Here is a 47,002-nt window from a genome sequence, read left to right on the forward strand (position 1 = left end):
TTACTCCCCTGTCCCCCCCCCTGGGGGCCCCCCCCCCCACCCCCGGGGGCCCGCCCCTCTGCCGTACGCGGGACCGGACGCGGGCCGGGCATGGCCGCGCGCCGGAGGGCCACTGCCAACGCGCCCCGGAAAGCCGTGCCGCCGTGCGCCACAGGGCCCGCCACCCGCCGCACGTCACGCGGCCCATCGCCCCATATGCCCGTAACGTGAAGATCGCTGGATCGTTCCTGCGCCGTCCGGGTAGAGTGAAGAACGCGTCAAGAAACGCGCGAACGAACTGGGTGCGCCGGGAAGTCTGGTCGGCAACTGCAACAGCCATGCACAGCTGCCGCCCCGGAGGTCACCGCGTGAGTTCGCCCACCCCCCGCCGTTCCGTCTTCCTCGGGCGGATGTCCCTGCCCGAGCGGAACTACCTCGCGGACCTCCTCCGTACGGAGACCGTGGGCGGTGTCCTGCTGCTGGCCGCCGCGGTGATCGCGCTCCTCTGGGCCAACACCCCGCTCGGCGACAGCTACGAGGCGGTACGCGGCTTCCACTTCGGCCCGGCCTCCCTCGGCCTGGACCTCTCGGCAGAACACTGGGCGGCCGACGGCCTGCTGGCGGTCTTCTTCTTCGTGGCCGGCATCGAGCTCAAGCGCGAGCTTGTCGCGGGCGAGCTGCGCGACCCCAAGGCCGCGGCGCTGCCCGTCATCGCCGCGCTGTGCGGCATGGTCATGCCCGCGGTCGTCTACACCGTCGTCAACGCCACGAGCGGCGGCTCACTGGACGGCTGGGCCGTCCCGACCGCGACGGACATCGCCTTCGCGCTGGCCGTCCTGGCCGTCATCGGCACGTCGCTGCCGTCCGCGCTGCGCGCCTTCCTGCTGACCCTGGCCGTCGTCGACGACCTCTTCGCCATCCTGATCATCGCGGTCTTCTTCACCTCCACGATCAACTTCTGGGCGCTCGGCGGCGCGGCGCTGGGCCTCGTGGTCTTCTACGTACTGCTGCGCAAGGGCGTCCGGGGCTGGTACGTCTACGTACCGCTCGCGCTGGTCATCTGGGGCCTGATGTACAACAGCGGCGTGCACGCGACCATCGCGGGCGTCGCGATGGGGCTCATGCTCCGCTGCCACCGGCGCGAGGGCGAGCCGCACTCCCCCGGCGAGCACATCGAGCACCTCGTGCGCCCCCTGTCGGCCGGTCTCGCCGTACCGCTGTTCGCCCTCTTCTCGGCCGGCGTCTCCGTCTCCGGCGGCGCGCTGCACGACGTCTTCACCAAGCCGGAGACGCTCGGCGTGGTGCTCGGCCTGGTCCTCGGCAAGGCGGTCGGGATCTTCGGCGGTACGTGGCTCACCACCCGCCTGACCAGGGCCTCGCTCAACCCGGAGCTCAAGTGGCCGGATGTCTTCGCGGTGTCGGCGCTGGCCGGCATCGGCTTCACGGTCTCGCTGCTCATCGGCGAGCTGGCGTTCTCCGCCGACCCGGTGCTCACCGACGAGATCAAGGCCGCCGTGCTGACCGGCTCGCTGATAGCGGCCGTACTGGCCACGGTGCTGCTGAAGATCCGCAACGCCAAGTACCGGCGGCTGTACGAGGAGGAGAACCGGGACGAGGACCTCGACGGCATCCCGGACATCTACGAAGAGGACAGCCCCGCGTACCACCTTCGGATGGCCGACCTCTACGAAGCGAAGGCGGCCGAACACCGACGACGGGCCGAGGTGGCCGCCGCCCCCGACTCCGGGCAGGATGGTCCGGCATGATCTGAGAGGTATTCATCCAGGAGACAGAGAACGGGAGCAGTCGATGAGCACAGCAGACGACGGCGCGGACCGCGGCGCGGACCGCAGCCTCGGACAGCTGGTGGCCCACGCCACCACCGAAGTTTCCGCACTGGTGCACGACGAGATCGCGCTGGCCAAGGCCGAGCTGCGGAACGACGTGAAGCGGGCCGGCGTCGGCGGGCTGGCCGGCGGGGCGGCGGCCATCGTGCTGCTCTTCTCCCTGCCAATGCTCAGCTTCGCGCTGGCCTACGGCATCCAGGCATGGAGCGGCTGGCACCTCTCGGTCTGCTTCCTGCTGTCCTTCGCGGCCAACGTCCTGGTCGCCGGGCTGCTCGGCCTGATCGCGCTGGTGTTCTTCAAGAAGGCCAAGGCGGGCAAGGGCCCGCAGAAGACCGTCGCCTCGGCCAAGCAGACGGCGGCCGTCCTGGGGAACGTCAAGCCGCACCCGCGCCAGGCCGTGGAGGAGCACCCGGCGGTCGAGAGTGTGACACGCTCGGCCGTATGACGGCTTCCGCATCCTCGCCGGCACTCTCGCCCGCCTCGGTCGTACGGCTCGACATCCCCGGCGGGCACGAAGTGACGCACCGGGACGTCGCGGCCAACGGCGCGCGCTTCCACATCGCCGAGATGGGCGACGGGCCGCTGGTACTGCTGCTGCACGGCTTCCCGCAGTTCTGGTGGACCTGGCGGTACCAGCTGCCCGCGCTCGCCGAGGCGGGCTTCCGGGCGGTGGCGATGGACCTGCGGGGCGTGGGCGGCAGCGACCGCACGCCCCGCGGCTACGACCCGGCCAACCTCGCGCTGGACATCACCGGAGTGGTGCGCTCCCTCGGCGAGCCGGACGCCGCGCTCGTCGGACACGACCTGGGCGGCTACCTGGCCTGGACGGCCGCGGTCATGCGGCCCAAGCTCGTGCGGCGGCTCGCGGTTGCCTCGATGCCGCACCCCCGCCGCTGGCGCTCGGCCATGCTCTCCGACGCCAAGCAGAGCCGCCGGTCCTCGCACATCTGGAGCTTCCAGCGGCCCTGGCTGCCCGAACGGGCGCTGGTGGCGGACGACGCGGCGCTGGTGGGACGGCTGATCCGGGACTGGTCCGGGCCCCGGCTGCCCGAGGACGACGCGGTCGAGGCGTACCGGAAGGCCATGACGATCCCCTCCACGGCGCACTGCTCGATCGAGCCGTACCGCTGGATGGTGCGGTCGATGGCGCGGCCGGACGGGATCCAGTTCAACCGCCGGATGAAGTGGCCGGTGCGGGTGCCGACGCTGCACCTGCACGGTTCGCTCGACCCGGTGATGCGTACCCGCAGCGCGGCCGGCTCCGGGGAGTACGTCGAAGCGCCGTACCGCTGGCGCCTCTTCGACGGCCTGGGGCACTTCCCGCACGAGGAGGATCCGGTCGCCTTCACCACCGAGCTCATCAACTGGCTCAAGGATTCCGAGCCGGACCGGTGACCTCGCGGCTCGCCCGTTCATCGGTGCGCCGGAAGCCGCCGCAACGCTCCGCCGAACGGTGGGGAACGTGCGTTTGTCGAACAGCCACTTGCCTCGCGCATAGGCCAATTGACCGACACCGGTGCGGTTACGGACCGCGGGGCACGGGCAGAGTCGAGGGTATGGGCTGGACGCACGACTACCGTGACGTGGCACGCAACCGCCGCAGCAACGCCGCTGCGCTGGGCACCAAGGAGAGGAGCGCCCCGGACCTCCGGGCGGGTGGACCTCATGCGCTCGCCGACCCACTCGGCATTCCGCGGATCCTGCGCCGCCGTGCGCGCTGGATGACCGCGCGGCTCCGGCACCCGCGGAGCTGACCGCCACTTCCCGGGCCGCGCCGCCGGGAGCCCGCAGAACGGGCTCACAGGACGGCGGACGCACCGCGCAGGGCCTGGGCCCCCGGAAACCCCGGGGAGCCTTCGCAGCCGCCCCGGGGCTCTTTCTCACATCGCGCAGCCCTGGCTGTCGACCGTCCGCCGGGCCGTACGGCCCCGCTCGATGTCGGTGCGGACCTCGTCGGCCGTCAGGGCGTAGCCGGTGCTGTCGTCGTCGAGGGACTTGGCGAAGACCACGCCGTAGACCTCGCCGGCCGGGGTGAGCAGCGGGCCGCCGGAGTTGCCCTGCCGGACCGTGGCGTAGAGGGAGTACACATCGCGCGCGACCGTGCCGTGGTGGTAGATGTCCGGGCCGTTGGCCTGGATGCGGCCGCGGACGCGGGCCGAGCGGACGTCGTAGCCGCCGTTCTCCGGGAAGCCGGCGACGATGGCGCCGTTGCCGCTGCGCGCGTCCTGGTCGGTGAAGCGGAGCGGACGCGCCTGCAGGTCGGGGACGTCCAGTACGGCGATGTCCCGCCGCCAGTCGTAGAGCACGACCTTCGCGCTGTGGATCCGGCCCCGGCCACCGATCTGTACGGTCGGGTCGGTCACGCCGCCGACGACGTGCGCGTTGGTCATCACGCGGTGCGGCGCGAAGACGAAGCCGCTGCCCTCCAGGACCTTGGCGCAGCTGGTGGCCGTGCCGACGACCTTCACGATGGACTGCTTCGCACGGGCCGCGACCGGGCTGCCGGCCAGCGCCGGGTCGGGCGGCCGCACCTCCTGGATCGGCTCGTTCGAGAACGGCGTGAAGACCTGCGGGAAGCCGTTCTGCGCGAGGACCGAGGAGAAGTCGGCGAACCAGGTGTCGGCCTGCGCCGGGATCACCCGGGACACGCCGAGCAGCACCTTGGAGTTACGGACCTCCTTGCCCAGCGTCGGCAGGGACGTGCCCGCCAGGGCCGAGCCGATGAGCCAGGCCACCAGCAGCATCGCCACGACGTTCACCAGCGCGCCGCCCGTCGCGTCCAGGGCGCGCGCCGGTGACCAGGTGATGTACCGCCGGAGCTTGTTGCCCAAGTGGGTGGTGAGCGCCTGGCCCACGGAGGCGCACACGATCACGATGGCGACCGCCGCGATGGCGGCGAAGGAGCCCGGTGTGGCGTCCTCGGTCACTTCGTTCCAGATCACGGGCAACAGGTAGACCGCGATCAGACCGCCGCCGAGGAAGCCGATCACGGACAGGATGCCGACGACGAAACCTTGGCGATAACCGACGACCGCGAACCACACGGCGGCGACCAACAGCAGGATGTCCAGGACGTTCACGCCCGACACCGTCTCACGAGCGCCAGTCGAGCGGGACCTGCTTGTCCCGGTCCCAGGGCACTTCCCACCCCGCGTAATGCAGGATGCGGTCGATGAGACCGGCGGTGAAACCCCAGACCAGAGCGCCTTCGACGGTGAAGGCCGGGCCGACGTGGCCACTCGGATGGCGGGTCGTCACGCGGTGCGCGGGGTCCGTGAGATCGGCCACGGGGACCGTGAACACCCGGGCCGTCTCGGCCTGGTCGACCGCGCCGACCGGGCTGGGCACGCGCCACCAGCCGAGCACCGGCGTCACCACGAAGCCGCTGACCGGGATGTAGAGCCGGGGCAGCACCCCGAAGAGCTGCACACCGGACGGGTCCAGGCCGGTCTCCTCCCACGCCTCGCGCAGCGCGGCCCGCAGCGGACCGTCACCCTCCGGATCGCCGTCCTCCGGGTCCAGCGAGCCGCCCGGGAAGGACGGCTGGCCCGCGTGCGAGCGCAGCGTCCCGGAACGCTCCATGAGGAGCAGCTCCGGGCCGCCGGCGCCCTCGCCGAAGAGGATCAGCACCGCGGACTGCCGGCCGCCGGTCGCGGGCGGCAGGAAGCGGCTCAGCTGCTGCGGCCGGACCGTCGCCGCCGCGTCGGCCACCGGGCGCAGCCACTCCGGCAGGCCCTCGGTGGTGACACGGATGTCCAGGGCGGCCGCCCCCGTGCCGGCCGCCTGCGCTCCGTACGCCCCCTGACCGTCCGTCTGCCGTCCGTACGCGTCCTGTCCGCACATCCCCTGCGCCGTCTCCTGTGCTCTCGTCATACGCGCCCCCTCAGGCCCTCGTTGCGATGGTCACCCACGGACCCGCCCCGGAGCCGTCCTGGCGTCATCCGTGCGTCATGCGGCCCCCAGCGGGGGCGCGGGCTCGCCGGGAAAGCCGGCCGGGGGCCGCAGCCGCTGCCCCGGCTTGCCGCCCATCTCGTACTTGAGCAGCTTCTTCGCCTTCTCCGGGTCCATCTCGCCCTCGCCGTACGACGGGCACAGCGGCGCGATGGGGCAGGCGCCGCAGGCGGGCTTGCGGGAGTGGCAGACGCGGCGGCCGTGGAAGATCAGGCGGTGCGAGAGCATCGTCCACTCGCTCTTGGGGAAGATCTCGGCGATCTCCGCCTCGACCTTCTCCGGGTCCTCCTGGGTGGTCCAGCCGAAGCGGCGGACCAGCCGCCCGAAGTGCGTGTCGACCGTGAGCCCGGGGACGCCGAAGGCGTTGCCGAGCACGACGTTGGCGGTCTTGCGGCCGACGCCGGGCAGGGTCACCAGGTCCTCCAGCCGGCCCGGCACCTCGCCGCCGAACCGGTCGCGCAGCGCGACCGACAGGCCGAGCAGGGACCGCGCCTTCGCCCGGAAGAAGCCGGTCGGACGGATCAGCTCCTCCAGCGCCTCGGGGTCGGCGGCGGCCATGTCCTCGGGCGTCGGATACGCGGCGAAGAGGGCCGGGGTGGTCTGGTTGACCCGCAGGTCGGTGGTCTGGGCCGACAGGACCGTGGCGACCAGCAGCTCGAAGGAGTTACGGAAGTCCAGCTCGGGGTGGGCGTACGGATACACCTCGGCGAGCTCGCGGTTCATCCGGCGGGCGCGGCGGACCATGGCGACCCGCGACTCGGGCTTCCGGGCGGCGGGGGCGGCCTTCTTGGCGGGGGCCTTCTTCGCCGGCGTCTTCTTGGCGGCCGTCTTCTTGGCGGCCGTGGCGGTCTTCTTCGCTGCGGTCTTCGAGGACGCAGCCGTCTTCCTCGCGGCCGTGGCGGTCTTCTTCGCGGCTGCGGTCCGCTCGCTCGTGGTGGCCGGATTCCTGCGGGTCGGTCCGTCACCCGTGGCCGGGTCCGCCGAGGTCGGCGCGGCGGTCTCCGCCGGCTCCGTCACCCGGGCCTTTTTCCCCGTCGGCGCCCTTTTGGCGGTAGCGGCCCCGGACGGCTCGGAGTCCCGTTTCGGAGGCTTCGCGGCATTCGCGCTCGCCTGTTCGCCCACAGCAGAATCATGGTCTGCGCTCACTCGTCCGGCCCCCTAGTCCTGTGCTCTCACCGGCGTATTGGACACTCGGCCAGACTAAGGCCACCCACTGACATCCGGCCCGATCACCAAGAATCGCGCCCCCAATCGGCCCCCTGCCTTATGGCGGCGGACACCTGTCCGGCATCCTTGTGATTGATCGCACTGTTTTGCATTCCGGCATGATGGGGACCTACGTCACCCGGAGCATGTCGACAAGGAGAGAACTCGTGGACGACGTTCTGCGGCGCGCACCGCTCTTCGCGGCGCTCGATGACGAGCAGGCTGCCGAGCTGCGTGCCTCGATGACCGAGGTCACGCTTGCCCGTGGTGACGCCCTGTTCCACGAAGGGGACCCGGGCGACCGCCTGTACGTGGTCACCGACGGCAAGGTGAAGCTGCACCGCACTTCCCCCGACGGCCGCGAGAACATGCTCGCCGTCCTCGGCCCCGGTGAGCTCATCGGTGAGCTGTCCCTCTTCGACCCGGGCCCGCGCACGGCCACGGGCACGGCGCTCACCGAGGTGAAGCTGCTCGGCCTGGGCCACGGCGACCTCCAGCCCTGGCTGAACGCGCGCCCCGAGGTGGCCACGGCCCTGCTGCGCGCCGTCGCCCGACGGCTGCGCAAGACCAACGACCAGATGTCCGACCTGGTCTTCTCCGACGTTCCGGGCCGTGTGGCGCGGGCCCTCCTGGACCTGTCGCGCCGCTTCGGCGTGCAGTCCGAGGAAGGCATCCACGTCGTGCACGACCTGACCCAGGAGGAGCTGGCCCAGCTGGTCGGCGCCTCCCGCGAGACGGTCAACAAGGCGCTCGCGGACTTCGCCGGCCGCGGCTGGCTGCGCCTGGAGGCCCGCGCGGTGATCCTCCTGGACGTCGAACGCCTCGCCAAGCGGTCGCGCTGACCGCTGCGCGTCAGCGCACGTACGCGAAGGGCCCCGCCTCCGTGCGGGGCCCTTTCGCATGGGGGCATCGCCCCGGAGTGCATATCGCCCGTCCTCGGACGCGCGCGTCGCTGCCCCCGGACACCGCGTCCCCGCCCTGAGGACGCGCGCGCCGCCGCCCTCAGACCAGCCCGTGCTCCCCCAGGTAGTCCAGCTGCGCCCGTACGGACAGCTCGGCCGCGGGCCACAGGGAGCGGTCGACGTCCGCGTACACGTGGGCGACGACGTCCGCGGCCGTACGGTGGCCCGCCTCGACCGCCGTCTCCACCTGGGCGAGCCGCTTGGCCCGGTGCGCGAGGTAGAACTCCACGGCCCCCTGCGCGTCGTTCAGCACCGGCCCGTGGCCCGGCAGGACCGTGGTCACGCCGTCGTCGACCGTGAGGGAGCGCAGCAGCCGCAGCGAGTCCAGATAGTCGCCGAGGCGGCCGTCCGGGTGCGCCACCACCGTCGTACCGCGCCCCAGGATCGTGTCCCCGGTCAGCACGGCGGCGTCGGCCGGCAGGTGGAACGAGAGGGAGTCGGCGGTGTGCCCGGGCGTGGGGACGACGCGCAGCTCCAGGCCGCCGGTCGTGATCACGTCCCCGGCGCCCAGGCCCTCGTCCCCGAGGCGCAGCGCGGGGTCCAGGGCCCGTACCGGCGTACGGGTCAGCTCGGCGAAGCGGGCGGCGCCCTCGGCGTGGTCGGGGTGCCCGTGGGTGAGCAGGGTGAGCGCGACGCGCTTGCCGGCCCGTTCGGCGGTCTCGACGACCGCCTTCAGGTGGCGTTCGTCCAGCGGTCCCGGGTCGATGACCACCGCGCGGTCGGAGTCCGGCTCGGCGACGATCCAGGTGTTGGTGCCGTCCAGGGTCATCGCGGACGGGTTCGGCGCCAGTACGCAGTACGCGCGGGCGGTCGCGGCGCCCGAGAGCACGCCGCCGCGAGGCTGTCCGGGAAGTGCGGCTGCGTCGGTCATGCGGCGGGCCCTTCGGGGGAGCCGGGTGCGGCGCCACCGTTGCCGGCCGCCGCCCCCGGGGGGATGTGTTTGGTGAACTCTTCGTGGCCCGGCCAGCTCAGCACGATCCGCCCCTCCACGAACTCCGCGCGCGCCAGTACGGGCGCGAGGTCCTGCCGGCCCGAGGCGGCGAGCGCGTCGGCGGCGCTGCCGTACGGCTCCAGGGTGCGCAGCGTGGCGATCGTCGGCGGCATCATCAGCAGCTCGCCGCGGTCGTAGCCGGCCGCCGCCTCGGCGGGCCGGGTCCACACCGTACGGTCGGCCTCCGTGGACGCGTTACGGGTGCGCTGGCCTTCGGGGAGCGCGGCGACGAAGAACCAGGTGTCGTAGCGCCGCGGTTCGAACTCGGGGGTGATCCAGCGCGCCCAGGCCCCCAGCAGGTCGCTGCGCAGCACCAGGCCGCGGCGGTCCAGGAAGTCGGCGAAGGACAGCTCACGGTCGACGAGCGCGGCCCGGTCGGCCTCCCAGTCGTCCCCCGTGGTGTCGGCGACGACGGTGCCGGCGGACGGCCCGGCGAGCAGCACCCCGGCCTCTTCGAAGGTCTCGCGGACGGCCGCGCAGACCACCGCCTGCGCGACGGACTCCTCGACGCCCAGCCGGGCCGCCCACTCGGCGCGCGAGGGCCCGGCCCAGGCGACGGGCCGCTCGTCACGGGGGTCGACGGCGCCGCCCGGATACGCGTACGCGCCGCCCGCGAAGGCCATGGAGGCGCGCCGGCGCAGCATGTGTACGGCCGGTCCGTGGCCGGAATCGCGCAGCAGCATGACGGTGGCCGCACGGCGGGGCGCGACCGGCGTCAGCTCACCACTGGCGAGCGCTCTGATCCGGTCCGGCCATTCGGGCGGATACCACTGGCCATTGGTCGTCGTCGACATGGCCGGATGCTATGCGTTCACGCGCGGATGTTCGAGGGGGCCCGGTGCAGGCGGGGGCTTCGCGCGGAGGTTTGGGGAGCGGGCGGCGCGCATACATGGGCGCGGGCGTGGGGCCCCACTCAACCCATACCCGGAGGGGTAGGGGGGTGAACCGGGTGGGGCACGGTCGCACTGCCCTGACGACGCCGCCCCGCCTCGCGCTCTACGTACAGGCGCGACGGCGGGGCGGCGGGGCGGACGAATCGTCTCGGTCGGGGAACCGCTCAGTCCGCGATCTCGACCTGGATCTCGACCTCGACCGGCGCGTCGACCGGCAGTACGGCCACGCCCACCGCGGAGCGGGCGTGCACGCCCTTGTCGCCGAGGATCTCGCCGAGCAGCTCGCTCGCGCCGTTGATGACGCCGGGCTGGCCCGTGAAGTCCGGCGCGGACGCCACGAAGCCGACGACCTTCACGACCCGGACGATCTTGTCCAGGTCGCCGGTCACGGACTTCACGGCGGCCAGCGCGTTCAGCGCGCAGACGCCGGCCAGCTCCTTGGCCTGCTCGGCGCCGACCTCGGCGCCGACCTTGCCGGTGGCCGGCAGCGCGCCGTCCACCATCGGCAGCTGTCCGGAGGTGAAGACGTAGTTACCGGAGCGCACGGCCGGCTGGTAGGCGGCCAGCGGCGGCACGACGTCGGGGAGCTTCAGGCCGAGCGACTCGATCTTGTCCTCGACCCGGCTCATGCCTGCTTCTCCCGCTTCAGGTAGGCAACCAGCTGCTCGGGGTTGTTCGGGCCGGGCACGACCTGGACCAGCTCCCAGCCGTCCTCGCCCCAGGTGTCCAGAATCTGCTTCGTCGCGTGCACCAGCAGCGGCACGGTCGAGTATTCCCACTTCGTCATGGGGCGAGCGTAATGCCTGTACACGGCGCCCGAGGACGCGCGTCCGCAGCGCCCCTGTACGCGTCTGCCGCCGCCCCCGAAGGCGCGCGCCGGACCGTGGCATACGCGACAGGCCCGGCGTCTCGTGCGTAGCAGCCGGGCGGACTGGTTAGGCTCCATGGCGTGAGCAGGCTCCATGTCGTCAGCGGCAAGGGCGGTACCGGCAAGACCACGGTCGCCGCTGCCCTCGCGCTCGCCCTGGCCACCGAGGGGCGACGCACCCTCCTGGTCGAGGTCGAGGGCCGGCAGGGCATTGCCCAAGTGTTCGAGACCGAGGCGCTGCCTTACGAGGAGCGCAAGATCGCCGTATCCCCTGGGGGCGGCGAGGTGCACGCGCTGGCCATCGATGCCGAGCGCGCGCTCCTCGACTACCTCCAGATGTTCTACAAGCTCGGCGGAGCCGGACGCGCCCTGAAGAAGCTCGGCGCGATCGACTTCGCCACGACCATCGCACCCGGGCTGCGGGACGTCCTGCTGACCGGCAAGGCGTGCGAGGCCGTCCGCCGCAAGGAGAAGAACGGGCGCTTCGTGTACGACGCGGTCGTCATGGACGCGCCGCCCACGGGCCGCATCACGCGCTTCCTGAACGTCAACGACGAGGTGGCCGGGCTCGCGAAGATCGGCCCGATCCACAATCAGGCGCAGGCCGTCATGCGCGTACTGAAGTCACCCGAGACGGCCGTCCATCTGGTGACGCTGCTGGAGGAGATGCCGGTCCAGGAGACCGTGGACGGCGTCGCCGAACTGCGCGCCGCCGGGCTGCCGGTGGGTGGCGTGGTCATCAACATGGTCCGGCCCACGGTGCTGGCCCCCGACGAGGTGGACCTGGCCGCGAACGGGGCCCGTACGGGCATCGCGGCGGCGCTCTCCGGCGCCGGACTGGGCGGCGCACGCCGTGGCGGCCGCGCGGAGCGGCTCATCGATCCGCTGCTGGAGCAGGCCCGCGAGCACGCCGAGCGGGTCGCGCTGGAGAGTGCGGAACACACCGAGATCACCGGGCTCGGGCTGCCGACGTACGAACTGGAGCTGCTGGCCGAGGGCGTGGACCTGGCCGGGCTCTACCGGCTGGCCCGGGAACTGCGGAAACAGGGACCGATATGACATCGGAGTACACGACCTTGGACGCTTCGGCTCCGCATCTGGACGTGGACGCGCTGCTCGACGACCCGCAGACCCGCATCGTCGTCTGCTGCGGCTCGGGCGGCGTCGGGAAGACCACCACGGCGGCCGCACTGGGCGTCCGCGCGGCGGAACGCGGCCGACGGGCCGTCGTCCTCACCATCGACCCGGCCCGCCGGCTCGCGCAGTCGATGGGCATCTCCGAGCTGGACAACGTCCCGCGTCAGGTCAAGGGCGTGAGCGGCCCCGGAGGCCGGGGCGAGCTGTACGCGATGATGCTGGACATGAAACGTACGTTCGACGAGATCGTCGAGGCGCACGCGGACAAGGAGCGGGCCAGGGCGATCCTGGACAACCCCTTCTATCAGTCCCTGTCGGCCGGGTTCGCCGGCACGCAGGAGTACATGGCCATGGAGAAGCTGGGCCAGCTGCGCTCCCGCGACGAGTGGGACCTGATCATCGTCGACACCCCGCCGAGCCGGTCGGCGCTGGACTTCCTGGACGCGCCCAAGCGGCTGGGGTCCTTCCTGGACGGCAAGTTCATCCGGGTCCTGATGGCGCCCGCGAAGGTCGGCGGCCGGGCCGGGATGAAGTTCCTGAATGTCGGCATGTCGATGATGACCGGGACGCTCAGCAAGCTCATGGGCGGCCAACTGCTCAAGGACGTCCAGACGTTCGTGGCCGCCATGGACACCATGTTCGGCGGCTTCCGTACCCGCGCGGACGCCACGTACCGGCTGCTGCAGGCCCCCGGGACCGCCTTCCTGGTCGTGGCCGCACCGGAGCGGGACGCGCTGCGCGAAGCGGCGTACTTCGTGGAGCGGCTGGCCGCCGAGCAGATGCCGCTGGCCGGCCTCGTACTGAACCGCGTACACGGCAGCGGCGCCGACCAGTTGAGCGCTGAACGGGCACTGGCGGCGGTCGAAGCGCTGACCGACATGACCGGAGCGGGGAACTCCGCACCGGCGGACGGAGACGGCGCCGAAAATCTTGGCGACGGCGGAATTGTGGATCTCGAGGGCGGGAAGGCTGGATCACGTACCGCCGACGCTCCCTCCCCCGCTGCGCCGGCGCTGCACGAGCAAGACCCTTCCGCAACTCCCGAATCGAAGCAGTCTCCCGAGGCCCGGTCGGCCCGACTCGCCGCCGGCCTGCTGACCCTGCATGCCGAACGCATGCAGGTGCTCGCGCGCGAGCGGCGCACCCGCGACCGCTTCACCGCGCTGCACCCTGAAGTACCGGTGGCCGAGATCGCCGCTCTGCCCGGTGACGTCCATGACGTCGCGGGACTGCGCGAGATCGGCGACCGCCTCGCGTCCGGCCCCGCCGACACCGACGGGACGAGCGACGCGGACAAGACGAGCGACACAGGCAACGCGAGCGACGTGAGCGACGCCGGCTGACATAGGCCGAGGCGGCCCGCAGACACGCCCTGCAGACACACAGGCGCAGCAAAACCGCGCACCCACCGGGCCGACGCATCACGCACCGGCCTTCGTGCTCCGGTGCCCACCGGCGGCCGATTCCGCCGCCGCGTCGGCACCCGCACCACGCTGGTGAACACGGCAAGTAAAGGCGGTAACCGCGCGCGTCAGCTCAACAAGCCGTCGCGCATCTCGCGCGTCGACTCAAAAGGCCGACTCAAGCGCCGACGGCCATGCCGCAGTCGGCGCTCACCTGACCCGGCCGGATCTGCGCCGGGTATTCATGTCCCGACCGACGGGCCGGGCACACCACGGGCCGGCTCAGCCGACCGCGGCGAAGTTGTTGTCGTACTCCTCGTCTTCGCAGTCCACGAGAATTCCCGCGCTGCGCTCGTATTCCGTACGTGCCGTCTCCAGCAGCCGGCGCCACGAGGTGACGGTCGGGCGGCGGCGCAACAAGGCCCTCCGCTCGCGCTCCGTCATCCCGCCCCACACGCCGAATTCGACGCGGTTGTCCAGCGCGTCGGCGAGACATTCGGTCCGCACGGGGCATCCGGTGCAGACCGCCTTGGCGCGGTTCTGCGCTGCCCCTTGAACGAACAGCTCATCCGGATCGGTCGTGCGGCAGGCTGCCTGTGCACTCCAGTCGGTTACCCAGCTCATGCTGGCGCCGTCCTCTCCCGAATCGAGGCTCCCCCACGGCGGCAACCGGCATATTCACCGTTGCCAGTTGAGGACGTTACGGAAGGCAGGCAGGGCGCAACACCCCCTTCGGGCCCAATCTTGAATGGTCCGAACGGACTATGCGTATGCGGCAGATCACCCAACGGAGTGAGCGCAGGGCATACGTCGCTTTTCTGGCAGGCCAGGACAGTTCAGGGTGTTTCCCACAGGTCACGGACGAGCGCGGGCGACACATGCGGGCAATCCGGTCACCGGCCCCGCGGCAGAAAAAGGTGATGTGCTGGTGCGGAACCACGTTCGAGTGACAGGCGTGAACAGAGTAAGCGAACAGATGCGCCCCTGTCCGGTGATTGAGAACGTAGGGTGCCCTCATGGGTAAGAAGCGCGACGGTGGCGGCCTCACCGCGACCCAGCAGGCCGCGAAGTTCCTCGGCGTGAGTGTCCTGGCCGGAGCCGTGCTGGCGGGCCTGGCTCTCCCCGCCGCCGGCGCGCTGGGCCTCGCCGCCAAGGGGACGGTCGAGGGGTTCGACGACATCCCGTCCAATATGAAGACGCCACCGCTGAGCCAGCAGACGAAGATCCTGGACGCGAACGGCGGCGAGATCGCCAAGGTCTATTTCCGCAATCGCACGGTGGTGGACCTGAAGGACATCTCCCCGTACATGCGGAAGGCGATCGTCGCCATCGAGGACTCGCGCTTCTACCAGCACGGCGCGGTCGACATGAAGGGCATCCTGCGCGCGGTCAACAAGAACGCGCAGTCCGGCGGGGTCTCCCAGGGCGCCTCGACGCTGACCCAGCAGTACGTGAAGAACGTCTTCGTCGAGGAGGCGGGCAACGACCCGGACAAGGTCGCGGAGGCCACCCAGCAGACCATCGGCCGCAAGGTCAGGGAGCTGAAGTACGCGATCCAGGTCGAGAAGGAGCTGGGCAAGAAGAAGATCCTGCAGAACTACCTGAACATCACCTTCTTCGGGCAGCAGGCGTACGGCGTCGAGGCCGCCGCCCAGCGGTACTTCAGCAAGCCCGCCAAGGACCTGAACCTCCAGGAGTCGGCGCTGCTGGCCGGAATCGTCCAGTCGCCGAGCCGGTACGACCCGGTCAACGACCCGGAGGAGGCCACCAAGCGGCGCAACACCGTCCTGCAGCGGATGGCCGACGTCCACGACGTCACTCAGGCGCAGGCCGACGCCGCCGCGAAGAAGCCGATCGAGCTGCACGTCAGCACCCCGCGCAACGGCTGCATCACCGCCGTCGACGGCGCCGGCTTCTTCTGCGACTACGTCCGCGAGGCGTTCCTCAACGACCCGGTCTTCGGCAAGACCCCCAAGGCGCGGCTGGCCCGCTGGCAGCGCGGCGGCATGACGATCCGTACGACGCTGGACCCGCAGGCCCAGAAGTCCGTACAGAAGTCGGTCAGCGATCACGTGTACGACTCCGACCCGGTCGCCACCGCGGCGGCGCTGGTCGAGCCGGGCAGCGGCAAGATCCGCGGCATGGGCCAGTCCCGGCCGTACGGCTTCAAGACGCACCAGACGCAGATGAACCTGTCCGTGGACGGCGACATGGGCGGCGGCGCGGGCTACCAGCCGGGCTCGACCTTCAAGCCCGTGATCGCGGCGGCCGCGCTGGAGCAGGGCGTCAGCCCGAACAAGGTGTACCCCTCCCCGTACAAGATGCAGTACCCGAGTCCGGTGTCCACCTGTAAGGGACAGTGGTCGGGCAGCGCGCCGGTGGAGAACGAGAACCGCAGCGAGAAGGGCCCGTACGGCATGAAGGAGGCGACCGCGAAGTCGGTCAACACCTACTTCGTGTCGCTGATCAGCGACGTCGGCATCTGCCCGGTCACGAAGATGGCCGACAAGATGGGCATCAAGCGGGCCGACGGCAAGGACATCGACCAGGTGCCCTCGATCACCCTGGGCACCCAGGAGATGTCGCCGCTGACCATGGCGGCGGGGTACGCCGCGTTCGCCAACCGCGGCGAGTACTGCACGCCGGTCGCCATCGAGTCGATCACCGGCCCGAACGGCAAGGCGATGAAGGTCCCGCGGACCAGCTGCCACCGGGCCATGTCGGAGAAGACGGCCGACACCATAAACACCCTCCTGCAGGGCGTCGTCGAGGACGGCACCGGCAAGGAGGCCGGCCTCAGCAGCCGGCCCAGCGCGGGCAAGACCGGTACGACGGACGGCCGTTACGCCGCCTGGTTCGTGGGCTACACCCCGAACATGGCGGGCGCGGTGTGGGTCGGCGACCCCGAGCACAAGCGGCGGATGGTCGACATCAACATCGGCGGCCGCCCGTACGACAAGGTCTTCGGCGGCCAGGTACCGGGGCCGATCTGGCGCGACGCGATGGCCGGGGCGCTCGCCGGGAAGCCGGCGCCGGGCTTCCACACGGTGCCGATCCGCGACCCCAAGGGCAAGAAGAAGAACCGGGCCAAGCCGCCGGCCGGCTCGCACGACAACAAGCCCGGCGGTGGCCACATCGACCTCCCCGACCTGCCGGACGTCATAGAGGGCGGGGGCAACGGCGGCTGGAACTGGCCGGGCGGCGGGAACGGACACGGCCACAAACGGTGAGCCGGGCGGCGGGTAACTGACGCGCGTGACGCATGGATGTGGAAAGGGGCGCCCCTCCTCGGAGGGGCGCCCCTTTCCACATCAGTGCGCGGTCAGCCCGCCGGACGCGATCGGCCCGCCGGGCACGATCGGCCCGTCGAGCGCGGCCGGCCCGTCAAGGGCGCTCAGCCCGCGAGCAGCTTCTTCACCGTGGCGGCCACCCGGCCGCCCTCGGCGCGGCCCGCGACCTTGGGGTTCACGATCTTCATGACGGCGCCCATGGCCCTCGGGCCCTCGGCGCCGCTGCCCTTGGCCTCCGCGACCGCCTCGGCGACCAGCTGCTCCAGCTCGTCGTCCGTGAGCTGCTTGGGGAGGTACTCGGCGAGCACCTCGCCCTCCGCCTGCTCGCGCGCGGCCTGCTCGGCCCGGCCGCCCGTCTCGAAAGCCTCGGCGGCCTCGCGGCGCTTCTTCGCCTCGCGCGCGATGATCTTCTCGACCTCGCCGTCCGACAGCTCGCGTGCCGCGGTCCCCGCGACCTCCTCCTTCTGGATCGCGGTCAGCGTGAGGCGGAGGGTGGAGGAGCGCAGTTCGTCGCGCGCCCTGATCGCTGCGGTGAGGTCGTCCTGCAGCTTCGTCTTGAGCGTGGTCATGACCCAAGTTTGCCAGGGCCCGACGGGTACCGCGCGGAGTTATCGGGCCGGACCGCGCTCCGGAGAGCGCTGACGCCCGTACGGAAACATGCCGAAGAGGACTGTCAGCGGTCGCAAGCAGGCATCGGCGGTCGTCCGAACCACGTCGGCGGCCGTACGAACCGCGTCGGCAGTCGTCCGAACCGCGTCGGCGGTCGTAAGAACCACATCGGCGGTCGCGCTGCGGCAAGATCATCCCGCCCCATGATGTTCCCGCTCCCGCTCTCTGCCACGATGGGAACCATGCGCGCGCGATACGGAGTACCCCTGTCCCTCACGGCGGTCGGCGCGGCCGGCCTCGCCTACGCCGCCGGCATCGAGGCCCGGTCCTTCCGGCTGCGGCGGGTGACGATCCCCGTACTGCCGCGCGGCATGCGGCCGTTGCGGGTCCTGCAGGTGTCCGACATCCACATGGTCGGCGGGCAGCGCAAGAAGCAGCGCTGGCTGCAGTCGCTGGCCGGCCTCCGCCCCGACTTCGTCGTCAACACCGGCGACAACCTCTCCGACCCCGAAGGGGTGCCGGAGGTACTGGACGCGCTGGGCCCGCTGATGGAGTTCCCGGGCACGTACGTCTTCGGCTCGAACGACTACTACGGACCGAAACTGCGCAACCCCGCCCGCTACCTGATCGAAAAGGTCCAGGGCCGGCACGGACTGAACGGCAACGCGCCCGCCGTCGGCGTCGTCCACAACCCGTGGGAAGAGCTGCGGGACGCCTTCGACGCGGCGGGCTGGGTCGGCCTGTCCAACACCCGCGGCCGCCTGAAGCTCGAGGGCATCGAGATCGCGCTGACCGGCCTGGACGACCCGCACATCAAGCGCGACCGGTACGCAGAGGTGGCCGGCGGCCCCGAGGAGGGCGCCGACCTCTCCCTCGCCGTCGTACACGCCCCGTACCTGCGCTCGCTCGACGCCTTCACCGCCGACGGCTACCCGCTGGTCCTCGCCGGGCACACCCACGGCGGCCAGCTGTGCGTCCCCTTCTACGGCGCCCTGGTCACCAACTGCGACCTGGACACGGGCCGGGTCAAGGGCCTCTCCACCCACACCGCCGGCGAGCACACCTCCTACCTGCACGTCTCCGCCGGCTGCGGCACCAACCGCTACACCCCCGTCCGCTTCGCCTGCCCGCCCGAGGCGACCCTGCTGACACTGACGGAACGCGCCTGAGCGGTCCGGCCACCGGGGGCCGGGGGCCGCACGATCACGTGCCGGCCCCGGGCTCCGGCCTGCGGCGATCCAGTACAGGCCAGGCGGTGTCACCCCAGCCCGGCTTCGGCCCAGCTTCAGCCCGACTCCGGCACGATCCAGCCTCCCCGTACCGTCCCCAATCCCCCCATAACCCGTCTAGCGTGGAGGGATGATCGACCCGACCCGGTCCGACCCCACCCGTTCCTCGCACTACGCGACCGGCCCGGCCGGCGCCTCGGCGCTCACCCCGTCCTCCGCGGTCGCGCCGCACGCCCGCCGTCCGCTCGCCGCCCTCCTGCGCGTCCTGCTCGCCGCGGCCGCGGCCACCGGCGTCGCCCTGGAGATCAGCCTCTCCGCCGACCCGCCGCGCGTACTCAGCGACTTCTCCGTCCAGGCCGGCGCCGCCTTCGCGCTCTGCGCCCTGTGGTCCGCGTACCGCGCCGGGAGCGGCCGCCGCCCCGTCTCCCCCCGGATCACCGGCGCCCTCCTCCTCTATGTACTCGCCGCCGCCGTCCTCCACCACACCCTCCCGGCGCCGGCCCCCGGCGACTCCACGCTCCCCGACGGCTCCTCCGCCACCGGCACCGTCGCCGACCAGCTCCTGCACACGGTCGCCCCGCTCGGTGCCGTACTGGACTGGCTCCTCCTGACCGCTCCGCGTCAGTACCGCCTCCGCCACACCTGGCAGTGGCTCGCCTACCCGGCCCTGTACCTCCTCTTCGCCGTCCTCCGCGGCGCCCTGCTCGCCCCGGGCACCCCCGGCCGCTATCCGTGGCCCTTCCTGAACGCCGCCACCCACGGTTACCCAACCGTCCTGGCCCACGCCCTCCTCTGCCTCCTGGCCCTCTACTTCCTCGCCGCGGCCCTCCTGGCAATCGACCAGTTCAGGCCCGCTCCCCCGCGCCCCGGATACCGGATTTCGCGTACGGGGATCGGTCCGCTAAAGTAGAGCTCGTTGCTTCGGGGTGTAGCGCAGCTTGGCAGCGCGCTTCGTTCGGGACGAAGAGGTCGTGGGTTCAAATCCCGCCACCCCGACTGAAGAAACACAGGTCAAGGGGCCTGATCCGCGAGAGCGGGTCAGGCCCCTTGCTGTTTCTGCGGCTTCGGCGGCGGCTTTGGGAGCCGGTCGGGAGACGATCTCGGCAAAGCGGCCTCAAGTGAGGGGGGTCACAGCGCGAGGGGAGAGCGGTCTCTCAACTACCGGCGATCAGAGGCTTGAGCATCTCGCGCAGCTGGCGCTCGCCGAGGGGGCCGATGGCTCGTGCCGCGGTCCGGCCCCGGCGGTCGATGGCGATGGTCGACGGCAGGAACTGTGGGTTGAGGCTGCCCTTGGGGAACCGCAGCATGAGCTTGCCCGACGGGTCGAACAGGCTGGGGTACGGCATCTTGTGCGTCTCTTCGAAGCCGACAGCCTGACTCGTGCTGCTGTCACGGGTGTTGATGCCGACGAATTGCACGCCCTTGCTCCGGGTTTCCTCGGCGACTTTGGCGAAGTGGGGCGCCTCGGCGATGCATGGCCCGCACCAGGAGCCCCAGATGTTGAGAACGACGACCTTCCCCCGGTAGTCGTCAATGTTCAGTGGTTTACCGCGCGTTGTCGTGCCGCGTATGTCCGGAGCCGGCTTTCGATCGGCGGCGGGAACCGTGTCGAAGCCGTCCTGGCCCTTGATGAATCCGGCTCGGGAGCCGCCACCGGAGTTCTTGTCTCCGCAGCCGGTCAGGGCCAACGCGGCGGCGCAGGCGGCGAGTAGGGCCGTGAGCCCGCGGGTGGCGGGACGAGTGAAGGGCCTACTCCGGAAGGTCATGCCGACAGTCTTGCAGGGCATATGAGTGGCCGTATGGGTGGCCGTATGGGTGGCCATGTGGGTGGTCTTCTGGTTGGTACGTGAGGTCAGGGCAGTGGCATGTTGTTGATGCGGGGGGCCAGTTCGCGGGCGAGGGTGGTGGCGAGGGCGCGGAAGACGGCTACTTCCGGGTTGAGGTCGTGGGCGCGGGCCGCGAGGTGGCTGGACTCGGGTGGGGCGTCCAGTACGGGGACGAAGACCGCGCCGGGCCAGTTGTAGTAGCGGGCGAAGGAGCGGAGGCCGGAGCCGGCGCCGTGGCCGGTGAGGACGCCGGTGAGGACTTCCTGCGGGAAGAGGGCCACGCTGCGGCCGCGGCGGGCGGCCTCGTTGTGGAAGTAGAGGTAGTCCTTGAAGATCGCCGGCGTGTGGTCGGGGACCCGGAAGATCGGCAGGTCGGCCAGGTCGGCGACGCGTACGCCCTCGGTGCGGGCGTCGGCGAGCGGCGCCGAGCCGGGGACGACCACGATGCGCTGCTCGGTGAGGAGCGCGTCGCCGACCAGCCGGTCGTCGTCGGGCATCGGCCGGATGAAGGCCAGGTCCACCCGGTCCTCCACCAGCGCCGAGACGTGCTCGGTGAAGTTCAGCTGGATCACCTCGACGGGGACCTCGGGCCGGGCCCTGCGATAGGCGTTCACCGCGGCCGGGGTGATCTCCGCCGAACCGTGCCCCATGATGCCGACGCGCAGCGGGCGCGCGGTCGCCTCCCGCTCCCGGCGCACCGCCTCGTGGACGTCCTCGACCGCCGCGTCCGCCGCGGCCAGCAGCGTGCGGGCGTGCTCGGCGAGGCGTACGCCGGCGGCGGTCGGCCGTACCGGATTGCGGTGCAGCAGCGGGGTGCCCAGCTCGCTCTCCAGGCGGCGGATGTGCTGGGTGACGGCGGGCGGAGACAGGAAGAGGCGGGCCGCCGCCCGGCCGAAGTGCTGTTCCTCGACGACGGCCAGGAATGACGCGAGCAGCCGGAGGTCCATGATTTCCCAGGATACGGCGCGGTCACGGCCGGGGCGGCGGACCGTTCACGATTCGTGAAGGCGGGCGGCGGGGGGCGGCCGGTGGGTCGTACAAAGGGTTCCGTGACCAGTACCGATGCCGCCGGGCTCGCCCCAGCCCCGCCCGCCCCCGCTTCGTCCGCCCCTCGCCGCTACGGCCTGCGGACGGCGCTGATGATGACCGCCTCGGGCTGGAGCGCCAACCAGTTCGCCGCGCTGCTCGGCGCCTACCGGGCCGGCGCCGGGCTGTCGGATGCCGCGGTCAACGCGCTGCTCGCGGTGTACGCGGTGGGGCTGATACCGGGGCTGCTCGCCGCGGCCCCGCTCTCCGACCGGTACGGACGGCGCCCGGTGGCGCTCGGTGCCCTCACGCTCAACGCGGTGGCCACGCTGCTGCTGATGTTCGGCGCCGGCTCGACGCTCTGGCTGGCGCCCGGCCGGCTGCTCACCGGGATCAGCGCGGGGGCGCTGCTGGCGGCCGGCGGGGCCTGGGTGAAGGAGCTCTCCTCGCCGCCGTACGCGCCGGCGGGCGCGGAGACGGTGGCCGCCCGGCGTTCCGGCGTCTTCGTCTCGCTGGGCTTCGCCTCGGGCGGGCTCGCCGCCGCGCTGATCGCCCAGTGGGCGCCCCACCCGATGGTGCTCGCCTATCTGCCGCATCTGGTGCTGGCGGTACTCGCCCGGGGGCTTGCCCAGGGGAGCCCGGAGACCTGGCCAGCCGCCGCCGACCGGGCCGCCGCGGGCGTCGGGGCCGCCGCGGGCGCCGCGGGCCTCGTGGGTACCGGCTCCGGCCGTACCGCCGCGGGCACGGACCCCGGCCGTACCGCCGCGGCCCCGGACTCCGCCCGACGCACACGTACCCGTACCCGCACCCGCACCCCCCTGGCCCGCCCCGGCTTCTGGCGGGCCGTGTTGCCGATGGCGCCCTGGGTGTTCGCCGGGCCGATGGTCGGGTTCGCCACGCTTCCCGGGCTGGTGGACGGGGGGCTGCGCGGCTGGGAGGTGGTGTACGCAGGGGTGGCGACCGCCGTCGTCCCCGGTGCGGGGGTGGCGGTCCAGCCGCTGGCGCGGCGGCTGAGCGCGCGCAGCCGGCTGCTCAGCTCGGTCGCCGGGCTGCTGGTGATGGCCGCGGGCTTCGTCCTCGCCGGGCCGGCTGTCGTGCACCAGCAGCCGGTGCTCGGCCTGGTCGCCGGGGCGGTGCTGGGTGCGGGGTACGGGCTGGTCCTCACGTACGGCCTGGGCACCGCCGCCGCCCTCGCGGCGCCCGCCGGGCTGGCCCGCCTCACGTCGTACTTCTGGAGCCTCGCCTACCTCGGGATGTTCGCCCCGCTGCTGCTCAGCACGCTCAGCGGCAGCTTCCCGATGCCCCGTCTGCTGGCCGGCGCCGCGGTACTGGCGGTGCTGTGCTGCGCCCTGCTCGTCCTGCTCAACCGGCCCGGCAACCGGCCCGGCCGCGCCGGGACCCGGTCGGGCCGGTCGGGCCGGTCGAGGCGCGACGCGGCGCCTGTCAGTGGGCGGCCGTGAGTTCGCCGCTGAGGGTCTTGTGGAGCCGGGCGCTGGGCTCGTTCAGGCCGATGACCTCGACGGTCTTGCCGCGCTGGGAGTACTTGCTCTCGATCGCGTCCAGGGCGGCGACGGAGGAGGCGTCCCAGATGTGGGCGGCGGTCAGGTCGATGACGACCTTGTCCGGGTCGCCGGCGTAGTCGAACCGGGTCACCAGATCGTTGGACGAGGCGAAGAAGAGCTCGCCGGTGACGGAGTAGACGACCTGCGTGCCGTCGGGGTCGGTGACCGCGGTGACGTCGGCCACGCGCGCGACGCGGCGCGCGAAGACGACCATCGCGGTGACCGAGCCGACGACCACGCCGATGGAGAGGTTGTCGGTGGCGACCACGACGGCGACGGTGAGCACCATGACCGCCGTCTCGCCGGCCGGCATGCGCTTGAGCGTGGCGGGCCGGACGGAGTGCCAGTCGAAGGTGCCGACCGAGACCAGGACCATCACGGCGACCAGCGCGGCCATCGGGATCTTCGACACGACCGGGCCGAGGACGATGCAGAGGATCAGGAGGAAGAAGCCGGCGAGGAAGGTGGACAGCCGGGTCCGGGCGCCGTTCTTGACGTTGATCATCGTCTGGCCGATCATCGCGCAGCCGCCCATGCCGCCGAAGAAGCCGGTGACGATGTTGGCGATGCCCTGGCCGATGGATTCGCGGGTCTTGTCGGAGCGGGTGTCGGTGATCTCGTCCACCAGCTTCGCCGTCATCAGCGACTCCATCAGCCCGACCAGCGCCATCGCCAGCGCGTAGGGGGCGATGACGGTGAGGGTGTGGAGGGTGAACGGGACGTCCGGGAGGCCCGGTACGGGCAGCGAGGAGGGCAGCTTGCCCTTGTCGCCGACGGTGGGGACGGCGATCCCGGCCGCCACGGTGATGACCGTGAGGATCACGATGGAGACGAGCGGCGCGGGCACGGCCTTGGTGACCTTGGGGAAGCACACCATCAGGGCGAGACCGGCCGCCACCAACGGGTAGACCGCCCACGGCACGTCGCGCAGATTGGGTATCTGGGCGGTGAAGAGCAGGATGCCCAGCGCGTTGACGAAGCCGATCATCACCGAGCGCGGTACGAACCGCATCAGCTTCGCCACGCCCAGCGCGCCGAGGACGATCTGGAAGACGCCGGCCAGGATGACGGTCGCGATCAGATAACCGAGGCCGTACTCGCGGGTGACCGGCGCCACGACCAGGGCCACGGCGCCGGTGGCGGCGGAGATCATCGCGGGCCGGCCGCCGACGAAGGCGATCACCATGGCCATGGTGCAGGCCGCGAACAGCCCGATCTTGGGATCGACGCCGGCGATGACCGAGAAGGAGATCGCCTCCGGGATCAGCGCGAGGCCGACGACCAGGCCGGCCAGTACCTCGGTACGGAAGACCTTCGGGGACAGCCACGGCGGACGGAAGCCGCGCAGCCGGGCGGCCGGGGAGAGCGCAGGGGAGGACAAGGAGGAGGGGACCTGTCGTATTCGGGCACGCCCGGCGTCGGGCGGGGGCGTACGGGAGGCGTGGGGGAGGGGCGAAGCGCCCTCCCCCACGATACGACGAGGCCGGGCTCAGCCGTCGCCCTCCAGGTCGCCCTCCGTCTCCAGGTAGATCTCGCGGAGCGCTTCGAGCGCGGCGGGGTCGGGCTCGGCCCACATGCCGCGCGACTCCGCCTCCAGGAGCCGTTCGGCGATGCCGTGCAGCGCCCAGGGGTTCGCCTCCTGGAGGAACGCGCGGTTCTCCGGGTCCATGACGTAGGCCTGGGTGAGCTTGTCGTACATCCAGTCGGCGACGACGCCCGTGGTCGCGTCGTACCCGAAGAGGTAGTCGACCGTCGCGGCCAGTTCGAAGGCGCCCTTGTAGCCGTGGCGGCGCATCGCCTCGATCCACTTGGGGTTCACCACGCGGGCACGGAAGACGCGGGAGGTCTCCTCGACCAGGGTGCGGGTGCGGACGGTCTCCGGTCGGGTGGAGTCGCCGATGTACGCCTCCGGTGCCGTGCCCTTCAGCGCGCGCACGGTGGCCACCATGCCGCCGTGGTACTGGAAGTAGTCGTCCGAGTCCGCGATGTCATGCTCGCGGGTGTCGGTGTTCTTCGCGGCGACGGCGATGCGCTTGTACGCCGTCTCCATCTCCTCGCGGGCCGAGCAGCCGTCCAGGCCGCGGCCGTACGCGTAGCCGCCCCACACCGTGTAGACCTCCGCGAGGTCGGCGTCGGTGCGCCAGTCGCGCGAGTCGATGAGCTGGAGCAGGCCCGCGCCGTACGTCCCCGGGCGGGAGCCGAAGATACGGGTGGTGGCGCGGCGTTCGTCACCGTGCTCGGCGAGGTCGGCCTGCGCGTGCGCCCGTACGAAGTTCTGGTCGGCGGGCTCGTCGAGGCCGGCCACCAGGCGTACCGCGTCGTCCAGCAGGCCGATGGTGTGCGGGAAGGCGTCCCGGAAGAAGCCGGAGATGCGCAGGGTGACGTCGATGCGGGGGCGGCCCAGCTCGGCGAGCGGGACCGGCTCCAGGCCGGTCACGCGGCGCGAGGCGTCGTCCCAGACGGGGCGGACGCCGAGCAGCGCGAGGGCCTCCGCCACGTCGTCGCCCGCGGTGCGCATCGCGCTCGTGCCCCACAGGGACAGGCCGACCGAGGTGGGCCAGTCGCCGTTGTCGGTCCTGTACCGCTCCAGCAGCGAGTCGGCGAGCGCCTGTCCGGTCTCCCAGGCGAGCCGCGAGGGGACGGCCTTGGGGTCGACGGAGTAGAAGTTGCGGCCGGTCGGCAGGACGTTGACCAGGCCGCGCAGCGGCGAGCCGGAGGGGCCCGCCGGCACGAAGCCGCCCTTCAGGGCGTGCACGACGTGGTCGAGTTCGGCGGTGGTGCCGGCGAGGCGCGGGATGACCTCGCGGGCGGCGAAGTCGAGGATGTCGGCGACCTGCTGCCCGTGGTCGGCGGCCACGTCGGCCACCGCCGCCGGGTCCCAGCCCGCGTCCTCCATCGCCTGGACCAGGGTGCGGGCCTGCTCCTCTGCGGCGTCGGCGGTGGTGCGGGTGGCCGCGGACTCGTCCAGGCCGAGCGCCTCGCGCAGGCCGGGCAGGGCGGAAGTACCGCCCCAGATCTGCCGGGCGCGCAGGATCGCGAGGACCAGGTCGACGCGGGGCGCGCCGGCCGGCGCGCCGCCCAGTACGTGCAGCCCGTCGCGGATCTGGGCGTCCTTGACCTCGCACAGCCAGCCGTCGATGTGCAGCAGGAAGTCGTCGAAGCCGTCGTCGTCCGGGCGGTCCTCCAGACCGAGGTCGTGGTCGAGCCGGGCGGCCTGGATGAGGGTCCAGATCTGCGCGCGGATGGCGGGCAGCTTGGCCGGGTCCATGGACGAGATCTGCGCGTACTCGTCGAGCAGCTGCTCCAGGCGCGCGATGTCGCCGTACGAATCGGCGCGGGCCATCGGCGGTACGAGGTGGTCGACGAGGGTGGCGTGGACACGGCGCTTGGCCTGGGTGCCCTCGCCCGGGTCGTTGACCAGGAACGGGTAGATGAGGGGGAGGTCGCCGAGGGCTGCGTCCGGGCCGCAGGCCGCGGAGAGACCCGCGTTCTTGCCGGGCAGCCACTCCAGGTTGCCGTGCTTGCCCAGGTGGATCATGGCGTCGGCGCCGAAGCCGCCGTCCTCGGCAGCGGCGGCGATCCAGCGGTAGGCCGCCAAGTAGTGGTGCGAGGGCGGCAGATCGGGGTCGTGGTAGATCGCGATCGGGTTCTCGCCGAAGCCGCGCGGCGGCTGGATGAGGATCAGCAGATTGCCGCGGCGCAGCGCGGCCAGCACGATGTCGCCCTCGGGGTTGCGGCTGCGGTCGAGGAACATCTCGCCGGGCGCCGGGCCCCAGTGCTCCTCGACGGACTTGCGCAGCTCGGCGGGGAGGGTCGCGTACCAGCGCTTGTAGTCGGCGGCCGGGATGCGGACGGGGTTGCGGGCCAGCTGCTCCTCGGTGAGCCAGTCCTGGTCGTGGCCGCCGGCCTCGATGAGCGCGCGGATCAGCTCGTCGCCGTCGCCGGAGACCAGGCCGGGGATCTCCTCCTCGGGCCCGAAGTCGTACCCCTCCTCCCGGAGGCGGCGCAGCAGCTCGACGGCGGAGGCGGGGGTGTCCAGGCCGACCGCGTTGCCGATGCGGGAGTGCTTGGTCGGGTACGCGGAGAGCACCAGCGCCACCCGCTTGTCGGCGGGCGCGATGTGGCGCAGCCGGGCGTGGCGTACGGCGATGCCGGCGACCCGCGACGCGCGCTCGGGGTCGGCGACGTACGCCGGGAGGCCGTCCTCGTCGATCTCCTTGAAGGAGAACGGCACGGTGATCAGGCGGCCGTCGAACTCGGGCACGGCGATCTGGCTGGCCGCGTCCAGCGGCGAGACGCCCTCGTCGTTCTCCTCCCAGTCGGCGCGCGAACCGGTCAGGCAGAGCGCCTGCAGCACCGGCACGTCCAGGCCGGTGAGGGCCCCCGCGTCCCAGGACTCGTCGTCGCCGCCGGCCGAGGCCGTCGCGGGCTTGGTGCCGCCTGCCGCGAGCACCGTGGTGACGATCACGTCGACGGCGCGCAGCGCGTCGATCAGCTCGGGCTCGGGGGCGCGCAGGGAGGCGACGTACAGCGGCAGCGGGCGGGCGCCCGCGTCCTCGATCGCGCCGCACAGCGCGTCCACGAAGGCGGTGTTCCCGCTCATGTGGTGGGCGCGGTAGTAGAGCACCGCAACCGTGGGGGCGTCCGGGGCGACGTCCTTACGGGCCGTGCGCTCCAGCGGGCCCCAGGAGGGCGCGGCGGCCGGCGGCTCGAAGCCGTGGCCGGTCAGCAGCACGGTGTCGGAGAGGAAGCGGGCCAGCTGCTCCAGGTTGGCCGGGCCGCCGTGCGCGAGGTAGGCGTGCGCCTCGGCGGCGATGCCGACCGGGACGGTCGAGGCGGCCATCAGCTGGGCGTCGGGGGCCTGTTCGCCGGTGAGCACGACGACGGGGCGGCCGTCGGCGAGCAGCTGGTCCAGGCCCTCCTGCCAGGCGCGGATACCGCCGAGGAGGCGTACGACGACCAGGTCGCAGCCGTCCAGCAGGCCGGGCAGCTCGTCGAGGTCCAGCCGGGCGGGGTTGGCGAAGCGGTAGCCGACCGGACCGCTCGCCGCGCGGGCGCTGAGCAGATCGGTGTCGGAGGTCGACAGGAGCAGGATCCTGCGGTGCTCGGGGGCGCTGTCCTCGGACGAATGCAGCATGCGGCGTCGGGCCTTCCTCGGGGTCCGCGCCCCGGGCGGTGTCGGAATGGATCTCCCCCGCCCGGGCGGAGCCGAGTGCTGGGGAAGGGGAGTTCCTGGCTCACCCGGCCGCTGGGGCCGGGCTCACAGTGGCGGGACCGCGCCGGATTCGCACCGGGCTTCCTCCCCTGTCGCCGTCGCCGGCGATGATGACGGACCGGATGGCCCGCCGTGAGCATAGTAAGGGCCGCTCCCCGAGCGCGGGGCGGACGCCCGGGACGGGGTCGGTATGCTCGCCGCCATGCCCACGGCGACCAACCCTCCACCTCGGGACGAACCCCCCATACCGGTTCGCTCCGACGCCTGCCCGGGCACTTTGCGGCTGCACATGGCGGACGACGGTGCGCTGGCCCGCGTCCGGGTGCCCGGCGGCGTACTGACCGCTCCTCAGGCGGCCGCGCTGGCCGACGCGGCGGTCCGCCTCGGGGACGGCGCGCTGCACCTCACCTCGCGCGGGAATGTGCAATTGCGCGGCCTGGACGGCGACTGCGGCGCGGCCCTGGCGGGCCTGCTCGACGCGGCCGGACTGCTGCCCTCGTACCGCCACGAACGGGTACGCAACGTCGTCGCCTCCCCGCTGTCCGGCCTCGACGGCGCCGGACACGCGGACGTACGCCCCTGGTTGCGCGCCCTGGACGGCCTGTTGTGCGCGAGCGAGGCCGCGACCGCGCTCTCCGGACGCTTCCTGTTCGCGCTGGACGACGGGCGCGGGGACATGGCGGCGCTGGGGGCGGATGTGACATTGATCGCCTCGGGGGGCGACGCGCTGCTGCACGTGGGGGCGGCGGACGGCGCCCTTCGGGTGCGCGGTGCCGACGCTCCTCGGGGCGCGCTGTGCGCGGCCGAGGTGTTCCTGGAGGCGGCGGCGGAGATCGGCTCCCGTACGTGGCGGGTGCGCGATCTGCCGGACGGCGCGGGCCCGTTGGTGCGCACGACGGCCCGCCGACTGGAGACGGCCGGCATTCCCTGCACGTATGTGGCGAGCGCCTCGCTGCCTACGGAGGCGGCGCCCGCCCCCGGGATCGTCGACGGCCCCGTCGGCCACCGGGCGCTGTCCGTCCTCGCCCCCCTCGGCACCCTGACCGCCGACCAGTGGCGGCTGCTGGCCGACGCGGCCCGCGCGGACGGCGCCGGTGAAGTACGGCTGACCCCGTGGCGCGGCGTGGTCGTGCCCGGCCTCGACGGCCCCACCGCCGACGCCCGGCTGCGCGACCTGGCGGCGGCCGGCCTGATCACCGACGCCGCCTCCCCCTGGCACGGCGTCGGCGCCTGCATCGGCCGCCCCGGCTGCGCCAAGTCGCTGGCCGACGTGCGGGCGGACGCCGCGACGGCGCTCGGGACGGGCGGCGGGCTGCCCGTGTACTGGTCGGGCTGTGCGCGCCGCTGCGGTCACCCGCAGGGCCACTGGGTGGACGTGGTCGCCACCCCCGAGGGCTACGAGGTCGACGGGTACCGGGTCGCGGCGCGCGAAGTGGCTCTGCGTACTGTCGTGAGCGACGCCGCAGACATGAACGTGTCTTCAGGTGTATCTGATGTACCGGACCTAGGTGATGCACCGGTCCTTTCTGATGCACCGGTTCCTCCCGATGCGCCGGGCACTTCCGATGTACCGGATCTTGCCGTCGCCGTGGCGGCAGCGCGCACGACCACAGCGACCACAGCGACCACAGCGACGAGATGAGCGAGAGCACCGTGTTCGACTACGAGAAGGACGGGGCGGAGATCTACCGCCAGTCCTTTGCCACCATCCGCGCGGAGGCGGACCTCGCGGGGCTGCCCGCGGACGTCTCCCAGGTCGCGGTCCGGATGATCCACGCCTGCGGCATGACCGATCTCGTCCGCGACCTCGGGTACTCCCCGGACGTGGTGGCCCGCGCCCGTAAGGCGCTGCACGCCGGCGCGCCCATTCTGTGCGACGCGCAGATGGTCGCCAGCGGGGTCACCCGCAAGCGGCTGCCCGCCGACAACGCCGTGGTGTGCACCCTCTCGGAGCCGGGCGTGCCCGAACTGGCCGAGAAGCTGGGCACCACGCGCAGCGCCGCCGCGCTGGAGCTCTGGCGCGACCGCGGCCTGCTGGAGGGCTCGGTGGTGGCCGTGGGCAACGCGCCGACCGCCCTGTTCCGGCTGCTGGAGATGGTCGCGGAGGGCGCGCCGCGCCCGGCGGCCGTCCTCGGCATACCGGTGGGCTTCATCGGCGCGGCCGAGTCGAAGGACGCCCTCGCGGCGAACACGCTGGGCCTGGACTACCTGGTGGTGCGGGGCCGTCGCGGCGGCAGCGCGATGGCCGCGTCCGCCGTCAACGCGATTGCGAGCACCGCGGAATGAGCACCCCCACGGAGAGCGGCGCCGCTCCTCTGAACAGCGGCGGCACCGGGAAGCTGTACGGGGTCGGGCTGGGCCCCGGCGACCCGTCGCTGATGACCCTGCGGGCCGTCGAGGCCATCGCGGAGGCGGACGTGGTGGCGTACCACAGCGCCCGGCACGGCCGGTCCCGCGCCCGGGCGATCGCCGAGCGGCACCTGCGCCCCGACCACATCGAGGAGCTGCTGCGCTACCCGGTCACGGTCGAGACGACGGACCACCCCGGCGGCTACCGGGGCGCGCTGAACGACTTCTACGAGGAGGCCGCCGCCCGGCTGGCGGCGCACCTCGACGCGGGCCGCACGGTCGCCGTCCTCGCCGAGGGCGACCCGCTCTTCTACGGCTCGTACCAGCACATGCACAAGCGGCTCGCGCACCGCTACCCCACCGAGGTCGTCCCCGGGATCACCTCGGTCAGCGCGGCCGCGGCCCGGCTCGGTGAACCGCTCGTCGAGGCCGAGGAGACGCTGACGATCGTGCCGGGCACGCTGCCCGAGGACGAGCTGACGGCCCGGCTGGCCGCCGCGGACTCGGCTGTCGTGATGAAGCTCGGCCGCACCTTCCCGACCGTGCGCCGCGCCCTGGAGCGCACGGGGCGGCTGGCGGACGCACGGTACGTGGAGCGCGCGTACATGGACGGCGAGCGCACGGCTGCGCTGGCGGACGTGGACCCGGATTCGGTGCCGTACTTCTCGGTGGCCGTACTGCCGTCGCGCGTGGACACCGGGCCCGCGGTCCCTGAGTACGGCGAGGTGACGGTCGTCGGCACCGGCCCTGCCGGGGCGCCCTGGCTGACGCCCGAGTCGCGCGGCGCCCTCGACAACGCCACCGACCTGGTCGGCTACACGACCTACCTGGACCGGGTGCCGGTCCGGGCAGGGCAGGAGCGGCACGGCTCGGACAACAAGGTCGAGTCCGAGCGCGCGGAGTTCGCGCTGGACCTGGCGCGGCGGGGGCGGCGGGTGGCCGTCGTCTCCGGCGGCGATCCCGGGGTGTTCGCGATGGCCACCGCCGTGCTGGAGGTGGCGGCGCAGGAGGCGTACGCGGACGTGCCCGTACGGGTGCTGCCGGGCGTGACCGCGGCGAACGCGGCGGCCGCCCGCGCGGGCGCTCCGCTCGGCCACGACTACGCCACGATCTCCCTCTCGGACCGGCTCAAGCCGTGGGAGGTGATCGCCGAGCGGCTGGCCGCCGCGGCCGCGGCGGATCTGGTCCTGGCCCTGTACAACCCCGGTTCGCGCAGCCGGACCTGGCAGGTGGGCAAGGCCCGCGAGCTGCTCCTGGAGCACCGCGCGCCGGACACCCCGGTGGTGCTCGGCCGGGACATCGGCGGCCCCGAGGAGAGCGTCCGCATCGTACGGCTGGCCGACCTGGACCCGGCCGAGGTCGACATGCGCACGCTTCTGATCGTCGGCTCCTCGCAGACGCAGACCGTACGGCGCGAGAACGGCGAACAGATCGTCTGGACTCCGCGGCGGTACCCGGAGGACTGAGCCGGGCTTCGGGGGCGGCGGCTGCCTTTCGGGAGCGACGGCTGCCCTTCGGGGACAGCGGCTGTTTTTCGGGTGGCGCCCCCGGGGTCACGCCTCCGTGCGGAACGCGCCGCCCAGGTGCTCCGCCAGCCAGCGGACGGCCTGTTCCGGGCCGTCCGCGACGGGGACGCCGGCCGGGGCCGCCGGGCGGCGGACGACGACCACCGGGACGCCGGCCTCGCGGGCGGCCGTGAGCTTGGGCGCGGTGGCCGCTCCCCCGCTGTCCTTGGTGACCACCACGTCGATCCGGTGCGCGCGCAGCAGCGCCCGTTCCCCGTCGAGGGTGAACGGGCCGCGGTCGAGCAGCACCTCCATGCGCGGCGGGCACGGGCCCTCGGGCGCGTCCACGGACCGCATGAGGAACCACAGGTCGGCCAGGTCCGCGAAGGCGGCCAGGCCCATCCGGCCCGTGGTGAGGAAGACCCGCCGGCCCAGGTCCGGGAGGAGCGCCGCGGCCTCCTGGAGCGAGCCGGCCGAGTGCCAGTCGTCGCCGTCCCCGGGGGCCCAGCCGGGACGGCGCAGCGCCAGCAGGGGAACATGGGCCATGTCTGCGGCCGTCGCCGCGTTGAAACTGATCGTTCCGGCGAAAGGATGGGTGGCGTCGATGAGCACGTCCACCTGGTGCGCGCGCAGCCACTGGGCCAGCCCCTGCGCACCCCCGAAGCCGCCGATGCGGACCTCGCCCGGCGGCAGCACAGGGCGGGCGACACGGCCCGCGAGCGAGGTCGTCACGCGTACGTCGCCGGCCTGCGGGCCGTCGGCCAGCGCCGCGGCGAGACGGCGGGCCTCCGTCGTCCCGCCGAGTATCAGTACGTGCGTCGCGGCGTGCATCGGGACCTTCCATGAGTGAGGCGAGTGGCGGGCGCAGCGCCCAACTCAAGCACACCGGTCTGCGGCCCGGCTGGACGACCGGCGCCTGCGCGACGGCGGCGGCCACCGCCGCGTACACCGCGCTGCTGAGCGGCGACTTCCCCGACCCGGTGACGATCACGCTGCCCAAGGGGCAGACGCCCGCCTTCGCGCTGGCGGTGGAGGAGCTGACCGAGGACCGGCCCGGGAAGGCGCCTGGGGGGCCGTCGGGGCGCCGGGCGACGGCCGGCGTGGTCAAGGACGCCGGCGACGACCCCGACGTCACGCACGGCGCGCTGGTCCGCGTCACCGCACGCGCCCTGCCGCCCGGCTCCGGCGTGGTCTTCAAGGCCGGACCGGGCGTGGGGACGGTGACCCGCCCCGGCCTCCCCCTCGACGTCGGCGAGCCGGCCATCAACCCGGTACCGCGCCAGATGATGCGCGACCACCTTGCCCAGGTCGCCGCGCGCCACGGGGGCGGCGAGCCGGACGTCGAGCTCACCGTCTCGGTCGACCACGGCGAGGAGATCGCCCGCTCCACCTGGAACCCGCGGCTCGGCATCCTGGGCGGCCTGTCCATCCTCGGGACGACCGGCATCGTCGTGCCGTACTCGTGCTCGGCCTGGATCGACTCGATCCGGCGCGGCGTGGACGTGGCCAGGGCGGCCGGCCGTACGCACGTGGCCGGCTGCACCGGCTCGACGTCCGAGAAGACCGTGGTGGCCGAGTACGGCCTGCCCGAGGACGCCCTCCTGGACATGGGCGACTTCGCGGGCGCGGTACTGAAGTACATCCGCCGGCACCCGGTCGACCGGCTCACGATCTGCGGCGGCTTCGCCAAGCTCTCCAAGCTGGCCGCCGGCCACCTGGACCTGCACTCCGCCCGCTCCCAGGTCGACAAGGGCTTCCTGGCCGGGCTGGCCCGGCAGGGCGGCGCCGACGAGGCGCTGGCCACGGAGGTCGCGGCCGCCAACACCGGCCTCGCCGCGCTCCAACTGTGCGCGGCGGCCGGAGTCCCACTGGGCGACCTGGTGGCGGCCACCGCCCGCGATCAGGCCCTCGAAGTGCTGCGCGGCGCCCCCGTGGCGGTCGACGTCATCTGCATCGACCGCGCGGGCAACGTGGTGGGGCGCAGTACGGTGCGCTGACGCACGGCCTCCTGGGACACGTGGCCCGCGGGCGTCAGCACACGTGACGGTCGCGCTCCGCCGAGTACAGGTGGCTGTCCCGGAACTGCTCGGCGCCCAGCGTGCGGCCGACGATGATGACGGCCGTACGGACGATCCCCGCCGCCTTCACCTGGTCCGCGATGTCCTCCAGGGTGCCGCGCAGCACGAGCTCGTCGGGCCGGCTGGCCATCGCGACCACCGCGGCGGGGCAGTCCGCCCCGTAGTGCGGCAGCAGCTCTTCGACGACCCGGTCCGCGTACCGGGCGGCGAGGTGCAGCACCAGAAGGGCACCGCTGCGCCCCAGGGTGGCCAGGTCCTCGCCCTCGGGCATCGCGGTCGCCTGCTGCGCGATACGGGTGAGGATGACCGTCTGGCCGACCGTGGGCACGGTCAGCTCCCGCTTGAGCGCCGCCGCTGCCGCCGCGAACGCCGGTACGCCGGGCACCACCTCGTAGGGCACACCGGCCGCGTCCAGGCGCCGCATCTGCTCGGCGACCGCGGAGAAGACCGACGGGTCGCCGGAGTGCAGCCGGGCCACGTCGTGCCCGGCCTCGTGCGCGCTGATCACCTCGGCGGTGATCTCGTCGAGGTTCAGCTGCGCGGTGTCCACCAGCCGGGCGTCCGGCGGGCATTCGGCGAGCAGTTCGCGCGGTACGAGGCTGCCCGCGTACAGGCAGACCTGGCAGGCGGCGAGCGTCCGGGCACCGCGCACCGTGATCAGGTCGGCGGCACCGGGGCCCGCGCCGATGAAGTACACGGTCATCTGTCGTCTCCTGAGAGTGCTTCGTAGTCGTCGGTGCCTTCGGGCCGGCCGACTTCCTGGGAACGGCCGTCGCTTACGGGGTCCTTGCGCACGGCCCACTGGGTGACCGGCATGGCCTGCCGCCACCCGGTGAAGCCGCCCACCGGTACGGCGTGCGCGACGGCCAGCCGTACCAGCTCGCCGCCGTGCTTCCGGTACCAGTCGGCGAGCAGCGCCTCGGACTCCAGCGTCACGGTGTTGGCCACCAGCCGGCCGCCGGGCGGCAGCGCGTCCCAGCAGGCCGCGAGCAGCCCGGGGCGGGTCAGCCCGCCGCCGATGAAGACCGCGTCCGGTGCCGGCAGGCCGGACAGGGCGTCCGGGGCCGGGCCGGTGACGACCCGTAGGGCCGGTACGCCGAGCCGGTCGGCGTTGCGCCCGATGCGCTCGGCCCGTACGGAGTCGCGTTCGACGCAGACGGCGCGGCAGGAGCGGTGGGTCCGCATCCACTCGATGGCGATCGAACCGGAGCCGCCGCCGATGTCCCACAGCAGCTCGCCCGGGGCCGGTGCGAGCGCCCCGAGGGTGGCGGCGCGGACGTGACGCTTGGTCAGCTGCCCGTCGTGCTCGTACGCGTCGTCGGGCAGTCCGGGTACCGCGCCCAGGCGCAGCGCGTCCGGGGCGCGGCGGCACTCCAGGGCGATGATGTTCAGCGCGTCCCCCGGCGGGTGCGGCCAGTCCTCGGCGGTGCCGGTCAGGACGCGCTGCCGCTCGCCACCGAGCTGTTCGAGCACCCGCATCCCGCTCGGCCCGAAGCCCTGCTCCGCCAGCAGCCGGGCGACCTCGGCGGGGGTACCGGGGCCCGCGCTGAGGACGAGCAGCCGCCGGCCGTCGTGCAGGGCGGCGGACAGCTGCGCGGCCGGCCGCCCGACGAGCGTGACCACCTCGGTCTCCTCCACCGGCCAGCCCAGCCGGGCGCAGGCGTAGGAGACGGAGGAGGGGTGCGGCATGATGCGCAGCGCGTCCGTGCCGACCGCCCCGTCGCCGAGCACTTCGGTGAGCGTCCGCCCGATGCCGTAGAACATGGGGTCGCCGCTGGCCAGCACCGCGACCTTCCGCCCCGCATGGGCCGCGAGCAGGCCGGGCACGGAGGGCCGCAGCGGCGACGGCCAGGACACCCGCCGCCCCGCGCACTCCGCGGGTAGCAGGGCGAGTTGGCGCGGCCCGCCGATGACGACGTCCGCGTCCCGCAGCACGGTCTGCGAAGCGGACGGAATACCGCCCCACCCGTCCGCTCCGATCCCGACGACGGTCACGGCCGGTGGCGTGGGGGGTGGGGACGTGGCGGGGGTCACAGCCGGCTACCTCGGAGGTCGAGCGGGTTCGGAGCCGCACTCTACTGGCAGGACGCGGCGCCCCGGCGGCCGCCTCCTGACGGGACCGCGGACGCATCGCCGACGGCGTTGCGGATGGGCCTTTGGCGGTGCTGCGGACGGGTCCCCGACGACATCGGGAAAACACTGCCAACCCCACCGCTGACATGCCCGTGACGAAAGTTTTCCACAGGCGAGCGGGCGGCCCGACGCGATGTGCCCCGCCGGGCGCAGAATGGGTCGCATGACTGACGAGACCACTGCCATCACCGAGTCCATGCCGGACTGGGAGAAGCGCTTCCGGGCCCCGCGCGTCGGCCTTCCCGAGTGGGCCGAGGACGCCCCCGCGCGCTCCCTGTTCGTGTCGAACGCCACCGGCACCTTCGAGCTGTACACGTGGGACCGGGCCAGTGGTGCGCAGCGCCAGGTCACGGACCGGCCGAACGGCACGACGGACGGGACGCTCACCCCCGACGGCGAGTGGATCTGGTGGTTCTCGGACACGGACGGCGACGAGTTCGGCGTCTGGATGCGCCAGCCGTTCGGCGGCGGCGAGGACGAGCCGGCCGCGCCCGGTCTTGCCCCCTCCTACCCCGGCGGACTCGCCCTCGGCCGCGACGGCACCGCCGTCATCGGCCGCTCCACCGACGAGGAGGGCTCGACGATCCATGTCGTCCGGCCCGGCCAGGACCCGGTGGAGATCTACCGCCACCGCGAGTCGGCCGGCGTCGGCGCCCTCTCCCACGACGGCTCGCTGATCGCCGTCGAGCACACCGAGCACGGTGACGCGATGCACTCCGCGATCCGCGTCGTGCGCCCCGACGGCTCCACCGTCGCCGAGCTGGACGACACCAAGGGCGGCACCGAGGAGCTGGGCCTGTCGGTGATGGGCTTCGCCCCGGTCGACGGCGACGCCCGGCTGCTGGTCGGACACCAGCGCCGCGGCCGCTGGGAGCCGATGATCTGGAATCCGCTGACCGGCGAGGAGACCGCGCTCGCCATAGAGCTGCCCGGCGACGTCGGCGCCGACTGGTATCCGGACGGCTCGGCCCTGCTGGTGGAGCACGAGTTCCAGGCCCGCGGCGAGCTGTGGCGGTACGTGCCCGAGGACGGCGAGCTGACCCGCGTCGAGACCCCGACGGGCACCGTCTCGGGAGCGACGGCCCGCCCCGACGGCACGGTGGAGTTCCTGTGGTCCTCCGCGGCGCAGCCCCCGGAGGTGCGCTCCACGAGCGGCGCGGTCGTGCTCGACCCGCCCGGGATGAAGGCCCCCGGCTCTGTCCCGGTGACCGACATCTGGGTCGAAGGGCCGGGCGGCCGCATCCACGCGCTGATCCAGAAGCCGGCAGGCGAGGGCCCGTTCCCGACCGTGTTCGACATCCACGGCGGCCCGACCTGGCACGACAGCGACGCCTTCGCCTCGGCGCCGGCCGCCTGGGTGGACCACGGCTTCGCGGTCGTGCGGGTCAACTACCGCGGCTCGACGGGTTACGGCCGGGAGTGGACGGACGCGCTCAAGCACCGCGTCGGCCTGATCGAGCTGGAGGACATCGCCGCGGTCCGCGACTGGGCGGTGGAGTCCGGCCTCGCCGACCCGCGCAAGCTCGTTCTCTCCGGCGGCTCCTGGGGTGGGTACCTGACGCTCCTCGGCCTCGGCACGCAGCCGGATTCCTGGGCGCTGGGCCTGGCCGCGGTCCCCGTCGCGGACTACGTCACGGCGTACCACGACGAGATGGAGGCGCTGAAGGCGATGGACCGCACGCTCCTCGGCGGCACGCCGGAGGAGGTGCCGGAGCGCTTCGAGGCCTCGTCCCCGCTGACGTACGTCGACGCGGTCCGCGCGCCGGTCTACATCTCCGCCGGGGTGAACGACCCGCGCTGCCCCATCCGCCAGGTGGAGAACTACGTCGACCGCCTCAAGGACCGCGACCACCCGCACGAGGTCTACCGCTACGACGCGGGCCACGGCTCCCTGGTCGTGGAGGAACGCATCAAGCAGCTCCGCCTGGAACTGGACTTCGCCCGCCGCTACCTGGGAGACGTATGACCATTATCTGAGGGCCGGGGAGGGGGGAGGGGGCGGGGGGCGGGGGGGGGAGGCCCCCGGGAAGCGCTCCAACCGAGCCGGCCGGGCAGCCGCCCGCCGGGCCGCCCCTCAAGAGCCGGAACGGACCTTCGGCTCAGCACCGGACTCAGGAACGCTGCCCGACCCCGGCTCAGCCGCCGATCCCGGCTCAGCCGCCGATCCGGGCTCAGCTCCCGGCTCAGCCTCGGCCGCCGGCCCCGCTCCAGGCCCCTGCCCCGCTCCCAGTCCCTCCGTCGGGATGCCCAGTGCCGCGTCGCGGGCCGCTTCGGACTCGCGGCGGAAGAGGCGGAACCACATGAAGAGCACGAAGCCCGCGAAGACGAACCACTCGCCGGTGTAGCCGAGGTTCTGGAACGCCTTGAGGTCGAGTCCGCTGCCCTCGGCCGCGGCCGGCGGCACGGCCTTCATCGGCCCCTGGGCGTGAGAGACCGTGATCCAGGCGTCGTACACGTCGTACGGCACGATGTTGACCAGCGACGCCGCGCTGATCATGCCGAGCTGTCCCTGCGGCAGGCCGCCGCCGGTCTGTACGCCGTCCGTGCCCTGGTTCTCCGACGCCTGCAGCGCGCCGGTGACGGTCACCTCGCCATGCGGCGGCGCCGGTACCTTCGCCGTATCGGCCTTCGCGTCCGCGTCGCCCGGCAGCCAGCCGCGTACGACGGGCAGCGCCTTGCCGCCGTCCGTGCGCAGCAGCGTCAGTACGTAGAAACCGGTGCGCTCGCCGAGCTGCCGGCCGGGGACGAGCAGCTGGTGGCCGGTGTCGTAGTGCCCGGTCGCGGTGGCGCGCCGGCCGGAGGTGTTCTTGTCGACGGGCAGCAGCCGGGTCAGCGGGCGGGCGGCCGCGGTCTTGGCGTCGGCCGCCTGGTGTTCCTGCTGCTGGTGCGTGTCGACGCGGTCCTCGAAGCGGCTCAGCTGCCAGCTGCCCATGAAGACGCACACGGGGATCGCCAGCAGGACGAAGACGTTGATTCCCCACCATCGCGGGGTGAGCAGGAACCGGTACACACCATCAAAGGTACGGGCACGTGCCTCGTACCCGGACGGCGGGCCCGTACCTGACCCAGTACCGCCCCGCTCCCCGAACGACGGTCCTGCCGCCCGGCAGCGGCCCTACTGCCCCGGCAGCGGGCCCGTGCGGTACACCGTCCCGGCGCACGCGTCGTTGATCGTGGTGGCCGCGGCCGACGGCTCGCCGGCCTCCGGGGTGTGGCTGACCGCCACGCTGGCCGTTTGCGTACCGCCGTCCGCCGGCCCCTCGCTGCCGCCGCCCGCCTGGTCGCCGCTGCCGTCGGCCGAGGAGGGGTTCGCCGGCTCGCCGGAGCCCGCCCCCTCGGAGCTGCCGGGCGTCGGCGTACCGGGCGCCGCGCAGCCCGAAGGCCCGCCGCCCTCCGCCGGGATCCAGGCGAACTTCACTTCGTACGCCTGGCCGGGCTTCAGCACGATCTGGTCGGGGGCGACGGCCGGGTCCGGCAGGCCCGGCGCGGCGTCGCCCGCCGTGTGGTCGACGACCTGCACGCGGGTCGGGTCGGCGCTGCCCTGGGCGACGGCGATCACGCTGCCGCCGCCGTCGACCGAGCAGGTCGCGGTGGAGGTGTTGACGATCCGCAGGGCGCCGTAGACGCGGCCTTCGGCGTCGGGCGTGCCGAGGCTGCCGCTGCCGCTGCCGAGCTGGGCGCGCAGGCAGGTGGGCGAGGTGACGTCCATCGTCGCGGTCGGGTCGGCGGCGGGGCCGCCGGGCTCCTCGGCCCTGCCGTCCTTGGCCTTGCCCTCGTCCTTACCGGTCCGCTTGCCGTCCTTGTCGGTCTTCTTGCCGTCCTTGCCGGCCGGGCGGTCGCTGTGCCGTCGGCTCGTGCCGCCCTTGGTGCCGCCGGTGGTGACGTGCGCCTCGGAGCTGCTGGCGGCGTTGGCGCGGCGGTCGATGGCATCGTCTCCGCCGTTGGCGACGTGCAGCATGGCGGGCATGGCCGTACCGCCGAGGAGCAGTACGGCGGCCGCGCCGACCACGGCGTGCCGGCGGCGCCTGCGCCGGGCCGGTACCGCGCGGCGGAGCGTTTCGAGGGAGTCGGGGGACGGTGCCAGGTCCTGGACGGCGGACTGCAGGAGATTCCGCAGCTCGTCCTCGCCACCGCCTCCGGAACCACCGCCACCGAAGCCGGCCCCGCCGAGCCCGGTCCCGCCGAGCCCGGTCCCGTCGGACCCAGCCTCACCAAGGTCGGGCTCACCGAAGCCGCCGTCGGCGTCGGGCCCGCCACGCCCGCCGTCTCCCATGGCACTGTTCATGGCACCGTTGTCATCCGGCGGCGAAGCCGAAGCTCCGTGCGCTTCCCGCTGCGACTGCCCGTCCTCGCCGTGCGCTTCCCGCCGCGACCGTCCGTCCCCGCCGTGCGTTTCCCGCTCCGGCGGCCCGTTCTCCGGGCGCGCCGTTCCGTGCTGGCCCGGTGAGCCTTCCGATGCGGGCTCGTGCGGGCCGTGCTGCTTGCTGGTCATGCCGGAGCCTCCATGGCGACGCGCAGCGCCGCGATACCCCGTGAGCCGTACGCCTTCACCGAGCCGAGCGATATGCCCAGCGTCTCGGCGACCTGCGCCTCGGTCATGTCGGCGAAGTAGCGCAGCACGAGGACTTCGCGCTGGCGCCGCTGCAGACCGCGCATCGCCTTGATCAATTGGTCCCGTTCCAGCTGTTCGTACGCGCCCTCTTCGGCGCTCGCCATGTCGGGCATCGGCTTGGAGAGCAGCTTCAGCCCGAGGATGCGGCGGCGCAGTGCGGAGCGGGAGAGGTTGACGACCGTCTGCCGCAGATAGGCGAGGGTCTTCTCGGGTTCGCGTACGCGACCGCGCGCGGAGTGCACGCGGATGAACGCCTCCTGGACGACGTCCTCGCAGGACGCGGTGTCGTCCAGGAGCAGCGCGGCGAGACCGAGCAGGGAGCGGTAGTGCGCTCTGTAGGTCTCGGTGAGGTGGTCGACTGTCGTGCCCGCTGCCATCGCGTCGTCAGCGTTCCCGTGCTGGGACGGTGCCTGCGTGGGACGCGCGGCGGGCCAGGGGGCGATCACCGGCATGCCACCGGGGATGCGAGTACGCGACGGCCGCGCCACAGCCGCGCCGCCCGCGCTCCCAGGGCCGATTGCAATGCCGAGTACTTCTGCCACGCCTGTTGGACACGCTTCCCCCCGTCAGGGTTGTACGCGCAAGGCACCGTTTTTGGCGATGCGTTGAATGCCCTCATGCGTACCAGCTCTTCCCCGATGCCCCGTATTGCCCTTGCCCATAAGGGCGTTTTACGTACTTGCCGCGCCCCTCTCGAGGCCTTCGCCGTACGCCGTGCGTGCGCGTCGCCGAACCGTGCCGTGCCGAACGCCCAGGAGGGGCGGCGACAAAGACGCTCCCCGCGCGGCTGCGGTTGCAGCACGACGGGGAGCGAATGGCCGAGCGGTCCATCGGCCCTGATCAAGGGACCAGGACGCATGGTCCGCCCACAGGACCTTCACAAGTAATCATCGAATTATTACCCACCGGGCAGGCTCTTGGGGAGTGGGTTCTTCGAACTTCAAGTATTCCCTGACCGCCGGCTTCCGCCCGCCGGCTTTCGCCTGTCAGCTCCCGCCCATCAGCTTCCGCCCGTCAGCTGCCGTCCGTCAGCTCCGCCGCGACCACCTCGGCGATCTGCGCGGTGTTCAGCGCGGCGCCCTTGCGGAGGTTGTCGCCGCACACGAAGAGTTCGAGCGCGCGCGGGTCGTCCAGCGACCTGCGCACCCGCCCGACCCAGGTCGGATCCGTGCCGACCACGTCGGCGGGCGTGGGGAACTCCCCCTCCCCCGGGTCGTCGCACAGTACGACGCCGGGCGCCGCGGCCAGGATCTCGTGCGCCCCGGCCACCGTGACCTCGCGCTCGAAGCGCGCGTGCACGGTCAGCGAGTGCGTGGTGATCACCGGTACGCGGACGCAGGTCGCGGTGACCCGCAGGTCCGGCAGTCCGAGGATCTTGCGGGACTCGTTGCGGACCTTCAGCTCCTCGGAGGACCAGCCGTCCTCCTGGAGTGACCCGGCCCACGGCACGACATTGAGCGCCACCGGCGCGGGGAACGGCCCGAGATCGTCGCCGACGGTCCGCCGCACGTCCCCGGGTGTCGTCCCCAGCTCCGTACCGGACACCGCGGACAGCTGGCCGCGCAGCGCGTCGACGCCCGCCTTCCCGGCGCCGGAGACGGCTTGGTACGAGGAGACGATCAGCTCGCTCAGGCCGTACTCGGCGTGCAGCGCGCCCAGCGCGACGATCATCGAGAGCGTCGTGCAGTTCGGGTTGGCGACGATGCCGCGCGGCCGTACGCGGGCGGCGCGCGCGTTGACCTCCGGCACGACCAGCGGGACGTCCGGGTCCATCCGGAAGGCGGCGGAGTTGTCGACGACCACCGCGCCCTTGGCGGCGGCGATCGGCGCCCAGCGTGCCGAGACCTCGTCCGGCACGTCGAAGAGCGCGACGTCGATGTCGTCGAAGACCTCTTCGGCGAGCGCGAGGACCTCGGTCTCCGCGCCCCGTACGGTCAGCTTGCGCCCCGCCGAGCGCGGGGAGGCGACCAGCCGTACTTCGCCCCAGATGTCGGCGTGCTCGGAGAGAATGCCGAGCAGTACGCCGCCGACGGCGCCGGTCGCGCCGACGACGGCGAGGTTCGGCTTGCGGGCCGCACGGTCGTCCGCGCGGCCCGCCCGGGCCGCCGCCACCGGACCACTGTCCGGGAGCGGCGCCCCATGGGCCGGTGCCGGCAGCCCGTCGGCCGCCGGCCTCGGCCCATCAGCCGTTGTCATCGTCCGGTGCCGCCATAGACCACGGCCTCGTCGGAATCGGTGTCGAGACCGAACGCGCTGTGGACGGCCTGCACGGCCTCGTTGACGTCATCGGCACGCGTGACGACCGAGATGCGGATCTCGGAGGTCGAGATGAGCTCGATGTTCACGCCCGCGTTCGACAGCGCCTCGAAGAAGCCCGCCGTGACGCCCGGGTTGGTCTTCATACCGGCGCCGACCAGCGAGATCTTCGCGATCTGGTCGTCGTAGCGCAGCGAGTCGAAGCCGACCGACGGCTTGGTCTTCTCCAGCGCCGCGATGGCCTTGCGGCCCTCGGTCTTCGGCAGCGTGAAGGAGATGTCGGTCAGGCCCGTCGACGCGGCCGAGACGTTCTGCACGACCATGTCGATGTTGATCTCGGCGTCCGCGATGGCGCGGAAGATCGTCGCGGCCTCGCCCGGCTTGTCCGGTACGCCGACGACCGTGACCTTCGCCTCGGAGGTGTCGTGCGCGACGCCCGAGATGATCGCCTGCTCCATCGGCTGGTCCCCTTGCGGTTCGTTGCTGACCCACGTGCCCTTGAGCCCCGAGAACGAGGACCGGACGTGGATCGGGATGTTGTAACGGCGTGCGTACTCGACGCAGCGGTGCAGCAGCACCTTGGATCCGGAGCTGGCCAGCTCCAGCATGTCCTCGAACGAGATCCAGTCGATCTTGCGGGCCTTCTTCACGACCCGCGGGTCGGCGGTGAAGACACCGTCGACGTCGGTGTAGATCTCGCAGACGTCCGCGTCCAGCGCGGCGGCCAGCGCGACGGCGGTCGTGTCCGAGCCACCGCGGCCCAGGGTGGTGATGTCCTTCTTGTCCTGGGACACACCCTGGAAGCCGGCGACGATCGCGATGTTGCCCTCGTCGACGGACGTCTTGATCCGGCCCGGCGTGACGTCGATGATCCGTGCCTTGTTGTGCACGGAGTCCGTTATGACGCCGGCCTGGCTGCCCGTGAAGGACTGCGCCTCGTGTCCGAGGTTTTTGATCGCCATCGCCAGCAGGGCCATGGAGATCCGCTCTCCGGCGGTCAGCAGCATGTCGAACTCGCGGCCCGAAGGCAGCGGGGAAACCTCCCCAGCGAGATCGATCAGCTCGTCCGTCGTGTCGCCCATCGCCGAAACCACCACGACAACCTGGTTGCCGTTCTTCTTGGCTTCGACGACTCGCTTGGCAACGCGCTTGATGCCCTCGGCATCCGCAACGGATGAGCCGCCGTACTTCTGCACGACAAGGCCCACGTGTGCTCGCTCCTCGCAACTGTCTGTCGGAAGCCCGGGTCCCTGCGGGTTCCGCAGGTCTGCGGGCGTTTCCGGACCCCTGTACAGGGGCCATGCGGTCGGCTCAGTCTATCGAGCAGGCGGAATCCGCCTCGCCAATACCACATCGTGAGACACATTGCTCGCTACCTGATCGAAACGGTCGACGTGCCGGTCGGGATCGCCCTTCGACGACCGACCTCAGCGTCCACCGCTCTGACCCGGTACGAGACGTCCCGTGTCCTTCTTCCGAGTATCTCCCGAAATGGCCGGCGTGGCGCACCGTCGCGCCCGCTCGGCAGGCCACCTGCCCGCTCCGGCCGGGAGCACACGGAAACGACCCGGAAACGTAAGCCAGGTCACAGGGCGTGCGGTGTTACGGCGGGGCGTACAGGGGCACGCCAGGTGGCTCACGCCGCCGAGCGACCCGCCGTACCCGCTGTAACAGCCGTACTCGCCGTAGCAGCCGTACTCGCTGTAGCCGCCCTCACGCCTGGTGCAGGCCCAGCGGTCCGGCGATCTCCGCCGCCATGACCTTCCCGGCCTCTTCCTCCAGGTTCTCCTCGCCGTCGGCACCGCTGTCGGTGTCCAGACCGTCCAGCTCGTCCAGCGGCTGGTCCAGGCGTACGTGCGCGACCAGCGACTGCAGGGCGCGCAGCGTGGCGCTCGCCGTCGGGCCCCAGTTCGACAGGTACGAGAACTGCCACCACCACAGGGCCTCGCTGATCCGCCCGGCCCGGTAGTGCGCGAGGCCGTGCCGCAGGTCGGTCACGATGCCGGCGAGGTCGTCGGAGATCCGGCAGGCCACGGGCGCGCTGCGCGGTACGTACGGGTCGAACAGCTCGTTGTACACGTCCACCGGGTCCAGCAGCGTCGCGAACCGCTCGCGCAGCTCGTCCACGTCCGGCTCCGGGCCGATGTCCGGCTCGTACCGGTCCTGCGGGACGATGTCCTCGTGCGCGCCCAGCCGGCCGCCGGTGAGCAGCAGCTGTGAGATCTCCAGCAGCAGGAAGGGCACCGCGCTGTCCGGCTCGTCGCCGCGCGCCACTTCCGTGACCGCGACGATGAAGCTCTCGATCGAGTCGGAGATCTGTACGGCGAAGTCGTCCGGGTTCTGCGTGGCGTTGTGCAACGTGGGATCAGACATCGAGAAGTCTCCGTCCTTCGAAGGCCCGCCCGAGCGTGACCTCGTCGGCATACTCCAGATCGCCCCCGACCGGCAGTCCGCTGGCCAGACGCGTCACCTTCAGCCCCATGGGCTTGATCATGCGCGCGAGGTACGTGGCGGTGGCCTCGCCTTCCAGGTTCGGGTCGGTGGCCAGGATCAGCTCGGTGACCGTGCCGTCGGCGAGCCGGGCCAGCAGCTCCCGTATCCGCAGGTCGTCCGGGCCCACGCCCTCGATGGGGCTGATCGCCCCGCCCAGTACGTGATACCGGCCGCGGAACTCCCGCGTCCGCTCGATCGCGACGACGTCCTTGGGCTCCTCGACCACGCAGATGACCGCGGGGTCGCGGCGCGGGTCACGGCAGACCTGGCACTGCTCGTTCTGCGCGACATTGCCGCACACGGCGCAGAACCGGACCTTCGCCTTGACCTCCATCAGCGCGTTCGCCAGCCGGCGGACGTCGGTCGGCTCGGCCTGGAGGATGTGGAAGGCGATCCGCTGCGCGCTCTTGGGACCGACGCCGGGCAGCCGCCCCAGCTCGTCGATCAGGTCCTGAACCACGCCTTCGTACACGGAACGCTCTCTCCCTTGTCCTTGTCCCTCGCCCGGGCCCCGGTCCTGTCTCCGGTGGTCCTGGTCTCCGGTGGTCCTGTCCGCCTGCTCCGTACGCTAGTTGGCCTCCCCGCCGAAGGGGAGTCCGTCGTTCGGAGTCTCCTGGCCGGCTACCGACCGGATGGCCGGGTACCGATCAGAAGGGGAGGCCGGGGATGCCGCTGCCGCCGCCGAGGCCCTGCGCGAGCGGGCCCAGCTTGTCCTGCTGCAGCTTCTGCGCCGCGGCGTTGGCGTCCTGAACGGCGGCGATGACGAGATCCGCGAGGGTCTCGGCCGTCTCCTCGGGCGTCGCCGCCTCCGGGTCCACCGCCTTCGGGTCGATCTCCAGGCCCTTCAGCTCGCCGGCGCCGGTCACGGTCGCCTTGACGAGCCCACCGCCCGCCGACCCCGACACGGGCGTCTGCGCCAGCTCCTGCTGGGCCGCCGCGAGGTCCTGCTGCATCTTCTGGGCCTGCTGAAGCAGCTGCTGCATATCGGGCTGACCACCGGGGATCACTGCGGACTCCTGCCGTACGACTACAAATGGGTGCGGTAGCCCGAGCCTACGTGCTCCGTGGCCGCTGCGCCCTACGCCGCAGGAAGGAGTACGGATGTACGTCTCCTCCGGGCCGCCACGAGCCTGCGGCGATTACGGAAAGCGACATACAGCGGGTTGATCTTCACTTTCCGTTCCCCCCGGCCCCCGCCGCGGACTCACTCGTTGTTGTACTCCTCTATGACCGTCGCGCCGAGCTCGCGGACGATGAGGTCGTAGCCGCTGAGGGCGGAGTCGACGAGGTCGGCGTCGTCCTCGGCCGGCATGTCCTCCTCGATCGAGAAGGGCGGGGGCTCGGGCTCGCGGTACGCGGGCTCGGCGGCCGGAGCCTGCGCCTGCTGGGCACCGGCCGAGGCCACGGCCTGCCGGGCGCGCTGCGCGCCCTGACCGCCGCCCGCGCTCCCATGCTGGTCGGGTGCGCCCTGCGCGGGCGGGGCCGGTGCCGCGGCCTGCTGCGGGGGTCCGGCCGGGGCGCCGCCACCGCCGTAACCACCGCCGCCTCCGCCGCCGAAGCCGCCACCTGCGGGCGCACCGAC

Annotated in this window: 40 protein-coding genes, 1 tRNA gene, 1 pseudogene and 1 riboswitch; of the genes and pseudogenes, 17 read left to right on the top strand and 25 right to left on the bottom strand. The window is 72.5% G+C overall.

Annotated features, from left to right (window positions below; translation table 11 throughout):
* The first annotated feature begins 347 nt into the window (after window positions 1-347).
* From nhaA to ABT381_RS15055, 4 genes are all read left to right on the top strand, one after another.
* Entirely contained in the window at window positions 348-1,745 is a 1,398-nt protein-coding gene (nhaA, locus tag ABT381_RS15040; protein ID WP_467754827.1) for a Na+/H+ antiporter NhaA, read from the top strand.
* Between the two features lie 43 nt (window positions 1,746-1,788).
* Window positions 1,789-2,271 (top strand): phage holin family protein, encoded by a 483-nt coding sequence (locus tag ABT381_RS15045; protein ID WP_351593207.1) that lies wholly within the window; start codon window positions 1,789-1,791, stop codon window positions 2,269-2,271.
* Window positions 2,268-3,221 carry an alpha/beta fold hydrolase gene (locus tag ABT381_RS15050; RefSeq protein ID WP_351593210.1) on the top strand — a complete coding sequence of 318 codons (954 nt, stop codon included), beginning with the start codon at window positions 2,268-2,270 and terminating at the stop codon, window positions 3,219-3,221. The genes ABT381_RS15045 and ABT381_RS15050 overlap by 4 nt, the downstream gene beginning before the upstream one ends.
* A gap of 161 nt (window positions 3,222-3,382) precedes the next feature.
* Window positions 3,383-3,580, top strand: a complete 198-nt coding sequence (locus ABT381_RS15055; RefSeq protein ID WP_030260123.1) for a hypothetical protein — start codon at window positions 3,383-3,385, stop codon at window positions 3,578-3,580.
* Window positions 3,581-3,706: 126 nt separating this feature from the next.
* Here ABT381_RS15055 and ABT381_RS15060 read toward each other — a convergent pair whose 3' ends face one another.
* The 3 genes from ABT381_RS15060 to nth all read right to left on the bottom strand — a co-directional run bounded on the left by ABT381_RS15060 (window position 3,707) and on the right by nth (window position 6,794).
* The gene (locus tag ABT381_RS15060) at window positions 3,707-4,906 is read right to left on the bottom strand and encodes a MarP family serine protease (protein ID WP_351593213.1); all 1,200 of its coding nucleotides are present in this window, start codon (window positions 4,904-4,906) and stop codon (window positions 3,707-3,709) included.
* A gap of 13 nt (window positions 4,907-4,919) precedes the next feature.
* Window positions 4,920-5,669 carry an NUDIX hydrolase gene (locus tag ABT381_RS15065; RefSeq protein ID WP_467754830.1) on the bottom strand — a complete coding sequence of 250 codons (750 nt, stop codon included), beginning with the start codon at window positions 5,667-5,669 and terminating at the stop codon, window positions 4,920-4,922.
* 105 nt (window positions 5,670-5,774) lie between these two features.
* Window positions 5,775-6,794, bottom strand: coding sequence for an endonuclease III (gene nth, locus ABT381_RS15070; RefSeq protein ID WP_351593219.1), 1,020 nt, complete (start codon window positions 6,792-6,794; stop codon window positions 5,775-5,777).
* A 356-nt stretch (window positions 6,795-7,150) separates the two neighbouring features.
* On the opposite strand from nth, the gene ABT381_RS15075 reads away from it, so the two are divergent.
* Window positions 7,151-7,825, top strand: a complete 675-nt coding sequence (locus ABT381_RS15075; RefSeq protein WP_030260115.1) for a Crp/Fnr family transcriptional regulator — start codon at window positions 7,151-7,153, stop codon at window positions 7,823-7,825.
* Window positions 7,826-7,985: 160 nt separating this feature from the next.
* On the opposite strand, the gene ABT381_RS15080 is transcribed toward ABT381_RS15075, so the two are convergent.
* The 4 genes from ABT381_RS15080 to sp36 form a co-directional block, all read right to left on the bottom strand.
* On the bottom strand, window positions 7,986-8,816 hold the full coding sequence (locus ABT381_RS15080) for an MBL fold metallo-hydrolase (protein ID WP_351593223.1): 831 nt from the start codon (window positions 8,814-8,816) through the stop codon (window positions 7,986-7,988).
* A complete protein-coding gene (locus ABT381_RS15085; protein WP_351593226.1) occupies window positions 8,813-9,730 on the bottom strand; it encodes an NUDIX hydrolase in 918 nt (305 codons plus the stop codon). Before ABT381_RS15085 ends, ABT381_RS15080 begins: the two co-directional genes overlap by 4 nt.
* A 263-nt stretch (window positions 9,731-9,993) precedes the next feature.
* On the bottom strand, window positions 9,994-10,458 hold the full coding sequence (locus ABT381_RS15090) for a RidA family protein (protein ID WP_031058695.1): 465 nt from the start codon (window positions 10,456-10,458) through the stop codon (window positions 9,994-9,996).
* Window positions 10,455-10,616 (bottom strand): Sp36 family protein, encoded by a 162-nt coding sequence (gene sp36 / locus ABT381_RS15095; RefSeq protein WP_019355547.1) that lies wholly within the window; start codon window positions 10,614-10,616, stop codon window positions 10,455-10,457. Before sp36 ends, ABT381_RS15090 begins: the two co-directional genes overlap by 4 nt.
* Window positions 10,617-10,778: 162 nt before the next feature.
* Between sp36 and bagA the strand changes: the two genes are divergently transcribed.
* On the top strand, window positions 10,779-11,756 hold the full coding sequence (gene bagA, locus ABT381_RS15100; RefSeq protein ID WP_351593228.1) for an ATPase BagA: 978 nt from the start codon (window positions 10,779-10,781) through the stop codon (window positions 11,754-11,756).
* Entirely contained in the window at window positions 11,753-13,177 is a 1,425-nt protein-coding gene (gene bagB, locus ABT381_RS15105) for an ATPase BagB (protein WP_351593230.1), read from the top strand. The genes bagA and bagB overlap by 4 nt, the downstream gene beginning before the upstream one ends.
* A gap of 342 nt (window positions 13,178-13,519) precedes the next feature.
* Here bagB and ABT381_RS15110 read toward each other — a convergent pair whose 3' ends face one another.
* A complete protein-coding gene (locus tag ABT381_RS15110; RefSeq protein WP_030260093.1) occupies window positions 13,520-13,861 on the bottom strand; it encodes a WhiB family transcriptional regulator in 342 nt (113 codons plus the stop codon).
* Between the two features lie 392 nt (window positions 13,862-14,253).
* Here ABT381_RS15110 and ABT381_RS15115 point away from each other — a divergent pair, with 392 nt between their 5' ends.
* Window positions 14,254-16,467 carry a transglycosylase domain-containing protein gene (locus ABT381_RS15115; RefSeq protein WP_351593234.1) on the top strand — a complete coding sequence of 738 codons (2,214 nt, stop codon included), beginning with the start codon at window positions 14,254-14,256 and terminating at the stop codon, window positions 16,465-16,467.
* Window positions 16,468-16,631: 164 nt separating this feature from the next.
* Here the strand turns inward: ABT381_RS15115 and ABT381_RS15120 are convergent, their stop codons facing one another.
* The gene (locus ABT381_RS15120; RefSeq protein ID WP_351593237.1) at window positions 16,632-17,096 is read right to left on the bottom strand and encodes a GatB/YqeY domain-containing protein; all 465 of its coding nucleotides are present in this window, start codon (window positions 17,094-17,096) and stop codon (window positions 16,632-16,634) included.
* A 282-nt stretch (window positions 17,097-17,378) separates the two neighbouring features.
* Between ABT381_RS15120 and ABT381_RS15125 the strand changes: the two genes are divergently transcribed.
* From ABT381_RS15125 to ABT381_RS15135, 3 genes are all read left to right on the top strand, one after another.
* The gene (locus ABT381_RS15125) at window positions 17,379-18,305 is read left to right on the top strand and encodes a metallophosphoesterase (protein ID WP_351593240.1); all 927 of its coding nucleotides are present in this window, start codon (window positions 17,379-17,381) and stop codon (window positions 18,303-18,305) included.
* Window positions 18,306-18,495: 190 nt separating this feature from the next.
* A complete protein-coding gene (locus ABT381_RS15130; protein WP_351593243.1) occupies window positions 18,496-19,275 on the top strand; it encodes a Pr6Pr family membrane protein in 780 nt (259 codons plus the stop codon).
* 12 nt (window positions 19,276-19,287) lie between these two features.
* Window positions 19,288-19,361: transfer RNA gene (locus ABT381_RS15135), tRNA-Pro, on the top strand.
* Between the two features lie 158 nt (window positions 19,362-19,519).
* Here ABT381_RS15135 and ABT381_RS15140 read toward each other — a convergent pair.
* On the bottom strand, window positions 19,520-20,131 hold the full coding sequence (locus tag ABT381_RS15140; RefSeq protein ID WP_351593304.1) for a TlpA family protein disulfide reductase: 612 nt from the start codon (window positions 20,129-20,131) through the stop codon (window positions 19,520-19,522).
* A gap of 86 nt (window positions 20,132-20,217) precedes the next feature.
* Window positions 20,218-21,138 (bottom strand): LysR family transcriptional regulator, encoded by a 921-nt coding sequence (locus tag ABT381_RS15145; protein WP_351593246.1) that lies wholly within the window; start codon window positions 21,136-21,138, stop codon window positions 20,218-20,220.
* A 102-nt stretch (window positions 21,139-21,240) separates the two neighbouring features.
* Here ABT381_RS15145 and ABT381_RS15150 point away from each other — a divergent pair, with 102 nt between their 5' ends.
* The gene (locus ABT381_RS15150) at window positions 21,241-22,677 is read left to right on the top strand and encodes an MFS transporter (protein ID WP_351593249.1); all 1,437 of its coding nucleotides are present in this window, start codon (window positions 21,241-21,243) and stop codon (window positions 22,675-22,677) included.
* Here the strand turns inward: ABT381_RS15150 and ABT381_RS15155 are convergent.
* Window positions 22,661-24,160 carry a SulP family inorganic anion transporter gene (locus ABT381_RS15155; RefSeq protein ID WP_351593252.1) on the bottom strand — a complete coding sequence of 500 codons (1,500 nt, stop codon included), beginning with the start codon at window positions 24,158-24,160 and terminating at the stop codon, window positions 22,661-22,663. The genes ABT381_RS15150 and ABT381_RS15155 overlap by 17 nt on opposite strands.
* Window positions 24,161-24,268: 108 nt before the next feature.
* On the bottom strand, window positions 24,269-27,916 hold the full coding sequence (gene cobN / locus ABT381_RS15160; protein ID WP_351593255.1) for a cobaltochelatase subunit CobN: 3,648 nt from the start codon (window positions 27,914-27,916) through the stop codon (window positions 24,269-24,271).
* 69 nt (window positions 27,917-27,985) lie between these two features.
* Window positions 27,986-28,141: riboswitch (cobalamin riboswitch) on the bottom strand.
* A gap of 43 nt (window positions 28,142-28,184) precedes the next feature.
* On the opposite strand from cobN, the gene cobG reads away from it, so the two are divergent.
* The 3 genes from cobG to ABT381_RS15175 are packed head-to-tail and all read left to right on the top strand — an operon-like array spanning window position 28,185 to window position 31,809.
* The gene (cobG, locus tag ABT381_RS15165; protein WP_351593258.1) at window positions 28,185-29,636 is read left to right on the top strand and encodes a precorrin-3B synthase; all 1,452 of its coding nucleotides are present in this window, start codon (window positions 28,185-28,187) and stop codon (window positions 29,634-29,636) included.
* On the top strand, window positions 29,633-30,280 hold the full coding sequence (locus ABT381_RS15170) for a precorrin-8X methylmutase (protein WP_351593261.1): 648 nt from the start codon (window positions 29,633-29,635) through the stop codon (window positions 30,278-30,280). The genes cobG and ABT381_RS15170 overlap by 4 nt, the downstream gene beginning before the upstream one ends.
* Window positions 30,277-31,809, top strand: coding sequence for a precorrin-2 C(20)-methyltransferase (locus tag ABT381_RS15175; protein WP_351593264.1), 1,533 nt, complete (start codon window positions 30,277-30,279; stop codon window positions 31,807-31,809). The genes ABT381_RS15170 and ABT381_RS15175 overlap by 4 nt, the downstream gene beginning before the upstream one ends.
* A gap of 87 nt (window positions 31,810-31,896) precedes the next feature.
* Here ABT381_RS15175 and ABT381_RS15180 read toward each other — a convergent pair whose 3' ends face one another.
* The gene (locus ABT381_RS15180) at window positions 31,897-32,679 is read right to left on the bottom strand and encodes a cobalt-precorrin-6A reductase (RefSeq protein ID WP_351593266.1); all 783 of its coding nucleotides are present in this window, start codon (window positions 32,677-32,679) and stop codon (window positions 31,897-31,899) included.
* Window positions 32,680-32,690: 11 nt separating this feature from the next.
* On the opposite strand from ABT381_RS15180, the gene ABT381_RS15185 reads away from it, so the two are divergent.
* Window positions 32,691-33,845 carry a cobalt-precorrin-5B (C(1))-methyltransferase gene (locus ABT381_RS15185; RefSeq protein ID WP_351593269.1) on the top strand — a complete coding sequence of 385 codons (1,155 nt, stop codon included), beginning with the start codon at window positions 32,691-32,693 and terminating at the stop codon, window positions 33,843-33,845.
* A gap of 34 nt (window positions 33,846-33,879) precedes the next feature.
* Here ABT381_RS15185 and cobM read toward each other — a convergent pair whose 3' ends face one another.
* Both cobM and cbiE read right to left on the bottom strand, forming a co-directional pair.
* Entirely contained in the window at window positions 33,880-34,629 is a 750-nt protein-coding gene (gene cobM, locus ABT381_RS15190) for a precorrin-4 C(11)-methyltransferase (protein WP_351593272.1), read from the bottom strand.
* Window positions 34,626-35,960, bottom strand: a complete 1,335-nt coding sequence (gene cbiE / locus ABT381_RS15195; RefSeq protein ID WP_351593275.1) for a precorrin-6y C5,15-methyltransferase (decarboxylating) subunit CbiE — start codon at window positions 35,958-35,960, stop codon at window positions 34,626-34,628. Before cbiE ends, cobM begins: the two co-directional genes overlap by 4 nt.
* Window positions 35,961-36,222: 262 nt before the next feature.
* On the opposite strand from cbiE, the gene ABT381_RS15200 reads away from it, so the two are divergent.
* Window positions 36,223-38,025 (top strand): S9 family peptidase, encoded by a 1,803-nt coding sequence (locus tag ABT381_RS15200; protein WP_351593278.1) that lies wholly within the window; start codon window positions 36,223-36,225, stop codon window positions 38,023-38,025.
* Between the two features lie 108 nt (window positions 38,026-38,133).
* Here ABT381_RS15200 and ABT381_RS15205 read toward each other — a convergent pair whose 3' ends face one another.
* The 9 genes and pseudogenes from ABT381_RS15205 to ABT381_RS15245 all read right to left on the bottom strand — a co-directional run.
* On the bottom strand, window positions 38,134-39,069 hold the full coding sequence (locus ABT381_RS15205) for an SURF1 family protein (RefSeq protein ID WP_351593281.1): 936 nt from the start codon (window positions 39,067-39,069) through the stop codon (window positions 38,134-38,136).
* 105 nt (window positions 39,070-39,174) lie between these two features.
* Window positions 39,175-40,551 carry a DUF4232 domain-containing protein gene (locus tag ABT381_RS15210; RefSeq protein ID WP_351593284.1) on the bottom strand — a complete coding sequence of 459 codons (1,377 nt, stop codon included), beginning with the start codon at window positions 40,549-40,551 and terminating at the stop codon, window positions 39,175-39,177.
* A complete protein-coding gene (locus tag ABT381_RS15215; protein WP_351593287.1) occupies window positions 40,548-41,123 on the bottom strand; it encodes a SigE family RNA polymerase sigma factor in 576 nt (191 codons plus the stop codon). Before ABT381_RS15215 ends, ABT381_RS15210 begins: the two co-directional genes overlap by 4 nt.
* A gap of 562 nt (window positions 41,124-41,685) precedes the next feature.
* Window positions 41,686-42,783 (bottom strand): aspartate-semialdehyde dehydrogenase, encoded by a 1,098-nt coding sequence (locus tag ABT381_RS15220; protein ID WP_351593290.1) that lies wholly within the window; start codon window positions 42,781-42,783, stop codon window positions 41,686-41,688.
* 80 nt (window positions 42,784-42,863) lie between these two features.
* On the bottom strand, window positions 42,864-44,135 hold the full coding sequence (locus ABT381_RS15225; protein ID WP_351593293.1) for an aspartate kinase: 1,272 nt from the start codon (window positions 44,133-44,135) through the stop codon (window positions 42,864-42,866).
* A gap of 505 nt (window positions 44,136-44,640) precedes the next feature.
* The gene (locus tag ABT381_RS15230) at window positions 44,641-45,300 is read right to left on the bottom strand and encodes a DUF5063 domain-containing protein (RefSeq protein ID WP_351593296.1); all 660 of its coding nucleotides are present in this window, start codon (window positions 45,298-45,300) and stop codon (window positions 44,641-44,643) included.
* A complete protein-coding gene (gene recR, locus ABT381_RS15235; protein WP_351593298.1) occupies window positions 45,293-45,892 on the bottom strand; it encodes a recombination mediator RecR in 600 nt (199 codons plus the stop codon). Before recR ends, ABT381_RS15230 begins: the two co-directional genes overlap by 8 nt.
* Window positions 45,893-46,067: 175 nt before the next feature.
* Window positions 46,068-46,427 (bottom strand): YbaB/EbfC family nucleoid-associated protein, encoded by a 360-nt coding sequence (locus ABT381_RS15240; RefSeq protein WP_351593301.1) that lies wholly within the window; start codon window positions 46,425-46,427, stop codon window positions 46,068-46,070.
* 197 nt (window positions 46,428-46,624) lie between these two features.
* Window positions 46,625-47,002: pseudogene (locus ABT381_RS15245) on the bottom strand (DNA polymerase III subunit gamma and tau); the annotation flags it as partial.

Source organism: Streptomyces sp. NPDC000151, assembly GCF_040301705.1.
Taxonomy (GTDB): Bacteria; Actinomycetota; Actinomycetes; order Streptomycetales; family Streptomycetaceae; genus Streptomyces.

Coding starts and splice junctions, on each gene's coding strand:
- ABT381_RS15210 (WP_351593284.1), bottom strand. CDS start 40,551: ATGACCAGCAAGCAGCACGGCCCGCACGAGCCCGCATCGGAAGGCTCA.
- ABT381_RS15120 (WP_351593237.1), bottom strand. CDS start 17,096: ATGACCACGCTCAAGACGAAGCTGCAGGACGACCTCACCGCAGCGATC.
- ABT381_RS15110 (WP_030260093.1), bottom strand. CDS start 13,861: ATGAGCTGGGTAACCGACTGGAGTGCACAGGCAGCCTGCCGCACGACC.
- ABT381_RS15230 (WP_351593296.1), bottom strand. CDS start 45,300: ATGTCTGATCCCACGTTGCACAACGCCACGCAGAACCCGGACGACTTC.
- ABT381_RS15085 (WP_351593226.1), bottom strand. CDS start 9,730: ATGTCGACGACGACCAATGGCCAGTGGTATCCGCCCGAATGGCCGGAC.
- ABT381_RS15175 (WP_351593264.1), top strand. CDS start 30,277: ATGAGCACCCCCACGGAGAGCGGCGCCGCTCCTCTGAACAGCGGCGGC.
- bagB (WP_351593230.1), top strand. CDS start 11,753: ATGACATCGGAGTACACGACCTTGGACGCTTCGGCTCCGCATCTGGAC.
- ABT381_RS15045 (WP_351593207.1), top strand. CDS start 1,789: ATGAGCACAGCAGACGACGGCGCGGACCGCGGCGCGGACCGCAGCCTC.
- cobM (WP_351593272.1), bottom strand. CDS start 34,629: ATGACCGTGTACTTCATCGGCGCGGGCCCCGGTGCCGCCGACCTGATC.
- ABT381_RS15125 (WP_351593240.1), top strand. CDS start 17,379: ATGCGCGCGCGATACGGAGTACCCCTGTCCCTCACGGCGGTCGGCGCG.
- ABT381_RS15140 (WP_351593304.1), bottom strand. CDS start 20,131: ATGACCTTCCGGAGTAGGCCCTTCACTCGTCCCGCCACCCGCGGGCTC.
- cobN (WP_351593255.1), bottom strand. CDS start 27,916: ATGCTGCATTCGTCCGAGGACAGCGCCCCCGAGCACCGCAGGATCCTG.
- cobG (WP_351593258.1), top strand. CDS start 28,185: ATGCTCGCCGCCATGCCCACGGCGACCAACCCTCCACCTCGGGACGAA.
- ABT381_RS15065 (WP_467754830.1), bottom strand. CDS start 5,669: ATGTGCGGACAGGACGCGTACGGACGGCAGACGGACGGTCAGGGGGCG.
- ABT381_RS15130 (WP_351593243.1), top strand. CDS start 18,496: ATGATCGACCCGACCCGGTCCGACCCCACCCGTTCCTCGCACTACGCG.
- ABT381_RS15090 (WP_031058695.1), bottom strand. CDS start 10,458: ATGAGCCGGGTCGAGGACAAGATCGAGTCGCTCGGCCTGAAGCTCCCC.
- ABT381_RS15170 (WP_351593261.1), top strand. CDS start 29,633: ATGAGCGAGAGCACCGTGTTCGACTACGAGAAGGACGGGGCGGAGATC.
- ABT381_RS15145 (WP_351593246.1), bottom strand. CDS start 21,138: ATGGACCTCCGGCTGCTCGCGTCATTCCTGGCCGTCGTCGAGGAACAG.
- ABT381_RS15200 (WP_351593278.1), top strand. CDS start 36,223: ATGACTGACGAGACCACTGCCATCACCGAGTCCATGCCGGACTGGGAG.
- sp36 (WP_019355547.1), bottom strand. CDS start 10,616: ATGACGAAGTGGGAATACTCGACCGTGCCGCTGCTGGTGCACGCGACG.
- ABT381_RS15185 (WP_351593269.1), top strand. CDS start 32,691: ATGAGTGAGGCGAGTGGCGGGCGCAGCGCCCAACTCAAGCACACCGGT.
- ABT381_RS15180 (WP_351593266.1), bottom strand. CDS start 32,679: ATGCACGCCGCGACGCACGTACTGATACTCGGCGGGACGACGGAGGCC.
- ABT381_RS15080 (WP_351593223.1), bottom strand. CDS start 8,816: ATGACCGACGCAGCCGCACTTCCCGGACAGCCTCGCGGCGGCGTGCTC.
- ABT381_RS15055 (WP_030260123.1), top strand. CDS start 3,383: ATGGGCTGGACGCACGACTACCGTGACGTGGCACGCAACCGCCGCAGC.
- ABT381_RS15215 (WP_351593287.1), bottom strand. CDS start 41,123: ATGCCGGTGATCGCCCCCTGGCCCGCCGCGCGTCCCACGCAGGCACCG.
- ABT381_RS15115 (WP_351593234.1), top strand. CDS start 14,254: ATGGGTAAGAAGCGCGACGGTGGCGGCCTCACCGCGACCCAGCAGGCC.
- ABT381_RS15050 (WP_351593210.1), top strand. CDS start 2,268: ATGACGGCTTCCGCATCCTCGCCGGCACTCTCGCCCGCCTCGGTCGTA.